This window comes from Sphingomonas pollutisoli, assembly GCF_029167165.1.
Lineage (GTDB): Bacteria > Pseudomonadota > Alphaproteobacteria > Sphingomonadales > Sphingomonadaceae > Sphingomonas > Sphingomonas pollutisoli.
In genome coordinates this window covers 286447-343388 of the sequence record NZ_JARFNJ010000007.1, presented here as the reverse complement: position 1 = coordinate 343388, position 56942 = coordinate 286447, and the positions used below count along the sequence as shown (strand labels likewise).

The following is a 56942-nucleotide window of genomic DNA, read 5'->3' as shown; positions in this document are numbered from 1 at the left end:
GCGCTCCGAATAGCCGACGAACGCGGGGCGCGGTTCCAGCATGCCGAACTGGAGCATGAACCCGATCTGCGACCCGACATAAAGATCGGCGGCGGTGAAGGTGTCGCCGGTCACATAGGGCGTGCCGGAAACCGCCGCTTCGAGCGCATCGACCGTCTGCTCGAAACACCCATAGCCGACCATGCGCTTCTGCTGGTCGTTGGGGGTGACCCCGAGCGACTTGTTGGTGAACGCCTGCTCGACCGGCCCCGCCGCGAAGAACAGCCAGCGATAATATTCGGCGCGCTCGGTCGGCGGCGGCGCCAGCCCGGCCTCGGGGAATGCATCGGCCAGATAGGCGCAGATCGCCGCGCATTCGGTGACGACCTTGCCGTGGTGGACGATCGCCGGAACCTTCCCCATCGGGTTGATCGCCAGATAGCCGAGCGCCTTCATCGAAGAAGCGTAGTCGAGCACCACCGCCTCATAGGGCGCCCCGACCTCCTCCAGCATCCAGCGGATCGTCCGCCCGCGCGACATCGGGTTGGTATAGAAAACCAGATCGCTTGCCATCATCCGCCCCTTTCGAACCGGAACATCAGAAGAACATATCCGCCATCAGCCGTCAAGATGGGCGTGCAGGAAGGCGATCGTGCGATCCCACGCCAGCAGCGCCGCCGCCGCATTGTACCGCTCCGCCGAGGTATCGTTGTTGAAGGCGTGATCGACCCCCTCATAGGTATAGTCGGTCACGTCCTTGCCCGCCGCTTTCAGCGCGGCGACCCACGGCCCCCCGGTCGCGGCGACGCGCGTGTCCTTGCCGGCATAGTGCAGCAGCAGCGGCGCGGAGACCTGCGCCGCCTCGGCCGGATCGGGCGCGGGACCGTAATAGGCGACACCCGCCGCCAGCGCGTCCCCCGCCGCCACCGCGACGCGGTTGACGAGCGCCCCGCCCCAGCAGAAGCCGACGATCGCGACCTTGCCGTTGCCGCCGGGCCGGGCGCGCATCGCGCCGATCGTGGCGACCGCCTCGCTGGTGATCGCGGCGAGATCGGCCTTGCCGATCATCTCGCGCGCCTTGTCCTCCCCTTTCGCGTTGGTCGTGTCCGGCGTGCCGCCCTGATCGCTGAGGAAATCGGGCGCGACCGCGCGGAACCCGGCGAGCGCGAAGCGGCGCGCGACATCCTCGATATGCACCGTCAGCCCGCGATTCTCGTGGAAGACGATGACGCTGCCGAGATTGGTCTTGCCCTTGGGCGACGCGAAATAGCCGGTCAGTTGCTTGCCTGGCCCGATGCCATAGGCTTCCTTGGCGATATCGAGCGTCGGATCGGCGGCATCGGTGATCGCGGCCGCCGCCGGCGCGGCGGCGATCCCGGCGATCAGCACTTCGGCGGCGGCGACCGACCCGGTCAGCGCCACCATGTCGCGCAGCAGCGCGCGGCGATCGCGATGTTCGTGGGTGAAGGCGTCGTAAAGCTGGATCGCGCGGTCGCGCCAGGATCGGCTGGTGTCGGTCATGCGAAGGCTCCAGTATGATTCGGCTGGACGAAAGACGCCGCTTGGCGTTGGAACCTAGCGGCACGATCCGAGGTTGGCACGCGACAATGACGACATACCGCGCCAGCAGCGACAGGAAGGTGGCAGCCGCGATCGGCGCGGCGGTGTTGCAGGTCGGCCTCGGCGTGCTGCTCGCCAGCGGCTTCACCGTGACGATCCCGCACGTCGTCACGCAGGATCTCAAGCTGTTCGGCGTGACGACACCGCCGCCCCCGCCGCCGCCGCCTCCACCCAAGCCGCGTCCCAAGCCCAGCATCCGCAAGGCCGGCGCGGCGGCGCCGCCCAACATCCGCTCGAAGGCGACCGAGGTGGCCGCGCCGCCGCCCAAAATCCCGATGCCGGTCCCCCCGCCGATCGTCACCGCGCCCACTCCGGCGGCCGGCGATCAGGCCAGTTCGGGCGCGTCCGACAAGGCCGGGCCGGGCACGGGTGCCGGCGGAACCGGCAACGGTACCGGCAGCGGCGGCGCGGGGAACGGCGATGGCGGCGGCCGGGCCGCCTATCAGAAGAGCGGCCGCATCCGGGGATCGGACTATCCAAGGAGTGCGCTGCAAGCCCGCGTCGGCGGCACCGTTTGGGTGAGCTTCACCGTCGAAGTCACCGGCCAGGCGACCGGCTGCACGATCCGCAAGAGCAGCGGCAACCCCGACATCGACGCGACCACCTGCCGGCTGATCCAGGAACGGTACCGCTACGAACCAGCGCGCGACGCCAACGGCAAGAAGATCCGCTCGCGAATCGAGAACCAGGATCACACCTGGGTGGTCGGACACGACGAAGACGACGATGGCGACCGGTGAACCCGGCCCCCGGGCCGGCGCCACGCCTGGGGCACGTGCTTCGACTGCGCTCAGCACGAACGGAGGGAGGTATCGGCGCCTCGACTCACCCGACACGAAGGAGTCTGGAAGCCTCCCCCACCCGTTCGCCCTGAGCGCAGTCGAAGGGCGTGCCCGGGCGGAGCGGCGGCAACGGGCGGGTCGAGCGTGCCTACCGCCCCTTGAAAATCCCGCCCAGAACCCCGCGCAGGATGCCGCCGACGAGATCGCCACCCGCGCTCGCGCCCCGCCGCGATCCGGTGCCGAACACCTGTTTGGCGACTTCGTTCGCGACCTGCCGCGTGATCGTCGAGGTCGCGGTGCGCGCGGCGGTGGTGGCGATCTTGGCCCAGGGGCTGTTCGCGGCCGCGCGATCGGCGGCGATCCTGGCGCGCTCGGCCTCCTTGGCGGCGCGCGCATCGTCCTTGGCCTGCGCGGCGGCGGCCTTGTCGGCGCTGTCCTTCGCGGCCGCCTCGGCGGCTGCGGCGCTTGCCTCCTGCGCCTTGGCGGCGAGGATTTCCTCGCACGATTCGCGGTCCACTAGCGTGTCGTATTTGGCGCCGATCGCGTCGATCTCGATCAGCACTTTCCGCTCGGCCGGAGTGATCGGCCCGACCCGCGAGGCCGGCGGCTTGATGAGCGTGCGCTGCACCGGCTCGGGCGCGCCATCGGGCAGCAGCAACGAGACGAGCGCCTCTCCCACCTTCAACTCGGTGATCGCGCTCTCGACATCGACGCCGGGGTTGGCGCGGAACGTCGTCGCCGCCGCCTTCACCGCCGCCTGATCGCGCGGCGTGAACGCGCGCAGCGCATGCTGCACGCGGTTGCCGAGTTGCCCCGCCACGGTGTCGGGCACATCGATCGGGTTCTGCGTGATGAAATAGACGCCGACGCCCTTCGACCGGATCAGCCGCACGACCTGCTCGATCTTCTCCAACAACGCTTTCGGGGCGTTGTCGAACAGCAGATGCGCTTCGTCGAAGAAGAACGCCAACACCGGCTTGTCGGGGTCGCCGACCTCGGGGAGATGCTCGAACAGTTCGCTCATCAGCCACAGCAGGAAGGTGGCGTAGAGCTTGGGGCTCTGCATCAGCTTGTCGGCGGCGAGAATGTTGACGATGCCGCGTCCAGAGTCGTCGGTGGCGATGAAGTCCGCCATCGCCAATGCCGGCTCGCCGAAGAAATTCTCCGCGCCCTGAGACCGCAACTGGAGCAGCGACCGCTGGATCGCGCCGATCGACTGCTTGGAGACGTTGCCGTAGGTCGTGGTCAGTTCGTCGGCGCGCGACGCGCAATAGCTGAGCATCGACTGGAGATCGTCGAGGTCGAGCAGCAGCAGACCTTCTTTGTCGGCGACGTGGAAGGCGATCGTCAGCACGCCTTCCTGCACGTCGTTGAGGTCCATCAGCCGCGCGAGCAGCAGCGGCCCCATCTCCGATATGGTGGTGCGGATCGGATGGCCCTGTTCGCCATATAGATCCCAGAACTGCACCGGCGTGGCGGCATAGGCCCACGCATCGTCGCCGATCGCCCTGGCGCGCGCGGCGAAGGCGTCGTGCGTCTTGGCCTGTGGCGATCCCGCGATCGCCAGCCCCGACAGATCGCCCTTCACGTCGGCGACGAAGCACGGCACGCCCACGGCGGAAAAGCCCTCGATGATGCCCTGGATCGTCACCGTCTTGCCGGTGCCGGTCGCGCCCGCGATCAGCCCGTGGCGGTTGGCGCGCTTGAGATCGAGGTGCTGCGGGTTCGCCCCGCCCTCACCCGCGCCGATGAAGATACCGTCGCTCATTCGAACCCGCGCGGCGCCGGCGACACGGTGACGGCGCTGCCGCCGCGAATCTCCTGCACCTCGAGCGCACGCTCGGCGACGCCGTCCTTGCCGAAGCGGAACGCGCCGTCGATGCCGGCGAACCCGCCCGCATCGGTCAGCCGCCGCTCGGGGAACGGCGTGCCCACCGTCCAGTCCGCCGAGATTCGGATCGTCAGCAGCACCGCGTCATAGCCGAGGCTCGACAGCCGGAACGGCGCCGCACCGAAGCGCGCGCGATATTTGGCGGCGTACTGGCGATACAGCCCGTTCGACACGCTCGCGAACCACGCGCCGTTGAGCGCGGGCTTGTTCGCCATCGAGCTTTCCGAATTCCACAATTCGGTGCCGAGCACATGCGCGCTGCTCGCACCGACCCGGCGCAGCACCGGCACCGCCGCCGAGGCGGTGTTGGCGCTGTCGGCGATCAGGACCGCCTGATACGGCGAATCCTTGCTCATCCGCGTGATCGCGGCGGTGATCGAGCCCGGCACGCGCTGATAGGTCTGGAGCGAGACGACCTGCCCGCCGGCGCTTTCCACCGAGCGCAGGAACGCGGTCGAAGCGCGCTCGCCATAGGTGCCGTTGGGCACCAGCCCGGCGAAATTGGTGATGCCCTGCGCCTTGGCGTAATCGACCACGCGCGCGATCGACTGCGCCGGCACATAGCCCATCAGATACGCGCCCTGCCCCGCCGCCGAGGCGTCGTTCGAGAATGCCACCACCGGCACGCTCGATCGGTGCGCGATCGGCGTCACCGCGCGCACGTCGTCACCGAGCAGCGGCCCGAGGATCAGCCGGTTGCCCTCGGCGATCGCGCGCTGCGCGGCGGCGGCGGCACCGAGGTTGGTGTCATAGGTGGTGATGCGGATGCGCTGGTTGTTCGAATCGAGCAACGCCATCTGCGTCGCGTTGGCGAGGCTCTGCCCCACGCCCGCGTTGGGCCCGGACAGCGGCACCAGCAGCGCGACGCGGTGGCGCGCGGTGTCGGTGGGAATGCCTGGTTCGATCTGAGTCGGCTGTTGGCGCGGCGGCGGCGGGCGGCGACCCGGCTCGGTCGCGCCGCGCGGCACCACCGCTTGGCAGCCCGCCAGCAGCAGCGCGGCCATGACGATAACGGCGCGCCGCAGCGGCCTTCCTGGTTGCCGTACCCTTGCCCCGTCTGTCATGAACCCCTCCGATGAACGCTGTACTCGCGCCCGGTCTCTATATCGTCGCCACCCCTATCGGCAATCTCGGTGATCTGTCACCGCGCGCGGCGCATATCCTGTCCCATGCCGCTGTAATCGCGGTGGAAGACTCGCGTGTGACGGCGGGGCTGCTGCGCCATGTCGGCGTCAAGCGCCCGATGACGCCCTATCACGACCACAATGCCGAGGCGGTCCGCCCCGGCCTGGTCGCGCGGATGGGGACGGAAGCGGTCGCTTTGGTGTCCGACGCGGGCACGCCGCTGATCTCCGATCCGGGGTACAAGCTGGTCCGCGACGCACGCGCCGCCGGTCATGCGGTGGTGACGATCCCCGGCCCGTGCGCCGCGATCGCCGCGCTGACGCTCGCCGGGCTGCCGACCGATCGTTTCTTCTTCCTCGGCTTCCTGCCGCCCAAGGCGCAGGCGCGCGCCGCCGCGATCGCCGAAGTCGCCGCGATCCGCGCGACCTTGGTGCTGTACGAATCGGGGCCGCGCCTCGCCGCGACGCTGACCGCGCTCGCCGAGGGCCTTGGTGACCGCGACGCGGCGGTCACGCGCGAGATCACCAAGAAGTTCGAGGAAGCCGTCACCGATTCGCTCTCCGCGCTGGCCGCGCGCTACGCCGAGGCGCCCCCCAAGGGCGAGATCGTGATCGTCGTCGCGCCACCCGGCGAACCCGAGGCGGCAAGCGCCGAGGATGCCGATGCCGCGCTGATCGAGGCGCTGCAACGGCTTCCCGCGTCCAAGGCGGCGGGCGAGGTCGCCAAGAAGCTGGGGCTGGACCGCCGCGAACTCTACGCGCGGGCGCTCGAGCTGAAAGGGTGAGAGATCGCCGCGTCGCCGAGGCCGCCGGCCGACGCGGCGAGCGCATCGCCGCGTGGTGGCTGCGGCTGAAAGGCTGGCAGATCGTCGCGCGCCGGGTGCGCACCAAGGCGGGCGAGGTCGATCTGGTCGCGCGCCGCCCCGGCCTCGTCGCCTTCGTCGAGGTCAAGCTGCGCCGCACCGCCGCCGAGCTCGACCTTGCCATCGACGAACGCCGCCTCGCCCGCGTCGCGGCGGCGGCCGAGGTGCTGATGGCCGAGTATGCGCTGCCCGGCGACGACATCCGCGTCGATGTCATCCTCATCGCGCGCGGCGTGCCGCTGCGGCATATCGAGAATGCTTGGATCGGGTGACAGCACGGTCGCTCGCGCCTATCTGCAACGCGAACCTCGTCCGTCATGCCAGCGCACGCTGGCATCTCCCGGTGTGGGCCGTAGCGCCCGCCCTGGAAGACCCCAGCATGCGCTGGGGTGACGATGGTGGCGGGGCACGAAGCAAGAGGAACGCTGATGCCGTTAACCGTCGCCGTCCAGATGGACCCGCTCGACCAGATCAACATCGGCGGCGATTCGACCTTCGCGCTGATGCTCTCGGCGCAGGCGCGCGGCCACCGGCTGTTCCACTACACCGCCGAAGCGCTCAACTATTCGGACGGCCGCGTCTGGGCGCTCGCCCATCCCGTCACCGTTCAGCGCGTCCACGGCGACCATTTCAGCTTCGGCGATCCGGTGAAGCTAGATCTCGGTGAGGACGCGGACGTGGTGCTGATGCGGCAAGACCCGCCGTTCGACCTCGGCTACATCACCGCCACCCACCTGCTCGAACGGATCGCGGACAAGACGGTGGTGGTCAACGACCCCGCGAGCGTGCGCAACGCCCCCGAAAAGGTGTTCGTGCTCGATTACGCGCACTTCATGCCGCCGACGCTCGTCACCCGCAGCCTCGACGAAGCGCGCGCCTTCCTCGCCAAGCACGGCGAGATCGTCATCAAGCCGCTCCACGGCAACGGCGGCAAGGCGATCTTCAAGGTCGGGGCGGACGGCGCCAACCTGTCGGCGCTGATCGAGGTGTTCAACACCGCTTATCGCGAGCCGCACATGGTGCAGGCGTTCCTCCCCGACGTGGCGCAAGGCGACAAGCGCATCGTGCTGGTCGACGGCGTCGTCGCGGGCGCGATCAACCGCCTGCCCGGCGAAGGCGAGATTCGCTCGAACCTCGCGGTCGGCGGCTCGGCGGTTAAGACCGTGCTGACGCCCGAAGAAGAAGCGATCTGCGCCGAGCTCGGGCCGGAGCTCAAGCGGCGCGGCTTGCTCTTCGTCGGCATCGACGTGATCGGCGGCAAATGGCTCACCGAGATCAACGTCACCTCCCCCACCGGCATCGTCGCGATCGAGAAGTTCGACGGCACCGATGTGGCGGGGCTGATCTGGGACGCAATCGAGGCGAAGGTGGCGTCTCGGGTAGGGTAACTCTCTTTAGCTTTTAAATAGCGCCGTTCGTGCTGAGTAGCTGCCGAGTAGCCCGAAGGGCGTATTGAGGTAGCGTATCGAAGTACAGGTCACCCACCGAACCTGTGCTTTGATACGCCACCTCGATATGCCCGCTGCGCGGGACACTCGGCGGCTACCCAGCACGAACGGAGGAACATCTTACGTCGCTCAGGCGACCACCCCGCCCGCCCGCAACGCCGCGATCGCCGCGTCGTCCAACCCCAGCACCTCGCGCAAGATCGCGTCGCTATGCTCGCCGAGATCGGGCGGCGCGCTCGGCTTCGCCATCGTCTCGCCAGGAAAGCGGAACGGCCGGTTGACGATCGGGATACGCCCGAGCGTCGTGTGATCGACCTCGACCACCATCTCGCGCGCCACCGCCTGCGGCTGCGCGAGCGCCGCGCCTACTCCTAGGATCGGCGCATGCGGAACCTGATGCTCGGTGAACAGCGCGACCAGGTCTGCGACCGACTGGCGTTCGGTGAAATCGGAGATCAACGCGTTGACCTCCCCCCGCGCATCACGCCGCCGCTCGGTGGTGACGAAGCGCGCATCGGCGGCCAGCGCCGGCCGCCCGAGCGCCGCGCAGATCCGCGCCCAGAACGCATCAGTCAGGCAGGCGATGATGATCGAGCCGTCGCTCGCCGGAAACGCGCCATAGGGCACCAGATTGGGATGCTGCGATCCCTGCGGCGTCGGGTCTTCGCCGGTGAAGAACGCGAGCTGCGCGAGGTAGCTCAGCATCCCGAACATGCCGTCGAGCAGGCTGATGTCGATCAGCCGCCCCTTGCCGGTCGCGTGTCGCTCATGCAGCGCGGCGAGGATCGCGATCGGCCCGTTGACCCCGCCCACGAGATCGCCGAGCGGAATGCCGAGCCGGCTCGGCATCGCGCCCGGCTCGCCGTTGACGCTGAGCGCGCCCGACAGCGCCTGCGTGACGATGTCGAACGAGGGCTTGTCGCGTAAGGGGCCGGTCATGCCGAACCCCGAAATCGCGCAATAGATCAGCCCGGGGTTGATCGCCGCGAGCGTGTCATAGCCGAGCCCCAGCCTGTCCATCACGCCGGGGCGGTAGTTCTCGATCAGAATATCGCTCTTCGCCGCCAGCGCCTTGGCCAGATCGACCCCTTCGGGCGCCTTGAGATCGATGACGATGCTGCGCTTGCCGCGATTGTTGGCAAGGAAATAATGGCTCACCCCGTCGCGGTGCGGCGGAAAGCCGCGCGTATCGTCGCCGGTGCCGGGCGGTTCGACCTTGATGACGTCCGCGCCGAGATCGGCCAGCGCCATAGATGCCGCCGGCCCGGCGAGCACGCGCGAAAAGTCGAGCACCGTCACCCCGGCGAGCGGGCCTTGCCAGGGGGGCGGCGCGTCAGTCATCACTCGCGGCCCCAAAAACCCCGTCCGCCGCGCCCACTCACCAGTTCCACACCATCCCGGTCTCGCTGAATGGCTTGGGTTCCTTCGGCGGGATCGTCGCGTCGTTGAGTTCGCATTGCCAGAAGCCGACGTCGATCCAGCGGCCGTTTTTGTAGCCGAGTTCGCGCAGCACGCCGGTGCGCTTGAAGCCGACCGATTCGTTCACCCGCATCAGCCAGTCGTTGGGCAAAGTGATGACGCTGACGGCATGGGCGAACCCCTGCGCGCGCACCGTGTCGATCAGCGCGTCGTAGAGCTGCCGGCCGTGGCCGTTGCCCTGCGCGGCCTGGAGGAAGTAGATCGAGGTCTCGACCGTGTAGCGATACGCCGCCCGGTCGCGGAACGCGCCGGCATAGGCATAGCCGATCACCGTCGCCGCCTCGCCCTCGGTCATCACCAGCCACGGGAAACGCCCCTCCGAGGCGAGCATGCGGCGGCGCATCTCGTCGGCGTCGGGCGCCTCGGTCTCGAACGAGATCGTCGCCGCCTCGACATAGGGGCGATAGATATCCGCGATCGCCGCGGCATCCTCGGGCGTGGCGGGCCGTACCGCGATCACCATCCGAAGCGCGCCAGAATGAGGTTCATCAACGTCACGTCTCCCTGTGCCGGGGCGGTCGCGCCCAGTCCTTCGCATTCGAGGCAGCGCGCCTGGATCGCCGCGCCGGTGCCGATCCGCTTCACGTCGCCCAGCGCCTGCGCGAAGGCGGCACGGTGCAGCGCGGCGATCCGGGTGAACGCGTCGCCGCCCGCCGCCGAATCGTCATCGTCGTCACGGGTCACCTGCGCGATCAGCCTGGCGAGCAGGCCCGGCTGCTTCTCCAGATATTCGGCGTGATAGCCGTCGGCCTTCAGCCCGGCCAGCTTCGCCGCCGCCGCGACCGCATCGTCGAGCCCGCCGAACTGATCGACCAGCCCGATCTGCCGCGCGGTGCCGCCGTCCCACACCCGCCCCTGGCCGATCTCGTCGACGCGCTGCGGCGTCATGTGGCGCGCGTTCGCGACACGAGTGATGAACTGGCGATAGCCATTTTCGATACCCGCCTGGAAGATCGCGTCGGTCGCGGCGTTGGTGCCCGCGTAGAGATCGGGCTGCCCCGAGATCGGCGTGGTCTTCACGCCGTCGGTGGTGATGCCGATCTTCTTCAGCGTGTTCTCGAAGGTCGGGATGATCCCGAAGATCCCGATCGAGCCGGTGATCGTGGTCGGCTCGGCGAAGATGCGGTCGCCCGCGGTCGACACCCAATAGCCGCCCGAGGCCGCGACCGACCCCATCGACACGACCACGGGCAGTTTCCGCGCCTTCGCCTCCTGGATCGCGCGGCGCATCGTCTCGGAGGCGAGCGCCGACCCGCCGGGGGAGTCGACCCGCACCACCAGCGCCTTCAGGTTCTTCTTGGCGAGCCCGTCGAGCAGCAGCTTGGCGACGGTGTCGCCGCCCGCGCTGCCGGCGGTCGATTTGCCGTCGATGATATCGCCCGCGACCGTGAGCACGCCGACCGCCGCGCCGCCCGTCGGCAGCGGGTTGCGCGCGACATAGCCGTCATATTTGATGGCGTTGAACGTGCCCGCCGCCTTGCCGCTGTCCACGCCCGCGATCTCGGCGACGCGCTTGTTGAAATCGAGCCGGGTGCCGAGCTTGTCGACCAGCCCCGCGTCGAGATTGGCCTGCGCGATATTGCCCTGCGCGGCGACGATCATCTTGTCGGGCTGGGTCAGGAACGGCGCGATCTTCGCCTTGGGCCGCGCCTTGGCGATCGCCTCCTGCCACTGGGCGAACAGCACCTGGTACAGCTTGACCACCTCTTCCTTCGCCTCGGGCGAAGCGGCGTCGCGCGTGTACGGCTCGACGAACGACTTGTACTTGCCGACGCGGTAGACGTGCGCGGTCACGCCGAGCTTGTCGATCAGGCCCTTGTAGTAAAGCTGCGACCCGCCCGGCCCCATGAACAGCGAGCCGCCCATCGGGTTGACCCAGATCTCGCTCGCATTGGCGGCGAGGCGATAGCCGCTGTCGGTATAGGCGGTCGCGTAGGCGAGCACCGGCTTGCCGCTATCGCGCACGCGCCGGATCGCATCGGCGACCTCGGTCACCGCCGCCGGATAGCCGCCGCCGAACGCGTCGAGGTCGAGCACGACGACCTTCACGTCGCCGTCGCCCTTCGCCTTGTCGAGCGCGCGCACCAGATCGCGCAAGCGGTATTCGGGCCGGGCCGCCGATCCGCCGAGGCTGGCGAAGGTGCCGGGCTCGCTCGGCTGCTCGACGATCGGGCCGTCGAGCTTGAGCAGCAGCGCGCCCTGGCGCGCGCTCGATCCGCCGGGCCGCGCCGCGAGCGCACCGAACAGCGCCCCGAAGAACAGCAGCATCGCGATCAGGACGAGCGCGTCCTTGATCCCGACCAGTAGCTTCCAAGCACCCCGAACGAGTTTCACTCTGCCGCTCTCCTGTTGGCGGATGACGTGCCTTCGCTAGAGCATCGCCACGGACACGTAAACACCCGTGTTATTGCACCAATACAGACGCAAAAATCCTGTTCGCGGCGGTTGACGATCGGGCGGCTCCGGCACATATGAAGGCCGCTGGCACTCACCTATGGCGAGTGCTAACACCTATTCCCCATGTTCTATGAAAAGGGACAGCGCATGAACTTTCGTCCGTTGCACGACCGCGTGCTCGTAAAGCGCGTCGAGGCCGAGGAAAAGACGGCCGGCGGGATCATCATCCCCGACACCGCCAAGGAAAAGCCGCAAGAGGGCGAAGTCGTCGCCGTCGGCACCGGCACCAAGGCGGAAGACGGCAAGGTCACGCCGCTCGACGTCAAGGCCGGCGACAAGATCCTGTTCGGCAAGTGGTCGGGCACCGAGGTCAAGGTCGATGGCGAAGACCTGCTCATCATGAAAGAGTCGGACATCCTCGGGATCGTCGGCTGAGCCACCATCCCCCGGTTTTCTTCTCAACATCCTAATCTGAAAGGTCAGCCAACATGGCAGCCAAGGACGTAAAATTCAGCCGTGACGCGCGCGAGCGCATCCTGCGCGGCGTCGACATCCTCGCCGATGCGGTGAAGGTCACGCTCGGGCCGAAGGGCCGCAACGTCGTCATCGACAAGTCGTTCGGCGCCCCGCGCATCACCAAGGACGGCGTCACCGTCGCCAAGGAAATCGAACTCAAGGACAAGTTCGAGAACATGGGCGCGCAGATGGTGCGCGAAGTCGCCTCGAAGACCAACGACGTCGCGGGTGACGGCACCACCACCGCCACCGTACTCGCTCAGGCGATCGTGCGCGAGGGCATGAAGTCGGTCGCGGCCGGCATGAACCCGATGGACCTCAAGCGCGGCATTGACCTCGCCGTCCACAAGGTCGTCGAGGACATCAAGTCGCGCTCGAAGCCCGTCTCGGGTTCGTCGGAAGTCGCGCAGGTCGGCATCATCTCGGCCAACGGCGACCGTGAAGTCGGCGAAAAGATCGCCGAGGCGATGGAGAAGGTCGGCAAGGAAGGCGTCATCACCGTCGAAGAGGCGAAGGGTCTCGATTTCGAGCTCGACGTCGTCGAGGGCATGCAGTTCGACCGCGGCTACCTGTCGCCCTACTTCATCACCAACCCCGAGAAGATGACGGTCGAGCTCGCCGATCCGTACATCCTCATCCACGAGAAGAAGCTCTCGAACCTGCAGGCGATCCTGCCGATCCTCGAAGCGGTTGTCCAGTCGGGCCGCCCGCTGCTCATCATCGCCGAGGACATCGAGGGCGAGGCTCTGGCCACGCTCGTCGTCAACAAGCTGCGCGGCGGCCTCAAGGTCGCGGCGGTCAAGGCACCGGGCTTCGGTGATCGTCGCAAGGCGATGCTCGAGGACATCGCCGTCCTCACCAAGGGCGAAGTCATCTCGGAAGACCTCGGCATCAAGCTCGAGAACGTCACGCTCGGCATGCTCGGCACCGCCAAGCGCGTCACGATCGACAAGGACAACACCACCATCGTCGACGGTGCGGGTGAAGCCGATGCGATCAAGGGCCGCACCGATGCGATCCGTCAGCAGATCGAGATCACGACCTCGGACTATGACCGTGAGAAGCTCCAGGAGCGTCTCGCCAAGCTCGCCGGTGGCGTGGCCGTCATCAAGGTCGGCGGCGCTTCGGAAGTCGAAGTCAAGGAGCGCAAGGATCGCGTTGACGACGCGCTGCACGCAACCCGCGCCGCGGTCGAAGAAGGCATCGTCCCCGGCGGCGGCACGGCCCTCCTGTACGCCACGAAGGCCCTCAACGGCCTGACCGGCGCGAACGAGGACCAGACCCGCGGCGTGGACATCGTCCGCAAGTCGCTGACCGCGCTGGTTCGCCAGATCGCCAGCAACGCGGGCCATGATGGCGCGGTCGTCTCGGGCAAGCTGCTCGACCAGGACGACACCTCGTTCGGCTTCAACGCCTCGACCGACGTGTACGAGAACCTCGTCACCGCCGGCGTGATCGACCCGACCAAGGTCGTCCGCACCGCGCTCCAGAACGCGGCTTCGGTCGCTGGCCTGCTCATCACGACCGAAGCGGCCGTGAGCGAGCTGCCGGAAGACAAGCCCGCGATGCCGATGGGCGGCGGCGCTGGCATGGGCGGCATGGGCGGCATGGACTTCTGATTTCGGACGGGGGCAGCGAAAGCTGCTCCCGACACGAAATCAGAACGGCCAGCCGGTCGGCGAAGCCGACCCGGTCTGACGCCCAGCGCGGGCTTCGCCCGCGCCGTTCGACGAAAAACGAAGGGCCGGCGGATCGATCCGCCGGCCCTTTGTGCGTCCACTCGGTATGCGCTACAACCGCGCCGAGAGGTGACGATGCGACACGAGCCCGCCTACCAGCCGATTACCGTCGAGACGTTCCTGTCGCTCGATTTCGGCACGGACAAGAAGTTCGAGCTGGTCGATGGCGTCATCCAGATGATGACGGGCGGCACACGAGCGCATGCCCGTGTTGCCGGCAACATCTATGCCTATCTTCACACAGCGCTGCGGGGCTCAGGGTGCCGACCCTATGGTTCCGACGCCGCGATCCGCATCGACGACATCAACTTGCGCTACCCGGACGTCAGCGTGATGTGCGACGAACCGCCGTTGCCCGAAACCGACACGTTGAAGCTGTTCGAACGGCCGAGGGTCATCTTCGAGGTGCTCTCCCCCTCGACCGAGGCGAACGACATCGGCAAGAAGCTCGACGAATATCGCCGGTTGGAGTCGATCGACACGATCGTCTTCGTCAATCCGGTGAGCGAACTGGCGCGGGTGGTACAGCGCCTTGGCCCGACCTCATGGCGCGACGACCTGTTCGCACAACCGCAGGATGTCGTGCTCCCATCACTCGGCATTACCCTGCCGCACGCGGAGATCTTCGCGCGCGACTGACGACCGCCACGGCCGACGAGCCTCGCAACGATCACCCGCCCTTTGTCGAGCCCACTGCGTTTGATAGATTATGGGCATGGCTCACGTCGCGCTCGACCCATCCTACCGCCGCATCTCGATCGAGGAATTCCTCGACATGGATTTCGGCGGTGCGAAGGCCGAACTTGAAGACGGCCTGATCTACATAATGGCCGGGGTCAGCGAAGAACATGCCCGCGTCGCCGCCAACATCCTGAGCTTTCTCGGCCCCGCCCTGCGAGGGTCGGGATGCCGTCCCTATGGCTCCGATTTCGCGACCCGAACCGACGAACGCACCGTCCGGCTCCCCGATGTCAGCGTCTATTGCAACAATCCCAGCGCGCCCGAGAACGCCCGCAAGAAGCTGCTCGGCGACCCCCAGGTCATCTTCGAAGTGCTATCGCCTTCGACATCGTCGTACGACCAGAAGGTGAAGCTGCTCGAATATCGCGCGCTTCCCGGTGTCCAGACGATCGTTCTCGTCGATACGAGCGATGAGCGGGTGCGGATCGTCCGCCGCGTGGCGGGCGACGACTGGTCCGACTCCTGGCTTCCGCGCGGGGTGGACGTGCCGCTGCCCTCGCTCGGCATCACCCTGCCCCACGCGGAAATCTTCGCGCGCGATTGACGACCCGCCCGGCGCGCGCGGGTCTCGCCGGGCTTATTGGTCCGCCGCCAGCAACTCCGGTTTCGCCGCCAGCGAGGCGGCGGTCGGCGCGGCGGGCACGCGGCAGCGCTTCGCCAGCCCCAGCCCCTTCAGATACCCGCGCCGCACCGCGCCGGCATAGACCGCCGCCTCGGCGCGGCGCTGCGCCTTGTCGGCGCCGGTGATGACGCGCACCAGCCCAAGCCCGGGGATCAGCGTGCCGACCACCGCACGCGCGCCGGCCGCCGCGATCGCCGAGCCCTCGCCCTTCTGCTTGGCGGGCGTATCGACGTCGGCGCCGAGCGCGCCGTTGAGATCGCGGATCTGCGCGGTGATCGCGGCGCAATTCTGCGTGCCCACCGCCGAATACGGCGCGGACGCGGCGCGCTGCAACACCGCCGGAATCTTCTCGTCCTTGATCCGGGTGTCGCGCAGCGGCTGGGTGACGACGTGGCCGAGGCCATTGTTGTTTTGCTGCGCGGTCGCGGCGGTGACCGGCGCGATCAGCAGACCGGCGATGACGAAAGCGGGGACTACACGCATGATCGATATCCCTGTTGTGCGATGTTGATGCTGGCCCGAACGCCCGTGTGACCGAATTGGTTACACGCCCGACACAAAAATTCGCGCATCCCCGACGGCAGGCGCGCGGTGCCCTACCCTAGCCAAACACCGGGCGCTTTGGCATCATCGGTTGATTCCGCCTGTTGAAAGATCCGTCATGCCAGATCTCACCCGCCGCTCGGCGATCGCCGCCGCCAGTCTCGCCACGTTCGCCGCCGCCCTGCCCGCTTTGGCCCAGGCTCCCGCCGGCGGCGGCGCGGCCTGGGATCTGACCGACCTGTTCCCCGATGACGCCGCGTGGGACGCGGCGCGCCGGCAGGCGCTCGCCGAACTTCCGGGCTTCGCCAAGTTCAAGGGCACGCTCGGCACCAGCGCCGACGCGCTGGCGGCGGCGCTATCGGAACAGACCAAGCTCGATCGCATGATCTCGCGCATCTACACCTATGCCAGCCTCAAGGCCGATGCCGATCTGCGCGTCTCCGCCAATCAGGAGAAGGAGGCGCTCGCGACCGACCTCTACACCGCGTTCGGCGAGGCCACGTCATGGGTCGCGCCGGAAATCCTCGGCGTCGGCAAGGCGCGGATCGACCAGTTCGTCGCCGCCAACGCGACGCTCAAACAGCATTTCGACTTCCAGCTCGCCGACGTGCTGCGCCAGGCCGAGCACACGCTGTCGCCCGAGGGCGAAGTGCTGCTCGCCGCCACCGCCGCCCCGTTCAGCGGCCCGCGTGACATCCGCGAGCAACTCGTCGCCTCCGACATCCCGTGGCCGACCGTCACGCTCTCGACCGGCAAGGCGGTGCGGCTCGACGACCAAGCCTATACGCTCAACCGCGATGCGCCCAACCGCACCGACCGCAAACTGGTGTTCGACACCTTCTGGGCGCAATATGGCAAGTTCCAGGCGTCGCTCGGCACCGCCTACCTCAGCCATGTGAAGGCCGACGTCTTCGCCAAGAAGGCGCGCAAATATCCGACCTCGCTGGCGATGGCGCTGTCGGGCGGCAACGTCCCCGAGGCGGTGTACCGCGCTCTGGTGCGCGAGACCAACGCCGGCCTGCCCCAGCTCCACCGCTATTTCGAGCTGCGGCGCAAGCTGCTCAGGCTGCCCGACATGGCCTATTACGACATCTATCCGCCGCTGGTGCAACTCGACCGGAAGGTCACCGTGCCCGAGATGCGCGCCACCACGATCGAGGCGCTGCGGCCGCTCGGCCCGGAATATGGCGCGCTCTTCGCCGAGGCGACCGCGAAGAAATGGATGGACCCGCTACCGCGCCCCGGCAAGAAATCCGGCGCGTACATGAACCCCGGCGCGGCGTTCGACGTGCATCCCTATCTACTGCTCAACCTCGGCGAGAATTACGAGGGGATGACGACCTACGCGCACGAATGGGGCCATGCGATGCACACGCTGCTCGCCAACAAGAACAACGTGTATGAGAAGACCAACTACCCGATCTTCCTCGCCGAGATCGCCTCGACCTGCAACGAACAGCTCCTCGCCGCCTATATGGTCGCGCGCGCCAAGACCAAGCAGGAGAAGCTGTTCTACCTCGGCCAGCAGCTCGAATCGATCCGCGGCACCTTCTACCGGCAGGCGATGTTCGGCGAGTTCGAACTGCTCGTCCACGACAAGGCCGAGGCGGGCGAAGGTCTGTCGGGCGAGACGCTGACCAAGCTCTATCTCGATCTGCTGCGCCGCTACCACGGCCCGAACGTCGCGATCGCCGACACCTATGGCTCGGAATGGGCGTATATCCCGCATTTCTATACGAGCTTCTACGTCTACCAATATGCCACCTCGATCTCGGCGGCGTCCTATTTCGCGCGATCGATCCTCACGGGCGGCGCCAAGGAGCGCGAGACCTATCTGAACGTGCTCAAATCCGGCGGATCGGACTATGCGGTCGATATCCTCAAGCGCGCCGGGCTCGATATGGCGAGCGCGACGCCGTATCAGGCGATCATCGCCACCTTCAAGGATACGCTCGATCAGTGCGAGGCGCTGATGGCGTGACCGTTCGCCGCGCATAGCGCCGTCGGAGCAGGCGCAGCCGGGGCCGCATCGCCCGGCGCGTCTCGATCATCGGCAGCATCGTCACCAGCAGCAGCCAGCCCGGCGCGAAGCAGGCGTTCACCTCCGAAACGCTCTCGACGATCATCGCCGCCAGCAATGCGGCGAGCAAGGTCTGCGCCGAGGATGCGCGCCGGCTGAACAGCACCGAGAGCATGCCCCCGCCGGCCCACAGCGCGAACAGCACCACCGCGCCCCAGCCGAGTTCGAGCGCGAGGTTGAGATAGCCGCTCTGCACGCTGAGGTTGATCGCGCGGTGCATCCGCTTCTGCAATTCGATCGACACCCGCGATCCGCCGCCGGAGCCATAGCCGGTGCCGAGCGGGCGCTCGACCGTCAGCGGCATCGCCTGCGCCCACATCGCCGCGCGTCCGCTCATGGTCGTGTCGCGCCCCAGCGCCTTCCCCGTGACGCCGGGCTGGAGCAGCAGCACGCCGCCCAGCACGCCCGCGACAGTGATCGCGCCGCTCCGCCACAGCGTCCGCACCGCGCCGTTGCGGATCGGCAGCAACGCGATACCCGCGACGATGCCGGCGGCGGCGGCGATGTCCGCCGTCGCGGAATTGGCGAAGAACAGCGCGACCAGATCCACCGCCACCATCGCCACGATCGCCGCGACCGGCAGCTTGAGGCTGGCGGGCGCGAACAGCGCGATCAGCAGATGGACGGTGAGGAACGGCGCGAAGCTGTTCTTGTGCGCGAACAGCCCGCGCCAGCGCCCCGCGTGCATCCCGCCCATCACCGCATGCGGATCACCCGTCGCGGCGAGCGCGACCGACAGCAGGATCAGCGCCGCGCTCACCAGCCAGACCAGCCGCAGCGCGCGCGCGAAACCGAGCAACCGGTGCGCCAGCATCGCCGCGGCGAGCAGGAGGGTCAAATGGGTGAGCGCGAACAGCACGGTGCCGACGGTACTCGCCCACAACACCGATGCGAAGGCGAGCACCCAGAACAGGCACAAGGCCCCGCCAAGCGATCGCGGCGGATCGCGCAGCGCCGGCAGATACATGCCGACCAGCGCCAGCGCGGCCAGCAACCCGGCCTTGCCGCTGAACACGCCGATCGCGGGATCGCCGCCGGCATCCGCGACGACCTGCGAATCCGCCGTCGACCAGGTCACACCCGAAAAGACCAGCAAGACGAACAGGAAGACAGGAACATATGTCGCTGAAATCGTGACGACCGATCGGACGCTTCGTGACTGCGGCGGAACATGACGCCAATAAGACAACAGCCGCGCGGATCGCCCGGGCAGGCGCCACGGCGCTGGCATCACGCCGGCGGCGGACCGCGTGGGCCGGTCAGCTACTCGGACGCGAAGAAGCCATGGCATGCGGCATCATTGGCTAAGCGATGATATCGCGTTTCGCTATCGCTTTTTTGGCCCGCGTGCTTCACACGGACCATCGGGGGTAAAGGAACGTACAAGCGGCACCGGTCGCACACGTGCTTCGACTTGGCTCGGGGTCGCAGGTATTCATGGAATCGTTCCGAAACCAGCGACGGGACCGCCGACATCGCGCGAACGGGGGGAGCGCCTTTGAAGATCGCGTTCTTCTACGAAGGGCTGAGGCCGGGCGGCGTCGAGCATATGATCGCCAACCTTTCGCACGCACTCGTCGCGCGCGGGCATGAGCTGACGCTGATCCTCGCCGGCGCGCCGGGTCCGAACGACTATCCGGTCGCGCCCGGCGTGACGATCCACTGGCTGCGCCATCCGGCCAACAGCGCGCGCGGCACGATTCCCGCGCTCGCCCGGCTGCTACGCACCGGCCGCTACGATATCGTGCTGAGCGCGATGCCCCAGTTCAACAACGCCGCGGTGATCGCGCGGCTCCTGTCGGGCACGCGCGCGCGCAACGTGTTGACCGAGCGCACCAATCCGCAGGCCGATTATGCGCGGCTGGCCGGGTGGAAACAGAAGGCGTGGCACAGGGCCGCGATCTTCACCTACCGGCGCGCCGACGCGATCGTCGCGGTATCGCACGGGCTCGCCGATTCGCTCGCCCGCTTCGCCCGGATCGAGCGCGAACGCATCAGCGTGATCTACAATCCGGCCCACCGCCCGCCGGTCGATGGCGCCACGGCCGCGCATCCGTGGACCGGCGACGGCGCCGGGCCGGTGATCGTCGCCGCCGGGCGGCTGGTCGAACAGAAGGATTTCGCGACCCTGCTGCGCGCGCTGTCGCTGAGCGGACAGCGCGGGCTCCGCGCGGTGATCTTCGGCGACGGGCCGCTCCGCGCCGAACTGGAGGCGCTGGCCGCGACCCTCGGAGTGGCCGGACGCGTCGCGCTGCCCGGATTCGTGCCCGACATCACCCCGTCGATCGCCGCCGCCGGCTTCTTCGTGCTGAGTTCGGCGTGGGAGGGGTTCGGCAACGTGCTGGTCGAGGCGCTCGGCGCGGGCGCGAGCATCGTCACCACCGATTGTCCCGATGGCCCGCGCGAGATCGTCGCGGGCGGACGGTTCGGCGCGCTGGTACCGGTCGGCGACGTGGCTGCGATGGCGCAGGCGATCGACGCGATGCTGCGCGCGCCGGCGCCGCGCGACCGCCAGATCGCCCGCGCGCGCGACTTTTCGGTCGAGACCGCGTGCGACCGGTACGAGGCGGTGTTCCGCCGCGTACTCGACGCATGAGCGGCGCGCGCGGATCGGTCCGCTGGACCGCGACGGGCAACATCCTGCGCGCGGTGCTGGCGACGGTGCAATTGCTGATCGTCGCGCGGCTGCTCGGCGTCGCCGATTTCGGGCTGGTCGTCCTGATGATGTCGCTGCTGCAACTCGCGCAAAGCCTGTGCGACGCGGGACTGTCGAGCGCGCTGATCCGCTTCCGCGACGTGAGCGCGGACGAGACATCCTCGCTCTATTGGCTCAACGTCATGGTCGGCTTGGGCGTGGCGCTGGCCACGATCGCGGCGGCGCCCCTGCTCGCGCACCTGTACGCCGCCCCGCGCCTCACGCCGATGCTGTGGATCGCGAGCGGCATGTTCGTCGCCAACGGCTTCTACCTCCAGTTGCGTGTCCTCGCCGAACGCGATCTGCGCTTCGAAGCCGTCATCAAGGTCGAGGTCGCCGCCGCCGCAGTCGGCTTTCTGGTGGCGGTCGGCCTCGCCCTTGCGCGCGCCGGGCCATATTGCGTCGTCTGGGGGCAGCTCGCCACCTCGGCCAGCGCGCTTGGCCTGTCGTGGGTGTGGCTCGCGCGCGGCTGGCGGCCGGCGTGGCATTTCGCCTGGCGCGATGTCCGCCACTTCGTGCCGTATGGGCTGGATATGCTGCTGGTCAATCTGGCGATCTCGGTCACGGTCCAGCTCGATCTGCTGATCGCGGGCTTCGTCTTCCCCAAGCCGGTGTTCGGCAGTTTCGGCCAGCCGCGCGATCTCGCCCTGAAGATCATGACCGCGATCAATCCCGTCATCCTGCGGGTGGGCCTGCCGCTGATGGCGCGCGAACAGCATGATCCGCGGCGCGTCGGCGCGTTGTATCTGCGCGTGCTGCGCATGTCGGCTTCGGTCTGTTTCCCCGTCTATGCGGCGCTCGCCCTGTTCGGCGCCGATCTGTTGCCCTTGCTGCTCGGCGAACGCTGGCGCGGCGCGGGGCGGTTGCTGCCCTATGTCGCCGCGTGGTTCGCGCTGCGCGCCACGGTCAACCCGCTCGGCACCTATTTGTCCGCGCTCGGCAGGAGCCGGGCCGCGCTCTGGTATCAGCTCGGCTTCGCCGCGCTCGTCGCCAGCGCGGCCTATGCGGGGGCGATGGCCGGCCCGGTCGCGCTGTCGCTGGCGATGGCGGCGGTGTATTTCCTGTTCATGGAGATCGCGTGGATCGCGGTGCTCCGGCCGCTGTCGGCCGTGCGCTTCCTCGACTATCACCGCCAGATCGTCGCGCCCGCGCTTCCCGTGCTCGCGGCGCTCGGCCTGTTCTCACTCGCCCGGATGGCGCTCGGCAACGCCGCGCTGTCGCTCGTGCCCTGCGTCGCGGCCTTCCTCCTGCTCAGCCGCGCGTTCAACCGGCCGGGCGTCGAGGAGATCACGGCCCTGCTCGGTCGCGATCGGCGGATGCGCCCCGCATGAGCGCCGCCCGACGACGATTTGCGCTTGACGATCCGGCGCGTGCCGGGGATCAGTCCACGCCAATTCCCACGAGATCGGCGCCTTCATGATCGGCCAGTCCCTCACCACGGATCACGCGTTGCCCCGCGCCTGGCCGGCACCGCTCGCGCGCGGCCAGCGGCTGCTCGCCTCGGCGGGATCGAGGCCGTCGTTCTTCTACTGGGTCTATGTCCTGCTCATCATCACCAATATCGCCTCCCCCAAGGCCGGTATCGAGGTGTATGGCTACCCGCTGACCTTCGGCTATATGCTGCTCGCCGTGGTCGCGCCGATCGGGCTGATCGGCCTCGCCCGTCGCCCGACGCTGTCGGCCGCCGCGATCGGCAATTTCGTCGCCTATCTCGCGGTCGGCTTCATCGGCATCTACAAGACGATCCTGTACGGCGCCGCTCAATCCTCCGTCGTGCTCGCCGTCGCGCTGTTCATCGCCTTGCCGGCGATCATGCTGATCGCGCTGTGCGCGCACCTCGAATATCTCACCGAAAAGCAGATCGGCACGGTGCTCCGCTGGAGCATGCGGTTCGTGATCGTGTGGGGCCTGCTGAACTTCGTGATGTTCATCCTGTTCAAGCACATCATCGAAATCCGCTACATCACGATCAACGCCGGCGAACTTTCGAGCGTGTTCAACAAGAACAACCGCCGTGGCGCGCTGATGAAGCTCATCAGCACGTATAACAACGGCAACATCTTCGGCGCCTGCATGGTCATGCTCGCCCCGGTGTACATATATTTCGAGAAATCGCGCGCCTGGGTGATCGCGTTCCTGCTCTCGGTGGTGCTCAGCCTCAGCCGGTCGACCTGGTTCGGTCTCATCATGGTGGGCATGTTCATGGCGATGTCGGGCCAGGTCCGGCTGTCGCGATTCTCGTTCTGGATCGCCGCGTTCGCCTCGCTCGCGCTCGCCCTCTACATGATGGTCACGCTCGGCTGGTCGAGCGACTCGTTGTTCGACACCGATCTCGGCGGCCGTATCGAACAATGGACCACGCTGACGCTATCGCCGTTCGGCGAGAGCACGTTCCGCATCGCCGAGATCCTCTACGCCGGCCTGCTTCGCAGCTTCGGCGTGATCGGCTTCCTGATCGCGCTCGTCGCGCTGGTGTATCCGGTCGGTTACGCGCTCGGCCAGGCGTCGCGGCTTTCCACCCTGCGCCGCGCCGCGGCGGCGGGGTGCGCGGGATACCTGCTGGTCTCCTTCTTCGATGCCGCCTTCATCTATCCGCCGACGATCGTGATCTATCTGTTCGTCAGTTCGCTCGTGTATCGGCGCGGCTTCCGCCTGCCCTCGGGCGAGCCGTTGCGCGGCGTCCCCGCGCGCTGATCGCGCGATTATCGCCAGCCGGTGCTTGACGCGCCAGCGCCAAACGGGGAAGAGTGGAACTATAACAGCGCCGTAATGATGCTTCGCGCATGTCCTGATGCGCGATCCACGTGACGACGAAAAAGGAAGAGGAAAGCCACCCCGGTTCAAACGGCCGTTCCATATCCTTTTTGAAACGGCTATCGCCCGGATAACCTGCACTGCCCCTTCCTTTATTAGCATGAGAGTAGCGCAAATCCGAGTTTCGCCCAGAATTGCGTTGGTTGGGGGGCTACCAACCGTATGCGCGACCCGCGCGGAAATGGCTGAGGCCATGGCCCGCGATACCGCCATGGCGCGCTCGGGCGAACTTGCGGCGCCGCGTGTGATCGTGTCCTCGAACGGCTTCGTGATCGCGCTCTATCATCGCAGCGCGGCCTTCCGCGCGACGATGGACGCGGTCGACCTGATTGACGCCGACGGCATGCCGCTGGTGCTGTTCACGCGCGCCTTCTGGAAACATCCGCTGCCCGAGCGGCTCGCCACCACCGATTTCATCCATGACGCCGCCGCCAAGGCGGTCGAGACGGGGGTGAAATTCTATTTTCTCGGCGCCCGCCCCGGCATCGCCGCCGCCGCCGCCGAGACGCTGTGCGCGCAATATCCGGGGCTCCAGATCGTCGGCACCCGCCACGGCTATTTCACCGAGGCCGAGGAGGATGCGATCTGCGACGAGATCCGCGCCTCGGGCGCCGAAGTGCTGTGGGTCGGCATGGGCACGCCGCGCCAGGAGAGCTTCGCGATCCGCCGCCGCGCGCAATTGCAGGGGCTTGCGTGGATTCGCACCTGCGGCGGGCTGTTCGATCATGTCGGCGCGCATGTGCCGCGCGCGCCGATGTGGATGCAGAACGTCGGGCTCGAATGGCTGCACCGCACGATGATCGAGCCACGCCGGCTGGCACCACGCTACCTCTCGACCAATTTCTCGGCGCTATACTATCTGATCGCCAAGTCGCGCGAGCGGCCCTGAAGCGCCCTACAGCGCCGCCAGGTCGATCGGCTGGTGGCGATCGAGCGTCTCGCTCGCATCGGGCATCGGATATTTGAGGCCCGTCGCGCAGTTGAACAGCACCGCGCTCTCCTCCTCATCGATCAGCCCGAGCCGCAGCGCCTCGCGATAGGCCGCCAACGTCGCCCCGCCTTCGGGACAGAGCAGCAACCCGTCCTTGCGCGCGCACTCGTCCACCGCTTTCAGGATCGCCGGATCGCCCACCGCCATCGCCTGCCCGCCGCTTTCGCGCACCGCGCGCAGGATCAGGAAATCGCCGACCGCGCGCGGCACGCGAATACCCGCCGCCACGGTCGAGGCATCCTCCCAGCGCTCGGCATGCTCCTCGCCCGCCTCGAACGCGCGCACGATCGGCGCGCAGCCGCTCGCCTGCACCGCGAACATCTTCGGTCGCTCAGGCCCGATCCAGCCGAGCGCCTCCATCTCCGCGAAAGCCTTCCACATGCCGATCAGGCCGGTGCCGCCGCCGGTCGGATAGAAGATCGCGCGCGGAAGCGTCCAACGCAGTTGCGCGGCCAGTTCCAGCCCCATCGTCTTCTTGCCCTCGATCCGGTACGGCTCCTTGAGCGTCGAGAAATCGAACCACAGCCCCTCGGCCGCGCCCTTGGCGACGATCGCCCCGCAATCGTCGATCAGCCCGTTGACGCGGTACACGCGCGCACCCTGCATCGCGATCTCGCGCACGTTGATCTCGGGCGTGTCGTCCGGGCACAGCACGATCGTCTCGATCCCGCAGCGCGTCGCATAAGCGGCAAGCGCGGCGCCGGCATTGCCGTTGGTCGGCATCGCGATCTTCGTCACGCCAAGCGCCTTGGCCATCGACACCGCCATGACGAGCCCGCGCGCCTTGAACGAGCCCGTAGGCAGCCGCCCCTCGTCCTTGACGAGCACGTTCGGCCCGCCCGATTTCGGGATCGGCACCAGCGGCGTCTCGATCTCGCCGAGGCTGACCACGTCGCGGCTATGCCGCACCGGCAGCAGCTCGCGCCACCGCCACAGATCGGCCGGCCGCGCCTCGATCATCGCGCGCGGCACCGCGGCGCGCACCGCGTCGAGATCATAGCGCACCAGCAGCGGCCTGCCGACGCGCGACAGATTGTGGAGCTGATCGGCCTCGTAACGCTCGCCGGTCATCGAACATTCGAGATGCGTGACGAAGGTCGGCCGCTCGGCGACGATATTGGGGTTCGGGTTCACCACCGGCCGCCGGCCTCCTCGATCGCCTTCAGCAGAGTGCGCTTGCTGGCGGTACGGCGCAGGCCGGAGTTGCGGGGGAGTTCGGTGATGCCCGTTTCGGCGCGCCGGCGCTCAATATCGCGAACGAAGTCCTCAAGCGGGACCGGTTGGGATGTCTTCGATACCATGTTCGCCAATCGTTTCTTCGCGTATCCTGCGGTCGAGATAGGCGCGATCCGCATCGCTGTGAAGCGCAAGCAGACGCTGTGCCTGCGCAAGCATTTCAGGTGCGCTGCCCGAGGCGAATTGGCCCATCCGATCGGCGATCATATCCTCGACGGAAATGATCGACGCGATGCCATCGCTGCCCAGATCGATGAGAACGATTCTATCGCGGTCGGCAAGACCATCAAGTACAGTACTTGCGACGACTTCGAAGCCCAGCTTCAGCTCGGGATGAACCCATCCCCGCAAGGCGACGCCCGCCCCAGACGGCTTCACGAAACCCAACGAGCGAAGTGCCTGCTCGAACGGCTCCTGCCGTGCGGTCGATATATCAAAATCGCCGGTGGTGAGCGCGCTCAACGAATAGAGTTCGACAGCGGCCCCGCCAACCAGCACAGGAGCCTCAAAACCTTGGCTCTTCATGATCGTCGTGGCCCGCGCGAACAAGCGCAAAGCTATCTCGAACTCGACGCGCAGGCCGCTCAGCGTGCCACTCCCAAGATCTCAGCGATCCCAAGAACCGCAGCCGACACCATCAGGAAGGCTGCGGCTACGACTACGGGCGCAAAGGTGTAAGCGAGCGCGACTAATCTAAGGCTGCGGGTGAAGCCCGGCAAAAACAGAAACCACACAAAGACGATCGGGAACGCGATCAACCCCAGCATCAACGGAGCGCGGACGACCCGCGGCTCCACCGACGCCGGGGCGACGCTTTCACTCACCCCGCCTTCGCCACCGCCACCAGCGCCGGCCGCAGCAGCCGCTCCTTGATGACATAGCCCGCCTGCATCTCCTGCACGACGGTGCCCGGTTCCTTGTCGCTGGGCATTTCCAGCATCGCCTGGTGGAAGTTCGGATCGAGCTTCTCGCCGAGCGCGACGATCTTCTTGATGCCGTGCCGCTGGAACACCGCTTCCAGCTCGCGACCGGTCGCCTCCAGCCCGGTCACCAGCGCCTTGAACTTGTCGTCCTCGCGCAGCTCCGCCGGGATCGCGCTCAGGCCGCGTTCCAGATTGTCCGCCACCGACAGCAGATCGCGCGCGAACGCGGTCGCGGCATAGGCGCGCGCGTCGGCGGCTTCCTTCTCGGCGCGGCGGCGCATGTTCTGCGCCTCGGCATGCGCGTAGAGCACCGCCTTCTTCGCCTCGGCGAGCTCCGTCTCGAGCGCGCTGGTGCGATCATGCTCGGCCACCTCGGGCGCCGCCTCGGCGGTTTCCTCGCGCAGGTCGCCCTCGGCAGGTACGGTGTCGATCTTGTCGTCGTCGGTCATCATCATTCAGTCCCGGTTCTCTAACCCATGAGCCGCGCCAGCGTCGCGGCAGTGAAATCAACCATGGGGACAACGCGCGCATAGTTCAACCGGGTGGGTCCGATCACGCCGACCACCCCCACCACGCGCCCGTCCAATCCCCTGAACGGCTTGGCGATCACCGACGATCCGGACAGCGAAAACAACTTGTTCTCCGCGCCGATGAAGATCCGTGTCGCATCGCCCGCGCTCGCGCTGTCGAGCAGCCGCGCGATCTCCTGCTTGCCTTCGAGATCGTCGAGCAGATCGCTGATCCGGTCGAGATCGGCGGCGGCGGCGGCGTCGATCAGCCGCCCCTGCCCGCGCACGATCAGCACCGGGCGGCGGTCGCCATCCTCGCTCCACACCGCCAGCCCGCGCTCGATCAGCGCGCGCGCCGCGCTGTCGACCAGCGCACGCTCCTCGGCCATCTCGCGCTCGATGCGCGCGCGAGCCTCGGCGAGTGTCAGCCCGCCGAGCGTCGCCGTCATGTAATTGCCCGCCTCGATCAGCGCAGGCACGCTCACCCCCGGCGGCAGATCGACCACGCGGTTCTCGACCGATCCGTCACCGCCGACCAGCACCGCCAAAGCCTTATCAGCGGAGAGCGGCACGAAACTCATCTGGCGCAGCACGAACTCGCGCTTGGGCACCATCACCAGCCCGGCGCATGCCGACAGGCCCGAGAGCGCAGCGGTGGTCGCCGCCAGCGCCTCCTCGACCGGCCCGGCCTGCTGCACCTGCGATTCGATCGCGGCACGCTCCTCCACCGAAGGCTCCATCGCGTGCATCATGCCATCGACGAACAGCCGCAGCCCGATCTCGGTCGGCATCCGCCCGGCGCTGGTGTGCGGCGCGGCGAGCAGCCCGAGTTCCTCCAGATCCTGCATCACGTTGCGGATCGAGGCCGGCGACAGGTTCAGCCCGGAAAGATGCGCGATCGTGCGCGAGCCGATCGGCGCGCCGGTGGCCAGATAGCTTTCCACCACCACGCGAAACACGTCGCGGGCGCGATCGTTGAGGTCGGTGACGGGTGGCGCGTGCATGGCGTTTATCTAGGCTGGCGTGCACGCAAGTGAAAGACTAGTCACCCCGCGACGCTTATCACGAAGGACATTCCCATGCGCCCATCCGGCCGCACCCCCGATCAAATGCGCGAGATCACGATCACGCCGCGCTTCACCAAACATGCGGAAGGATCGGTGCTGATCGGCTTCGGCGAGACCAAGGTGCTCGTCACCGCCTCGGTCGAGGAAAAGGTGCCGCCGTTCCTGCGCGGCAAGGGCGAAGGCTGGGTGACGGCCGAATACGGCATGCTGCCCCGCGCCACCCACACGCGCGGCAGCCGCGAGGCCGCCAAGGGCAAGCAATCGGGCCGCACGCAGGAAATCCAGCGGCTGATCGGCCGCAGCTTGCGCGCGGTGACCGATCTCAAGCTGCTGGGTGAGCGCCAGATCGTGCTCGATTGCGACGTTATCCAGGCGGACGGCGGCACGCGCACTGCGTCGATCTCGGGCGCGTGGGTGGCGCTGCGGCTCGCGATCGACGGGCTGATGGCGCAGGGCAAGCTCACCGCCGATCCACTGACGCAGAAGGTCGCGGCGATCTCGTGCGGCATCTACAATGGCACGCCGGTGCTCGATCTCGATTACGATGAGGATTCGAACGCCGACGCGGATGCCAATTTCGTGCTGCTCGAAAACGGCAACATCGCCGAGGCGCAGGCCACCGCCGAGGGCGCGACCTATGACGAGGAAGCTTTGCTCCGCCTGCTCCGCCTCGCCCGCATCGGCTGCACCGACATCTTCGCCGCGCAGGCCAAGGCCGTGGCGAAGTGACCGAGGAGGTGGTGCCGCAGGCGATCCGCAAGCTCGCCCCCGGCAAGCTCGTCATCGCCAGCCATAACGAGGGCAAGGTCCGCGAAATCCGCGCCTTGCTCGCGCCATATGGCGTTGAGGCGGTCTCGGCCAAAGACCTCGACCTGCCCGAGCCCGAGGAGACCGGCACCACCTTCGTCGCCAATGCCGAACTGAAGGCGCTCGCCGCCGCCGACCTATCGGGCCTGCCCGCGCTCGCCGACGACAGCGGGCTGTGCGTCGATGCGCTAGGCGGCGAGCCCGGCGTCTATACCGCCGATTGGGCCGAAACGCCGACCGGCCGCGACTGGGGGCTGGCGATGCGCAAGGTCGAGGATGCGCTGGCGGCGAAAGGCCCCGACGCCTCGCGCGATGCCCACTTCGTCTGCACGCTCGCGCTGGCCTGGCCCGACGGCCACGTCCAATGGTTCGAAGGCCGCGCCGAGGGCCATCTGACCTGGCCGCCACGCGGCACGATCGGCTTCGGCTATGATCCGGTGTTCGTGCCGTTCGGCCGCGACGAGACTTTCGCCGAACTGCCGGCTGAGGAAAAGGCCGCGCTCAGCCACCGCACGGCGGCGTTCCGGCAACTGGTCGACGCGGTGTTCTGAGGTCGGGGCGGCAGGCGTCACTTCTCGGTAAAGCGCTTCACTTTCACCGGCAGATCCTTGCCCTTGGTGCGACGCGACGGGATCTGCACCGGATGCTTCTTCTTCCACTCGGCGAACGACATCGGCCCATCGGGCGTGTCGATCATCATATCGTCGGTACTCATGAAGGCGGCTCCCGCTCTGACTGTCCGGGGATCGCATGGCGCGCAGCCAACACAATCCCGACCCGACACACATAACGCGGGAATTGGACTTCCGCCCCCAGGTTTCCAAGCGCTCCTCCCGTACCGCCGGTCCAATCCGCAGCCCGTTTGGCCGACACACGCTTTCGATGCGTATGTCATTGGCGTGCCTTACGATATTGCTATCCTCCCGGCACCGACATCGATTCGGAGCGCGCCATGTTCGTTTCGCTTCCCCCGCCACCGGTTCAAAATGTGGTGCGTGAGTCAGCCCAGCGGCCGGGCGACATCGTCCGTCTCGCCCCCGGCAAGATCCTCTGCGCCGGCGAGCCGGTGACACCGGTACATCTCGAGACGCCCTTCACCACGAGTGTGCTGCGCAACCGGGAAGCGGCGACACAAGCGGCGCCCTATGCGCTGCGCTTCGCGATCGATGCGGACGGGCGGGCGGTGGACATCCAGGTCGATCCGCATCCCTTTCCCGGCTTCTACATCGACACCGATGACCTGGCGCCCGCGCTCGCCGCCTCGCGCTTCGCGGCGGGCATGCCGCGGCAGACCTGCAGCATCGCCTATACCGCGGAGTTCGTGCCGATAACCGACGCACCGCTCGCGCTGCTGTATGAAACGGCGAGCGCGCCGGTTCCGGGAATCGCGACCCGGGAAATCTACGAGAGGCTTAACGCTGACGGGGATTGCGCGCGCGGGCCGGGCTCGCCGCGTCGGCTAAACTACCCGAATTTCGAGACGATCGCGCAGGCGCCAGGCACGCGATCCTGGTCGTTTCTGCGCTTCGATGTCGATGCGGCCGGTCACACGCGCAACGTCCACGTGGTTGGCGCGTCGGGAAGCGCCGCGCTCGACGTGGCGAGCGTCAGGGCGCTGCGCGGCAACCTGTATGCGCCGGGGAAGGCGCTGCACGGCTGCACGTTCCACTTCTACCGGCTTGGCAACCAGCCGATCGCGGCGCCATCGATCCCGGCGGATGCGCCCAAAGATAGCGGTGCGCTCCCGGCCTGCGCGATCGACCCCAAAACGGTTCGGCCGCTATACACCGGCGAGGCCTATCCCCGTCCGTTCGCCGCCCGGCGCATCGAAGGCTATGCGATTATCGGCTTCGACACCGCGCCGTGGGGGGCGGTCGGTAACGTTCGGGTGCTCGCTGCCGAACCGGCCGCGACCTTCGGCAGCGCCGCGTCGCGGGTGATCTCCAGCGGCAGCGTGGCGGAGAGCGACGTCGGACATCGCGGCTGCGTAATCCGCGTCCAGTTCAGGCTGCCGCAGGCGACGCCGGCCGAGTGATCGCCGCGCTCCGTCAAAACGCGCGCTCACCCACCACATTTCCCGGCGGGGTATAGCGGCAGACCAGATAGTCGTCGCGTTCGTTGCTCGCCAGCGCGCAGCCGAACCGAGTCGTGTTGCGCCACACGAGCTGCGTGTAATGCGCGACATCCTCCCATCTGCCGGTGGTGCTGAAATCGGGCGTCACGCCATTGCGGAAGAAGCGTTTCTCATCGACGAACCCGCCGACCATCTCGTCATAGCGATACGCGCCGCGCGTGCCGGTCCACAGGTTCTCGCCCTCGCGCCCCGGCCCCATCGGTTGCTCAGCATGTTCGAAGCGATGTTCGGCGGCGAGCGTGCGCGCATAGCCGAGCGCATGCGCCGCGAGCGTGTCGTCCCACACCAGCGGCGCGACGCCGACCGCCCCGCGCGCGCGATTGTGCCCGTCGAGCATCGCCTGCCGGAGCAGGCTCAGCCCGCGCGCCGGCTGCTCCTTCAGGCGTGGCTCGACGATGCGCGGCGGCCCCGACGGCGAACACGCCGCGAGCACCAGCGCGAGCAACACAATGATCCGCATCTTTCCACGTCCTCCGCGGGCGCGCATAGGCGCCCATATGACCGCCGACCCAACGCCGCCGCTCGCCCTATATGTCCATTGGCCGTTCTGCGTCTCGAAATGTCCGTACTGCGATTTCAACAGCCATGTCCGCGAGAGTGTCGATCAACTCGCCTGGCGCGACGCCCTGCTCGCCGATCTCGCCCATGAGGCGCGCGCGCTGCCGGGGCGGCGGCTCGGTTCGATCTTCTTCGGCGGCGGCACGCCCTCGCTGATGCCGCCCGCGACGGTGGCGGCGATCCTCGCGGCGGCCGAGCGCGCGTGGGGCTTCGCCGACGCTATCGAGATCACGCTCGAGGCCAACCCGTCCTCGGTCGAGGCGGCGCGCTTCGCCGATCTCGCGGCGGCTGGGGTCAACCGCGTGTCGCTCGGATTGCAGGCGCTCGACGACGCGGCGTTGCGCTTCCTCGGCCGCGCACACGGCGTCGACGAGGGACTCGCCGCACTGGCGACCGCGCAGGCCGCGTTCGGGCGAGTCAGCTTCGACCTGATCTACGCCCGCCCCGGCCAGAGCCTCGCGGCGTGGGAGGCGGAGCTGCGCCGCGCGATCGGCTTCGGCACCGAGCATCTGTCGCTCTACCAGCTCACCATCGAACCCGGCACGCGCTTCGCGACCGAGGCGGCGGCGGGGCGGCTGACGATCCCCGACGAGGATAGCGCCGCCGACCTGTTCGAGACCACCCGCACGATCGCGGCGGCGGCTGGTTTGCCGGCGTATGAAATCTCGAATCATGCGCGGCCCGGCGCGGAGAGCCGCCACAACCTGGCCTATTGGCGCTACCAGGACTACGCCGGGATCGGCCCCGGCGCGCACGGCCGCCGCGCCGGCCTAGCCACCGCGCGCCACAAGAAGCCCGAGAACTGGCTTGGGGCTGTCGCGCGCAACGGCCACGGCGCGCAGATCGAAGACGCGCTCGCGCCGAGCGAGCGCGCCAAGGAAGCGCTGCTGATGGGGTTGCGGCTGCGCGAGGGCATCGACCTCGCGCGGGTCGCGCAGATCGGCGCGGCACCGATCGCCGACCTGATCGACGAACCCGCGACCGCGCGGCTGGCGGCGCAAGGCTTGGTCACGCGCGACCGGGACCGGCTTGTCGTCAACGAGACCGGGATGCTGCTGCTCGACGCGATCCTCGCCGCGATCGTGCGCGCCTGACGCCAGCCGTCAGGCGCGCGCGCTCTCGATCACGCCGTCCGAATTGTAGCGCAGCGCCTTTAACACCGACTCGACGATCGCATCGGCATCGAGCCCGGCCTGGGCATATTGCACCTCGGGCTTGTCCTGATCCTGGAAGACGTCGGGCAAACGCAGCGTGCGCAGCTTGAGTCCGGCGTCGATCAGCCCGTTGTCCGAGGCGAAGGTCAGCACATGCGCGCCGAACCCGCCGACCGCGCCCTCCTCGATCGTGATCGCGACCTCGTGCGTGGTCAGCAGCTTGCGGATCAGCGCCTCGTCGAGTGGCTTGGCAAAGCGGAGATCGGCGACGGTGGTCGACAGACCGCGCGCATCGAGCGCGTCCGCCGCCTTGAGCGCCTCGCCGAGCCGCGTACCGAGCGACAGGATCGCGACCTTCTGCCCCTGCCGGACGATCCGGCCCTTGCCGATCTCGAGCACTTCGGGCGTCGCCGGCAGCGCGACGCCGACGCCGTTGCCGCGCGGATAGCGCACCGCGATCGGGCCGCTGTCATGCGCGACGGCGGTGTGGACCATATGGACCAGCTCGGCCTCGTCGGACGGCGCCATCACCACGAAATTCGGCAAGGTGGCGAGATACGACACGTCGAAGCTGCCGGCATGAGTCGCGCCGTCCGCCCCGACCAGACCGGCGCGATCGATCGCGAAGCGGACGGGCAGGTTCTGGATCGCCACGTCGTGCACGACCTGATCGTAGGCGCGCTGGAGGAAGGTCGAATAGATCGCGCAGAACGGCCGCATTCCCTGTGCGGCGAGACCCGCGGCGAAGGTGACGGCATGCTGCTCGGCGATGCCGACGTCGAAGAACCGCTCGGGATAGGCTTGCGCGAACTTGTCGAGCCCGGTGCCGGACGGCATCGCCGCGGTGATCGCGACGATGGTCGGGTCGGTCTTGGCCTCTTCGACGAGCGCCTGGCCGAATACGTTCTGATACTGCGGCGGCCCCGGCGGTGCCTTCGCCTGCGTGCCGGTGATCACGTCGAACCGCTGCACGCCGTGATATTTGTCGGGCGCGGCTTCGGCGGGCGCATAGCCCTTGCCCTTCTGGGTCACGACATGGACGAGGATCGGCCCCTTGTCGGCGTCGCGGACATTTTCGAGCACGGGGATGAGCTGGTCGAGATTGTGGCCATCGACCGGCCCGACATAATAGAAGCCGAGCTCCTCGAACAATGTGCCGCCCATCGCCATGCCGCGCGCGAACTCGTCGGTCTTCTTGAGGCTGGTCGCGAGCGGGCGCGGCAGCCGCTTGGCGACACGCTTGGCGAGATCGCGAAGCCCGAGGAATTCCTTGCTCGACGCGAGCCGCGCCAGATAGGCCGACAGCCCTCCAACCGGCGGCGCGATCGACATATCATTGTCGTTGAGGATCACGACGAGGCGGTTGCCGGCGGCTTCCGCGTTGTTCATCGCCTCATACGCCATGCCCGCCGACATCGCGCCATCGCCGATCACCGCGATCGCCTTGCCGGGCTGGTCGGCGATCTTGTTGGCGATCGCGAAGCCGAGGCTGGCCGAGATCGAGGTCGAGCTGTGCGCCGCGCCGAACGGATCATACTCGCTCTCGCTGCGCTTGGTGAAGCCCGACAGGCCACCGCCCATGCGCAGCGTGCGGATGCGATTGCGCCGCCCGGTGAGGATCTTGTGCGGGTAGCATTGATGCCCGACGTCCCACACCAGCCGGTCGCGCGGGGTGTCGAAGACATAGTGTATCGCCACGGTCAGCTCGACGACGCCCAGCCCCGAACCGAGGTGGCCACCGGTCACGCCGACAGCGGAAATGGTCTCCTGGCGCAGCTCGTCAGCGAGCTGAGCGAGGTCGGCGGGCGCGATCTTGCGGAGATCGGCGGGCGTGTCGACGGTGTCGAGAAGCGGCGTAGTGGAAGCGTCAACCATCGGCCGTCATTAGCGAAGCCGCGCGCGACTGTCGATTGTCGCGATCGTTTCTGATGCGACTTGACGGCGCCTGCGTTGCAATTGGACAACGCCTGCATGTCCGTTCTGTCACACCGCCTCGCCACAACCGACGACATCCCCGCGATCGCGGCGCTGATGGAACGCGCGATCGCCGCTCTGCAAAGCGACTTTCTGACGGCGGAACAGGTCGCGGCGAGCCGGCTAAGCATGGGGCTGGATACGCAGTTGGTCGAGGATGGCACCTATTTCGTCGTCATGGCGGGCGATCGACTCGCCGGCTGCGGCGGCTGGAGCTTTCGCGCTACTCTATATGGCGGCAACCACAGCGTTTCCTTGCGCGACGGCTCAACGCTCGATCCCGCGACGGATGCGGCCCGAATCCGGGCGATGTACACGGACCCTGATTTCGCGCGGCGCGGGATCGGTCGCATGATCCTGCGCATTTGCGAGGACGCCGCGCGGGACGCCGGCTTCTCGCGCGCGGAGATGATGGCGACGCTGGCAGGCGAGCCGCTCTACCACGCTTGCGGCTATGCCGTGATCGAACGCGTCGCGAGGATGAACGACAGCGGCGTGCCGGTGCCGGGCGCCCGGATGGGCAAGATGCTTTAGCCGCTGCAGCGCGCTTCGGTGCGGCGGCCTCCGCCACGTAGCGCCCGCCGCGAACCTGGATGCGGCTCAGCCGGCCGCGTCGCAGTCGGCACATTTGCCGCGCACTTCGATCACCGGGCGCTCGGGCGCGAAACCGGCCTTCTCCGCCGCGGAACGCACGCCGCTGGTGACACGGTCGTCGTCGAGATGCGTCGTCTGGCCGCAGGTGTCGCAGACGAGGAAGATGCAATCGTGCAGGCAGTCAGGATGCGCGTTGGCGATATAAGCGTTGGAACTCTCCACCCGCCGCGCGAGGTTGGCGGCGACGAACAGATCGAGAATCCGGTACACGCTGTTCGCAGCGACGCGCCGCCCTTCCGCCTTGGACACCGCCTCGGCGATGTCATAGGCGGATGCCGGCTTGTCGAACCCGGCGAGCGCGGCGAAGATATGCGCGCGCATCGTCGTCCATTGTTCGCCAGATCGCTCCAGCACGTCCTGTGCAGCACGGGCGAGATCGTCGCCATGCGGTTCCCGATGTTGATGAAGGCTCGCCATGCGCTGGAAATAAGCTTTCCGACCTTGGTGAGCAAGGCGCGCATCCTGGCGCGCTCCCGCCGCGGCCCGTCGACACCGCGATTCGGCCGGGTTGCGATTCGCCGCGTTGCAGTGCAGCATGATATCATCCAAAATGGAAATAAGCGTATCCGCACTGAACCAATTCAGAAGGCAAGTGTTCGACCTAGATGTTATCCCGCTTCCTCAACCGTCGCCGAGAGCGACAGCCGGAGCGGCGGATGGTGGCGGCCTCCTACGGCGCACGTCTGTACGCGATCGGTGATATCCACGGCCGGCGCGATCTGCTCGACGATGTACTGCAGCAGATCGAGGAGCAGGACGCGAAGACCGCCAGCGGCCCGTCCGAAATCATCTTCCTCGGCGATCTGATCGACCGTGGCCCCGATTCGGCTGAAGTGGTCGAGCGCGTCGTGGAACTGCGCACGAGCGGGCGCAGCATCAGCGTGCTACTGGGCAACCACGAGGAAGTGTTCCTGCGAATCCTGCAGGGCGAAGCCAACCTCCTGCCGATGTTCATCAAGATCGGGGGTCGTGAAACGCTGTTCAGCTACGGCATCACACGCCACGAATACGACACGCTCTCGAACGAGGCGCTCGCCGAGCGGCTTCGCGCGCTGGTGCCGCCCACACATCTCGCCTTGCTGAACGATTGCGACGAGATGGTGTTTCGCGGCGACTATGTTTTCGTACATGCCGGTATCCGGCCCGGCGTACCGCTCGCCGAACAATCCGAAAACGACCTGCGCTGGATTCGAAGCCCGTTTCTGGAAAGTAACGTCGATCATGGCCGCATCATCGTCCACGGCCACACCGTGACGGAGGAGCCGGAACTGCGCACCAACCGCATCGGCATCGATACCGGCGCGGTCTATAGCGGGCGCCTCACCGTTCTCGGCATAGACGGCACGCGGCGGTGGCTGTTCGAGTCGGCCACGAAACCCGCACTCGAGCCGGCGCGCCGCAGCGCGGCCTGATCGGCGGCGCAGCTCGGCTCGACCAGCGGCGGGCCCCGTGAAACCAAGGCCGCGCCGGGACTGGCCCGACGCGGCCAAACCTCAACGCGCCAGCAACTCGGTTGCGAAGGCACGCACGTTCGGGCCGATATCCTCGTGCGCCAGCGCCATTGCGAGGTTCGCCTGGATGAAACCGGCCTTGTCGCCGCAATCGTACCGCTCACCCGCGAAGGTGAAGCCGTGGAACGGCTGCTTGCCGATCAGTTGCAGCATCGCGTCGGTCAACTGGATCTCACCGCCCGCGCCGGTTTCCTGGCTCTCCAGAATCCGCATCACTTCGGGCTGAAGGATGTAGCGGCCCGGAATCATCAGGTTCGACGGTGCGGTGCCCTGCGCCGGCTTCTCGACGAGCGCCTTAACCTCGGTCAAACGGCCATCGACCTTGCCCGGTGAGATAATGCCGTATTTGTGCGTTTCCGATGGTGCCACTTCGAGCGCGCCGACGATATTGCCGCCGACCGTTTGATACGCCTCCACCATCTGCTTCATGAAGCCCGGCGTGCCGGCCATCAACTCGTCGGGCAACAGCACCGCGAACGGCTCGTCGCCGACGATATCGCGCGCACACCAGACCGCATGGCCCAAGCCAAGCGGCTCTTGCTGGCGGACATAGACGGGCGAACCCGGCTTCATGCGGATGCTTTCGACCACGGCGAGCGACTTGCCGCGCGCCCGCATGGTCGCCTCGAGTTCGTACGAGACGTCGAAATGGTCTTCCAACGCGGACTTGTTCCGGCTGGTGACGAAGATGACCTGCTCGATCCCCGCTTCGAGCGCTTCCTCGACCGCATATTGGATCAAGGGCTTGTCGAGAACGGTCAGCATTTCCTTCGGCATCGCCTTGGTCGCGGGCAGAAACCGCGTACCCAGACCCGCCACCGGAAAAACCGCCTTGCGCACCGGCTTGATCGTCATGCGTGTCTATCTCCGAAAATCACGATGAAATGTGTGAAATGCGCCGCCGGGAACAGGGCCGCATGGAGCCTATACCGGGGCGAATGCCGCCTTGTCGATTGGCATACAACGCCGCTGGAACACCGAATGGCGTTTTTTTGTTGCGGCGCAATATTGTTCGGGGGCGTGAGCACACTACGGCGCGACGCGTGAGAGCTCAAAAAGCATTGCGGTGCATCAGCACCTTGAAGGTCTGCAACACCAGGATCACGTCCCGCCACACCGTCCACGATTCCAGATAGGCGAGATCGGCCTGTAGCCGGTTGAGCAGGTCCGCACCGGTTTCGGTGTTGCCGCGAAATCCCCGCACCTGCGCAAGCCCGGTCAGGCCGGGTTTGACGGCGTGGCGATTCCAGTAATGCGCGGACACCTCCCAATAGAGCGCGCTGCCGGCGAGCGCGCCGGTCGCGTGCGGGCGCGGGCCAACGATACTCATTTCGCCTCGCAACACGTTGAAAAGCTGCGGCAATTCGTCGATGCTCGTCTGGCGGATGAACCAGCCGACGCGCGTCACGCGCGGGTCGCCACGCGTGACGAGCCGACTGGCGCTCGCGTCCGCCTGTGTGACGTACATGCTGCGGAACTTGAGCATGCGGAACAGCCGGTTGCCCTGACCGACACGCTGCTGGGCGAACAGAACCGGCCCGTGCGAATCGCATTTGATCGCGATCGCGACGATCACCAGCAATGGCAGCAGCCCGATCAGCATGGCGCCGGCCACGACCAGATCGAACACCCGCTTGGTGACCCGGTCGATACCGCTCAGCGGGCCGACCGCGACCACGGCGGTCGCGAAGCCATGGTAGTTGCTCGTACCGATCGCGCCCAATGCGTCCAGTTCGGGCGCGAGCACCTCGACCTGAACGCCCGCCCCCTTGAGTGCCAAAGCCCATTTTCCGCGCCGCTCTGGCGGGCAGGATATGATGACGCGATCCGCCTGGAACACGCACTCGCCGATGCGGTGCAACATCATCGGATCACTGAGATTGGGAATGATGCCGGCGCCCTGCACATCGACGCGGGTCGCGGTACATTGCGGGGGAGGCTCGACGCCGTCGACGATGACGATTTCGGTCGCCGGGGTACCGCCCAGAGCGCGCGCCGCCAGATCGGCGAAGATCGCGCGCGCCAGGATCAGCGAAATGCCGCTCAGCAGACAGCCGGTGGCCACCAGCACGCGCGACAATTCCTCGTTCGAACGTGTCGCGAAGGTGATCGCCAGCCCAATCGCATAGGCTCCGAGCAATGCGGAAAACGCCTTACGCATGCTGCGCGGCGGTTTGATGATGTTGCGGAGCGAAAACGCCTTTATTTGCAAAGCGATGAGGTAATAAAGCGGCAGCACGAGAATGAGCAGGCTTACCACGCGCACGCCGAAGAAATAGCCGAGATGAACCCATGCGGCCAAAGCGATCGGCGCCACGATCGCGATCAGATCGACCGCCAACACGGAGAGCACCAGCCGGCCGCGAATCATTTGCTTGGATATGCCGCGCGGCGGGAGCGCGGCCGGATCAAACGACACGCGTTCGCTCTCCCCCAGCTTGCTCTCAAACGTGGCCACGCGAATCTTTCCCCTTCTCTCGACATCGACGGGGCGGCAGGATTGCGGGGTAACGATGCCATAAATGGTGCGATGCATCAACTCGTTCCAATATGGCGGTTGTTCCCCGGTCGAACGCCGCTATGGTCCCGTCACGAGGCACGCACTTGGGTGGACGGTGACAATGAGCGTGGTCGCGGACTTCGAAGCCTTGAAAAATTTCGTCGCGCCGCGGGGCGAAATCGGTCGGTCCATCCTGCACATTCATCTCGGCATCGCAATATATATCGTGTTGCGGCTGGTGACACGGCGACGCCTCGGTCCACTGTGGGCGTTGGCGGGCGTCGCCCTGCTCGAAGCGCTCAACGAGACGATGGATCTGGCCGCGACATGGCCGGTTCTGCAGAACTGGCAAATCCGCGACACGCAGCAGGATGTGTTCAACACGATGTTATGGCCATGCCTGCTATGCGGACTGGCGCTATGGGACGGTCGCAGGCGGCGCGGCTAGGCGCATGCGCGTGAATATGCCAACGGGCGAGTGCAGGAGCCTTTTCGATGCGTGATCATGACATCTCGAAGCTCAGCCGTCGCGCCGTGCTGCCGTTGCTCGGTTTGGCTGGGGGCGCATTGTGCGTGCGCGCGACGCTTGCCCAGCATGGCACAACGGAGGATGCGGAATGGCCCAAATGGGCGCCGACGCGTGCCGCCTTCTACGCGCAGATCGCGCAGTGGCGCACCACGGGAAAGGACATTCGCCAGTTCGGCGCGAAGCTCGACGGGCAGGCAGACGACACCGTCGCGCTCCAGCAGGCGATCGACGCCGGCGTGCCGGTGCTGCTGATCCCGGCCGGCACGCTCCGGCTGACCCGCGCGATCGCGCTGACTCGCCCGATCGTCATCCTGGGCGCGGGTGACGCCACGGTACTGCGTTGGGAGGGGCGGCAGCGCGACCCCTTCATCGCCGTGCCTGCGGACAAGAACCCGGCGAGCTTCCTCACTGGCGTCCACATCGATTCCCTCCGCCTGGTGCGCCCTGCACCGCTGCCATCCAACGGCACGATTCTGCGCGGCCTGAACGTGCGCAAAGTCTCCGTCACACGCTGCTCGACCGACCGGTTCGGAGCGTTGTTCGTCGGGCATTTGCGCAAACCCGTACGCGACGCCCGCAAGGACATTCACGATCTCGCGCTCGACGCCGGTTTCTCTCCCGCCGGCGACGACCTCAACGAAGATATTTTCGCCTACGACAACCGGATCGATGGCGGCGCCTACATGAGCCAGATCTTGCGGGTGAACTACGGCCGGCGGATCATCGCGGTCGGAAACACCGGGCGTTTCGCGAACATAAGCTGGTTCGGGGGCTCAGCGAAGATCAACCTGGGCGGCGCGCCGCAATATCTTCGTCGAGCGCGCGACATCTATGTGACGCACAACAAGGTGCATGGCGCCAACGGCGGCATTTACGGCAACAATGGCGACGGCATCCTCGTCGCGCACAATGAAGTCAGCGAGATGCTCGATGTCGGGATCGACTTCGAAGGCTGCTTCAACGCGCTTGCGCACGACAATATCGTACGCAACGCTGCCAATTACGGGCTGGCGACCTTTTATGCCGCGAAGAACATCGTGTTTCGCAACAACCAGGTCTACCAGGACGGCAGCGCCGCGCAGCTACCCGCCCGCTACGGAAAACGCTACGGCAAGAGCGGTGGCCGCGCGCTGTTCGCGCTGCGTAGCGCAGGCTTCCGGCAGTCGCCGGGCGCGATCGACGTGTCGTTCATCGGCAATCGCTTCATATTTGGCGGCAAGACCGGCACCGGCGTTTGCCTGCCGAGCTATTTCTCGCGGCTCGTGCTCGACGGGAACACATTCGAGAACGTCGCCTGCGACCTCACCTGCGGCTCGACCGGCACGATGATCGTGACGCGCAACAAACTCAGTTTCGACCGTGCGATCGTGGCACCATATCGCGCGCTGGGTGATAGCGCGGTCCAGGCGACCTTCACCGACAATGAGATACGCGTAAGCGCAGCCCAGGATCCCGGCGCGATCGCCATCGCGGACACGGCACCGATCGCCGGTGGCCACCGGGCGGAAATCTCGCGCAATGTCGTGATCGATGCGGGCAAGGGCGCCGCTATGCCGATCGTGCTGTTCGGGACGCAGGGGCATGCCACCGTCAGCGGCAACACGGTCGGCGCGGTCTACGTGCAGACCAGGGCCCTCGGCACCGTCTCCGCCAACCAAACGCGCGGGGGCACGCCGATCGCGGCGGTGGGGCTGCCGGCAGCGTTCGTGCCAGCGACCACCGAACCCGAGCCTGCGCCGGAGCAAGCAGCGGCGGACGACACGCCATGATGCCGGGCCTCGCCGCGTGAAAATCCTGCATGTTGCGCAAAAGACGAAAGGTGGCGTCGCTACTCATATGGCCCAACTCGTCGCCGCGCAGGCGGCTGAGCACGGCGCCAGCAACGTCGTGATCGTCGTCGGCGACGACGAGAAGCACTTTTTCGACACGATCCCGCAGTCGACCCTGCGCCTGTTCGGTAGTTCAGCGCGACGACCGGGCGCATTCGCGAGCATGGCGCGTTTCGCTCACCGTGTCATCGCGGCGGAGCGGCCCGACATCCTTCATATCCACAGCACCTTCGCGGGCGTGTTGATCCGCGCGCGCTACCTGTTCACGCGGGCCGAACAGCGGCCGGCGATCGTCTATTGCGCGCATGGCTGGGCGTTCAATATGCAAATCCCAGCGTGGCAGAAGCGGATCTATATCGCCATCGAACGGCTGCTCGCCCGGGCTACCGACCGCATCCTCTGCATCTCACGGTTCGAGCAGGACAGCGCCATCGCCGTCGGTCTGCCGCCGGCGAAACTGGAGATGGTATACAACGGGCTGCCCCCGCTCGATCGCGATATCGCGCCCGCAGCGGGCTTCGATCCCGCCACGCTCAACCTCCTGTTCATCGGCCGGACGACACCGCAAAAAGGGCTGCCCGACCTGTTCGCGGCAATGGCGCTGCTTCGCGAGCGGCCGATCCACCTGCATACCGTGGGCGACAGGATGGACGAGGCGCAGCCCGCCCCCGCCAATGTCACCGAACATGGCTGGAAACCGCGCGAGGTGCTGCGGGATTATATCGCCGCGGCGGATGCGATCGTGATGCCGTCGCGCTGGGAGGGGTTCGGGCTCGTCGCGATCGAGGCGATGCGTCAGGCGCGGCCGGTCGTGGCGAGCGACGCCGACGCGCTGCCGGAGATCGTGCGGCCCGGCATCTCGGGCTATCTGTACCCGCGCGGCGATGTGCCGGCGCTGGCCGAGGTTTTGGCGGGGCTGGATCGCGACACTTTGCGCGCGCTCGGACGCAGCGGGCGCGATCTGTTTCTCGAGATGTTTACCGAAGATCGGATGATCGCGAAGGTCGGGTATCTCTATCGCCGTCTCGCGGGCGATCGCGCCAGCGAACATCGTTGACTCGTGCCGGCGGTCAGGCTAGGCGCTACTCTGTAGGTTCAGATATTCCAGGGAGGCAGATCATGAAGACGTTCGTTGCGATCGCAACCGCCAGTTGCATGCTCATGGCCACCTCCGCTCCGGCGTTGGCCGCGCCGACGCTTCAGCCGGCCGTCGCAGCGCAGGCCGCGCCGACGACCGGGGTCCGCGCGAAGCTGGTCGAGCGCGCCGCGTACACGCCGCGCGGCAAATCGAAGAAGTTCCTTAATACGGACACCATTCTCGTCGGGATCGGCGCCCTGTTCGCGGTCGCGACGGGCATTTGCGCCGCTGCTGGCGGTTGCTACAGCGACCATCCCGCCAGCTCCTGATCGCACCGCACACTGCGGGGACGGATCGAACCCCGGCGATACGCGGTATCGCCGGGGTTTTTCACATCCGCCCGATCAGGCGATCGTCGGTACCATGCCGCCTTCGACGCGGATCGCCGCGCCGTTGGTCACCGCCGCGAGCGGGCTGGCGAGGAACGCAGTCATCGCCGCGACTTCCTCAGCCTCGATCAGACGCCGGATCAGCGACAGCGGGCGCAGCTTCTCGAAGAACTCGGCTTCGCGCTCGGCCTCGGGCGCGTCCTTGTTGGAAACGGTCGAGCGGATGAATTCGACGATCCCCTCCGACCGGGTCGGCCCAGGCTGGACGGTGTTGACCGTCACGCCGGTGCCGCGCGTCTGCTCGGCGAGGCCGCGGGAAATCGCGAGCTGCGCGGTCTTGGTCATGCCGTAATGGACCATCTCCGCCGGGATGAGCTGCGCGCTCTCGCTCGCGATGAAGATCACGCGGCCCCAGTTCGCCTCCAGCATCTTCGGGAAATAGTGGCGCGACAGACGGATGCCGCTCATCACGTTGATTTCGAAGAAGCGGAACCAGTCGGCATCGGTGATCTCGACGAAGGGCTTGGCTTCGTAGATGCCGAGATTGTTGACGAGGATATCGACGTTCGGAACGGCGGCGATCAGTGTTTCGCAGCCTTCCGCCGTGCCGGCATCGGCGAGCACCGCGCGCGTCGCGCCGACCTTGGCGGCGGCGGCGTCGAGCTTGTCCTGGCTGCGGCCGGTGACGGTCACCGCGGCGCCTTCGGCGGCGAGACGCTCGGCGATGGCGAGCCCGATCCCGGCGGTGGAGCCGGTGACGAGCGCGGTCTTGCCCTTGAGTTGCAGGTCCATTGTCCAAAAACCTCCATTGGAATGACGGACCGGGAGATATGACGACGCGGCATTGATGATTAGTTGGCAGCAGTGCACAATAGAAGTGATCGACGATCACCAAAGGGACGCACCTGTGGATAACCGCATCGGCGACATGCAGACGTTCCTCGCCGTCACCGAGGGCGGGAGCTTCGCCGCGGCCGCCAAGGCGCTGCGGCTGACCCCCTCGGCGGTCAGCCGCAGCATCGCGCGGCTGGAGGCACGGCTCGGCGTGGTGCTGGTGCAGCGCACGACGCGCTCGCTGTCGCTGACCCCGGAAGGCGAGTCGTATCGCAGCCGCATCTCGGCGCTGCTCGCCGAGGTCGACGCGGTCGAGCAAAGCCTCGGGCGCGAGCAGGACCGTCCGCGCGGACTGCTGCGCATCAACGCGGCGGTGCCGTTCGGCGTGCACTGCCTGGTGCCGATCCTGCCGCGCTTCCTTGACGCTCATCCTGAGGTGACGGTCGATCTCGCGCTTTCCGACACGCTGGTCGATCTGATCGAGGAGCGCGCCGACATCGCGATCCGCATCGGCCCGCTCCGCGACACGCGGCTGCGCGCGAAGAAACTCGGCCATAGCGCGATGGCGCTGGTGGCGAGCCCCGATTATCTCGCGCGGCGCGGCACGCCGCGCGACCCCGGCGACCTCGCGCGGCACGTCTGCCTCAAGTTCAGCTTCCGCCGCAGCGTCGATTCGTGGCCGCTGTTGAGCGGCGGGCGTGTCGTGCAGCGACCGGTCGATGGGCCGTTCCTCGGCAATTCGGGCGAGGTGGTGCGGCTGATGGCTGTCGCCGGCGGCGGCATCGCGCGGCTCGGCCGCTTCCATGTGGCGGCGGATCTCGCGACTGGAAGACTGGTCGAGGTGCTGGCCGCGTGCAATCCCGGCGACGGCGAGGATATCCACGCGCTGTACAGCGGGCATGACCGGCTGGCGCTGCGCGTGCGTGCGTTTCTGGACTTCCTTGATGCGGAGTTGCGGCTGGCAGAGTGAACGTCGCGCCGGCGGCGCGCGCGACAAGCGACGTGTCGGCGGCGCATGTCTGCGACATCTCGGGTGCGGGCGCGCTCGGCACGAATGGACGTCGCGGACAACGCATTAACGCTTGCTCCCACTGCCCGCTTTCCGCCATTCGCACGCGATGACTTTCCGTGTGGACATGGGCACCGACGCGAACGGCGGCGCGGTGACGATTGACCTTGAGGAACTGCTCGCGACGCGGCTGCTGGTGCAGGGCAATTCGGGTTCGGGCAAATCCTATCTGCTCCGCCGCCTGCTGGAAGGCAGCGGACGCGAGGTGCAACAGATCATCATCGATCCCGAGGGCGATTTCGTCACGCTTTCCGGGCCGTACGGTCATGTCGTGATCGAGGCGGTCGATTACTCGATCGCCGAGATCACGCGCTTCGCCGCGCGCGCGCGCGAGCATCGCTCGTCGGTGGTGCTGAGCCTCGAAGGCTTGGAGATGGAAGGCCAGATGCGCTGCGCCGCCGCCTTCCTGATGGGGCTGTTCGATGCGCCGCGCGAACATTGGTATCCCGCGCTGGTGGTGATCGACGAGGCGCAGATCTTCGCGCCCGCCGCCGGCGCCGAGGTGACCGAGGAGGTGCGCCGCGCCTCCCTGTCGGCGATGGCCAATCTGATGTCGCGCGGGCGCAAGCGCGGGCTCGCCGGGATCATCGCGACGCAGCGGCTCGCCAAATTGTCGAAGAACGTCGCGGCGGAAGCGTCCAACTTCCTGATGGGGCGCACCTTCCTCGACATCGACATGGCGCGCGCCGCCGATCTGCTCGGCATGGAGCGGCGGCAGGCCGAACAGATCCGCGACCTGACGCGCGGCACCTTCCTTGGGCTGGGGCCGGCGATCGCGCGGCGGCCGATCATGGTCAGGATCGGGCCGGTACTGACCTCGGCGCGCAGCAGCAGCCCGGTGCTGACGCCGCTGCCGCAGGCACAGGCCGATGACATGCGCGAGCTGCTGATGACCGAGGTCGAGGTCGATGAACCGACCTTGTTCATGCACGCCGCCGCCAACCCGCCCCCGCCACGCCCGGCCGCGTCGGCCGATCTGATGGACAGCGTGATCGCGCGGCCCGAGCCGGCGCGCGCCGAGCCGGAGCCGGAGATCACCCCCGAAGAACGCGAGCAGATCATCGTCGATGTGCTGCGCGCGATCGCCGACGATCCGGAGTCGGGCGGCCGTGCGGCGGCGGTGCTGTACCAGGATTTCCAGGTGCGCTGCCGGATGGTCGGGGTGCGGCGCGCGCCGCTCGACCCGTCAGCGTTCGCACGACGGCTGGCCGCGGCGCGGGCGGGAATCTTCGAGGGGCTCGACGGCGAATGGGCGCAGGCGCTCGCCGTCGCGGCGACGCTGCCCGACGACATGCTCGGCGCGTTCCTGCTGGTGGCGCGCGCGGCACGCGAGGGGGCGCCCTGCCCGACCGACGAACAGGTCGCGCGGATCTACGGCACCAGCTCGCTTGGCCGGGCGCGGCGGGTGATGAGCTACATCGAGGGGCGCGACATCTTCGTGACGCGGGTGGACCTGTCAGGCCGGCGCTCGATCACGATTCCGGGGCTGGGCTGGACGACTGAAGCGACCGAGGCTTGAAGAATTTCACGCGGAGGCGCGGAGGCGCAGAGAGAAAAAAGCGGCCGAAGGCCGCAAGAATGTCGGTACGCGCTTGGGGCAGGGCCTTACCGAATTTGCCTCTTCTTCTCTCCGCGCCTCCGCGCCTCCGCGTGAAAATCCCGCTTCTTCAAACCGCCCAGGCGGCAACATCGTCTTCCTGCCCGATCAGCGCGAGGCCGTTGGCGATCGAAGTGAGTTCGCCCCCGCTGGCGATCCGGTCTTCGCCGAAGCGCTGTGTGAACAACGCGCGCACGCTTGGGATCAGCGAGGTGCCTCCGGTCAGGAAGACGCGGTCGATGCCGCTTTCGTCGACGCCGGTTTGCGCGAGCGCGCGGTCCACCGTCGCGGCGATGCGGGCGAGATCGTCGGCGATCCAGCCTTCGAACTCGGCGCGGGTGACAGTCGCGTCGATCCGCACACCTTCACCGTCAAAGTGAAAGTCGGCGCTCTGATCTTGCGACAGCGCGCGCTTGAGCCGACCTACCGAATCGTAAAGCCGATAGCCTTGTTCCTCCTCGATGATCGCGATCATCCGCCCGATCGCCTCTGGATCGAGCGCCGCGCGTTGCAGCTTGCGCAGTTCCTCGAGCGTGCGGCGGTTGCGCATCAGCGCGAGCCGCGACCAATCGCTGAAATCGGCGAAATAGCCGCGCGGGATTTCGAGCTGCTTGTCGAACGAGCGGTACAGCCCGCCGAAGCCGAGGATCGGCAGCACCAGCTTGTCGACGATGCGCGAATCGAACTGGTCGCCGGCGATGCCGATGCCGGCGTGGCCGAGCGGGGTACAGCGCTTGGGCGAACCCGGCGGCGCGATCCGCACGACCGAGAAATCGCTGGTGCCACCGCCGAAATCGGCGACCAGGATCGTCGCGCTGTCCTCGACTCGCGCGGCATAGCTGAACGCGGCGCCGAGCGGCTCATACACATAATGGATTTCGGCGCCGAAGCCGGCGAACATCGCGTCGTAGCGTTGCCGGGCGAGCGCCTCGTCGGGGCGGGCGCCAGCATAATGGACCGGTCGCCCGACGACCACCCGGCGCGGCGGCTTCGCCAGCGCGCCACCCGCGTGGCTCGCCAGCTTGGCGAGGAACAGCTTGCCGAGTTCCTCGAAGCGCAGTCTTTTGTCGAACACCGAGGCGTGTTCGAAGGTCGCGCTGGCGGCGACCGACTTGAACGATTGCAGGAAGCGGCTGCCCTGCGGATACTCGAGATAGTCGGCGATCGCCCACGGCCCGGCTTCATAGGCGAGGCCGTCCTCCTCCCAGAAGCACAGCGCGGAGCGAAACACGGCGCTGGTCACATCGGGCGCGGCGAAGTCGATCAGATGCGGCTGCCCATCCGCGCCGACGCGCGCGACGACGCTGTTGGTGGTTCCAAAATCGAGGCCGATCGCGTCCTGCATGCTGTCCTCGCTCGCTGGCCGGGCGCGCGGCTATGCCGGTTGGCGCGAGAAACGCAAGCGGTTACAAGCGCGCATGGCCGAGATCATCAACCTGAGAACCGCGCGCAAGGCGAAAGCGCGCACCGACGCCGCTACCACAGCCGCACAAAGCCGCGCGCTGCATGGGCGCACGCTCGCGCAGAAACGGAGCGATCGCGCCGAGGCTGAGCGGCAGGCGCGCATGCTCGACGGCGCGAGGATCGACGAATGAAGCTCGACGATCTGTTCGTTCGCTATTTCGGCACCGATGATCTTGACGCGGTCTCCCCCGACGCATTGCAGGCCGGCGCCGAGCGGCTGCGGGTCGATTTCGGGCTGGAGACCGATCGCGGGCGGCGCTTCGGCATGTGGGCGCTGATGCAGATGCTGGGGGTGGCGCCCGATCTGGAGGTCGCGTTCGCGGATCCCGCCGACCGCGATGCGGCAAGGACGCTGATGGAGCTGTCAGAGGCGGCGGAATAGCCGCCCCAGGCTGTCATGCCAGCGCAAGCTGGCATCTTCCGTTGGTGGGCGTGCCGCTCGCCCACGAGACCCCAGCTTGCGCTGGGGTGACGGCATTGGAGGGTGTCACGCCATCTCGAGGATCACCGCGTCCACCGCGAGGCTTTCGCCGGGCGCGGCGTTGACGGTCTTCACGACGCCCGACTTCTCGGCGCGCAGAATGTTCTCCATCTTCATCGCTTCGACCACCGCGAGCGGCTGACCGGCTTCGACCGCATCCCCTTCCGCGACGTAGAGCTTCTGGAGCAACCCCGGCATCGGGCAGAGCAGGAACTTCGACAGATCGGGCGGCACCTTGACGAGCAGGTGCTTCGCATAGGGCGCCACATGCGCGGGCAGCACGCGAGCGGTGTGGATCGCGCCGCGTGCGTTGAGGCGGAAGCCGGTGCGCGTGCGGGCGATCTTGACGAACAGCGGGGTGCCGTCGATCTCCGCCTCGACCCCGCGATCGCCGGGCGTATATTCCATCGCGATGTCGATCTCGGCGCCATCGACGCGGATCGCATCCTCCGACACCGCGACCTTATGGTCCTTGCCCGCGATCCGCACCACCCAATCCGACGGCGGATCGAGCCGCTGCCCAAGCTGGCCATCGGTGCGGCGCGCGCGATCGGCCTCCGCCGTCGCGGCGAAAGCCGCCACCGCTGCGAGTTGGGCGAGGAGCGCGGGCGCGGCGGGCGCACCGGTGAAGCCGTCGGGATATTCCTCGGCGATGAAGCCGGTGGTGATGGTGCCCGAGCGGAAGCGCGGGTGCTGCATCAGCGCCGACAGGAAATCGAGGTTGTTACCCGGCCCGTCGATCTCGAACTGGTCGAGCGCGGCGATCTGGAGGTCGATCGCGGCCTCACGCGTGTCGGCGTGGGTGATGAGCTTGGCGATCATCGGATCGTAGAACATGCTGACCTCGCCACCCTCGCGCACGCCGTCATCGACGCGGACATAGTCCGCGCCCTTCTGCACGGGGCCATAGTCCGGGCGCGCGTCGGCGGGCGGATCGTAATGGACGAGACGGCCGATCGACGGCAGGAAGCCGCGATACGGGTCTTCGGCATAGACGCGGTTCTCGATCGCCCAGCCGGTCAGCGTCACGTCCTTCTGCGCGAAGGGCAGCTTCTCGCCGGCGGCGACGCGGATCATCAGCTCGACCAAGTCGAACCCGGTGATCGCCTCGGTGACGGGATGCTCGACCTGAAGCCGGGTGTTCATTTCGAGGAAGTAGAAGCCCTTCCCCGTCTTGTCCGCGCCCGACACGATCAGTTCGACCGTGCCGGCGCTGTAATAACCGACCGCGCGGGCGAGCGCTACCGCCTGCTCGCCCATTGCCTTGCGCATCGCCGGCGTGACGAACGGCGACGGCGCTTCCTCGACGACCTTCTGGTGGCGGCGCTGGATCGAGCATTCGCGCTCGCCGAGATAGACGATGTTGCCGTGCTGGTCGCCCATCACCTGGATTTCGATGTGGCGCGGGCTTTCGATGAACTTCTCGATGAAGACGCGGTCGTCGCCGAACGAGGCAAGCCCCTCGCGCTTGGTCGCCTCGAAGCCTTCGCGCACGTCCTTCTCGTTATAGGCGAGCCGCATGCCCTTGCCGCCGCCGCCTGCGCTCGCCTTCATCATCACCGGATAGCCGATGTCGGTGGCGATCTTCACCGCCTCCTCGGTATCGGCGATCTCGCCGAGGAAGCCGGGGACGACGTTGACCCCCGCCGCCTTGGCAAGCTTCTTCGATTCGATCTTGTCGCCCATCGCGGCGATCGCCTTCGGGGGAGGCCCGACGAAGGCGATGCCCGCCTCAGCGCAGGCGCGCGCGAAACTCTCGCGTTCGGAGAGGAAGCCGTAGCCGGGGTGAATGCAGTCCGCGCCGGTCTCCTGCGCGGCGAGCAGGATCAGCTCGGCCTTGAGATAGCTCTCCGCCGCCGGTGCCGGCCCGAGCCGAACCGCCTCGTCCGCCATCAGCACATGCGGGGCGCGCGCGTCGGCATCGGAATAGACCGCGACCGTGGCGATGCCCATCTTTTTGGCGGTCCGCATCACGCGGCAGGCGATTTCGCCACGGTTGGCGACCAGGATTTTCTTGAACATTCAGTCCCCGCCTCGATTTGATTGTCGTAATGCGTCACCCCGGACGTGTTCCGGGGTCCACCGCACCTCACATCCCGCCGAGCTAAATCGCGCGGTGGGTGCCGGAACGAGTCCGGCATGACGATCGAGGCGCGCGGTATGCGTCATTCGCTGGCCATCAGCCCCTTGAGTTGGAGCCGCCGCGCGTTCGTCAGCGCGGTCTTGCACTGCGCGACGATCAGCGCCTGCCGCACGTCGCCGGCATGAACCCCGCCCTCGACCCGGCAGGCGGCGTTGCGATACGCGATCCATGCGCGCTGGCTGGTGAGCAGCGCGTCGGCGAAGGCGAAGTGGCTGCGGCGGTGGTCCTGCGCGTCCTTGCCCTTCATGAAGGCATTGGTGATGCGCCATTGGCTCACCATCGCGGTGTCGGCCACCTTATATTCGGCGAGCGCGCGTTGCGTCTGCGGCCCCGGCGTGGGGCTCGGCCTTGTGGTGGGGGTCGCGGCGGCGAGTGCGGCCATCAGCATGACGCGCAGCCTTTCGCGGCGCGCGCCGGCTCCTCGCCTTCCATCGCGACGATGCCCAGCTTGGCGAACAGCGTGGCGTCGGCGCTGTCACCGCGATTGCCGGTGGTGAGCAGCTTGTCGCCGGTGAAGATCGAGTTCGCCCCGGCCATGAAGCACAACGCCTGAGTCGCCTCGGACATGCTCTCGCGCCCCGCCGACAGGCGCACCATGCTGAGCGGCATCGTGATGCGCGCGACCGCGACGGTGCGGACGAATTCGATGTCGTCGATCTTGGCGAGCGGCGTGTCGGCGAGCATGTCGCCGAGCACGGTGCCCTTGACCGGCACCAGCGCATTGACCGGCACGCTTTCCGGATGGCGCGGCAGCGTGGCGAGCGCGTGGACGAAGCCGACGCGATCGGCGCGGGTCTCGCCCATGCCGACGATGCCGCCGCAGCACACGTTGATGCCGGCCTCGCGCACGTTCTCGAGCGTATCGAGCCGATCCTGGAAGGTGCGCGTGGTGATGACCTCGCCGTACTTCTCGGGCGAGGTATCGATATTGTGATTGTAATAATCGAGGCCGGCGTCGGCGAGCTGCGCGGCCTGCGTGGGCGTCAGCATGCCGAGCGTCATGCAGGTTTCCATGCCCATCTGCCGCACGCCCTTCACCATTTCGATGATCGCGGGCATGTCCTTGTCCTTGGGGTTGCGCCAGGCCGCGCCCATGCAGAAGCGCTGCGAGCCGGCGTCGCGCGCCTGCGCCGCCGATTGCAGCACCGCGCGCACGTCCATCAGCTTCGACGCCTTGAGCTCGGTCTCGGCGGAGGCGGACTGGTTGCAATAGCCGCAATCCTCCGGGCAGCCGCCGGTCTTGATCGACAAGAGCGTGCAAAGCTGCACCTGCGAGGGCGTGTGATGCGCGCGGTGGACGGTTTGCGCGCGGAACATCAGTTCATCGAACGGCAGCGCGAAGAGATCGGCGATTTCCTGCCGGGTCCAGTCGGTCCTTATCTCCCCTCCCGCTTGCGGGAGGGGTCGGGGGAGGGCCTGTCCAAGCAGCGTCTCTCCCTTGGACAGGCCCTCCCCTAGCCCCTCCCGCGAGCGGGAGGGGGACAATGTTGCGGTGTTTGTCACGCGGTTACTTCCTCGACTGGGGGCATATTGTGCCCCAGCAACTTCAACACCTCGCCCGCCGCGTCCACCAGATTCGTGCCGGGGCCGAAAATCCCCTGGACCCCGGCGTCGCGCAGCACCTGATAGTCCTGCGCGGGGATCACGCCGCCGGCGATGACCTTGATGTCGCTGCGCCCGGCTTCGCGCAGGTGGCCGATCAGTTCGGGGATCAGCGTCTTGTGCCCGGCGGCGAGGCTGGACGCGCCGACCACGTCGACATCGCTCGCGATCGCGAGGTCGGCGGCTTCCTTGGGCGTCTGGAACAGCGGCCCCGGCACAACCTCGAAGCCGAGATCGCCGAACGCCGAGGAGACCAGGTTCGCGCCGCGATCATGCCCGTCCTGCCCCATCTTGGCGACGAGCAGGCGCGGGCGGCGGCCCTTGGCGCGCGTCACCGAGCCGACGCCGTCGATCAGCCCCTGCCACTTGGCGTCGTTGCCATAGGCGCCGCCGTAGATGCCCGAAACCGGCGTCGGCTTGGTGCCGTACCGGCCGAACACATCCTCCATCGCCTGGCTGATCTCGCCGAGTGTGGCGCGTTTGCGCGCGCATTCGACCGCGAGTTCGAGCAGATTGGCGGTGCCCGCCGCCCCTTCGCGCAGCGCATCGAGCGCGGCCTGGCATGCGGCTTCGTCACGGCCCGCCTTCACCTTGGCGATGCGCGCGATCTGCGCCTCGCGCACGGCGTGGTTATCGACATCGAGGATGTCGATCGGGTCTTCGCTCGCGAGCTTGTATTTGTTGACGCCGACGATGACATCCTCGCCGCGATCGACGCGGGCAGCGCGGCCGGCGCTCGCCTCCTCGATCATCGCCTTGGGCCAGCCCGCCGCGACCGCCTTGGCCATGCCGCCCTCGGCCTCAACGCGCTCGATGATCTCCCATGCCGCATCAACGAGTTGCTGTGTAAGACTCTCGACATAATAGCTGCCGCCGAGCGGATCGACGACCTTGGTCATGCCCGTCTCTTCCTGGAGCACGATCTGCGTGTTGCGCGCGATGCGGGCCGAGAAGTCGGTCGGCAGCGCGATCGCCTCGTCGAGCGCGTTGGTGTGGAGCGACTGGGTACCGCCGAGCATCGCCGCCATCGCCTCGATCGTGGTGCGCATGACGTTGTTGTACGGGTCTTGCTCGGTGAGGCTGACGCCGCTGGTCTGGCAATGCGTGCGCAGCATCTTCGAGCGCTCGTCCTTGGCGCCGAGGTTGGTCATCACACGGTGCCACAGCACGCGCGCGGCGCGCAGCTTGGCGATCTCCATGAAGAAGTTCATGCCGATCGCGAAGAAGAACGACAGGCGGCCAGCGAACTTGTCAATATCGAGGCCCGAGGCGACGCCGTATTTCACATATTCCATGCCGTCGGCGATGGTGAAGGCAAGCTCCTGCACCTGCGTCGCGCCGGCTTCCTGCATGTGATAGCCGCTGATCGAGATGCTGTTGAACTTTGGCATCTCGCGGCTGGTATAGCCGAAAATGTCCGAGATGATCCGCATGCTCGGCTCGGGCGGATAGATATAGGTGTTGCGGACCATGAATTCCTTGAGGATGTCGTTCTGTATGGTCCCATCGAGCAGGTGCCGGGGCACGCCCTGCTCCTCGCCCGCGACGATGAAAAAGGCGAGGATCGGGATCACCGCGCCGTTCATCGTCATCGAGACCGACATCTGATCGAGCGGGATGCCGTCGAACAGGATCTTCATGTCGTCGATCGTGTCGATCGCCACGCCGGCCTTGCCGACGTCGCCGGTCACGCGCGGATGATCGCTGTCATAGCCCCGGTGCGTGGCGAGATCGAACGCGACCGACAGGCCCTTCTGCCCGGCCTTGAGGTTGCGATGGTAGAAGGCGTTCGAGGCTTCGGCGGTCGAGAAGCCGGCGTATTGGCGGATCGTCCACGGCCGCCCCGCGTACATCGACGCGCGCACGCCGCGCGTGAACGGCGCGAACCCCGGCAGGCCGGGTTCGATGCCCGCGACATCCTCGGCGGTGTAGAGCGGCTTGACCGTGATCCCCTCGGGCGTTTGCCAGGTGAGATCCTTGCCCTTCACCTCCTTCGCGGCGGCGGCGGCCCATTGGTCGAGCGTGGGCTTGTCGGTCACGTCACTTACTCCGTTCTTCCCGCGCCCGTTCGTCCCGAGCGGAGTCGAGGGACAGGCCATTAGCGCTGTCATGCGCTGCCCATGCCTCGACTGCGCTCGGCACGAACGGTTGAGCGAGGCACCAGATCACAGCGGGATGTTGTCGTGCTTCTTCCACGGGTTCTCGAGCGCCTTGTTGCGTAGCTTGCGCAGCCCCAACGCGATCCGCCGCCGGGTCGAATGCGGCTGGATCACCTCGTCGATGAAGCCCTTGCTCGCCGCGACGAACGGGTTGGCGAAGCGCGCTTCATATTCGGCGGTCTTCTCGGCGATGCCTTCGGCGTTGAGGCCACGGAAGATGATCTCCACCGCGCCCTTCGCGCCCATCACCGCGATCTCTGCGGTGGGCCACGCGTAGTTGAGGTCGCCGCGCAGATGCTTCGAACTCATCACGTCATAGGCGCCGCCATAGGCCTTGCGCGTGATGACAGTGATCTTGGGGACGGTCGCCTCGGCATACGCGAACAGCAATTTGGCCCCGTGCTTGATGATGCCCGAATGCTCCTGCCCGACGCCCGGCAGGAAGCCCGGCACATCGACGAAGGTAACGATCGGGATGTCAAACGCATCGCAGAAGCGCACGAACCGCGCCGCCTTCTTGGACGAATTGATGTCGAGGCAGCCGGCCAGCACCATCGGCTGGTTGGCGACGATACCGATCGTCTTGCCCTCGATCCGCCCAAAACCGGTGATGATGTTGCCGGCATGTGCGGGCTGCACCTCGAAGAAATCGCCTTCATCGACCGTCTTCCGGATCAGCTCGTGCATGTCATAGGGCTGGTTGGCGGAGGCCGGGATCAGCGTATCGAGACTGTCCTCGATGCGGTCCCACGGGTCCGAAGTCGGCCGTTCGGGCACCGGCGACTGGTTCGACGAGGGCAGAAAATCGATGAAGTCGCGTGCGGCGAGCAGCGTCTCGATATCGTCCTCGAGCGCGAGATCGGCGACCGAGGATTTGGTCGTATGCGTGATCGCGCCGCCCAAAGCCTCCTGAGTCACGACTTCGTTGGTGACGGTCTTCACCACGTCGGGGCCGGTGACGAACATGTAGGACGAATCCTTCACCATGAAGATGAAGTCGGTCATCGCCGGCGAATAGACCGCGCCGCCCGCGCACGGCCCCATGATGAGGCTGAGCTGCGGCACCACGCCGCTCGCCAGCACGTTGCGCTGGAACACTTCGGCATAGCCGGCGAGGCTGGCGACGCCCTCCTGAATCCGCGCACCGCCCGAATCGTTGAGACCGATCACCGGCGCGCCCGCCTTCATCGCCATGTCCATGACCTTGCAAATCTTGGTGGCGTGGCGTTCGGACAGCGAGCCGCCGAACACGGTGAAATCCTGGCTGAACACGAACACCAGCCGCCCGTTGATCGTGCCCGACCCGGTGACGACGCCGTCGCCCGGCACGATCTGGTCCTGCATGCCGAAATCTGTGCAATTATGCTCGACATACATGTCGTATTCTTCGAACGATCCCTGATCGAGCAGCACGTCGAGCCGTTCGCGCGCGGTCAGCTTGCCCTTCGCATGCTGCGCGGCGACGCGCTTCTCGCCGCCGCCCGCTTTCGCGGCGGCGCGTTTGCGTTCGAGTTCGGCGATCGTTGCGGACATCACGCTCTCCTATGTGCGCCCTCTCTTCGCGCTCGGCGGCGCGCGCGCAACTGTGATCTTGCAAAGTTGCGCGGGGTGGGTTTGCAAACTATGCGATACACACTCCGTTCGCCCTGAGCCTGTCGAAGGGCGTGTCCCAAGCGATACCCTGCGCAGCACGCGCTTCGACAAGCTCAGCACGAACGGCAGAAAACTCCGGCCGGGCGGAAGCGATGACGACCAGACGAATCTATGCGGGCCACGAACTGCGCGCGCTGCGCGACCGGCTCGGCATCAGCCAGGCGGCGATGGCGGCGCGGATCGGGCTGTCGGTGAGCTATCTGTCGCAGATCGAGAGCGGCCATCGCCCGCTCACGCCGCGCGTGCTCGCCGCCCTGTCGAGCGAGGCGCCCGCGCATTGGGCACCGCTCGACCCAAACGACGACCGCCGGCTGTTCGCCGAAGCGCTCGACGCCGCCGCCGATCCGAGCGTGCCCGCCGAGCCGATCGACGAGGCGACGCTGCGCCGCGCGACGCAGCAACAGCCGAGGCTCGCCCGCCGGCTGGTCGCGACGCATCAGGCGTTGCTGCGCGCGCAGGAGCAGCTCCGCATCCTCGACGACCAGCTCGATTCGCGCGCGAACGCGACCGACCACCTGCCGTGGAACGCGGTGCGCGACTGGTTCAACGATGCGAGCAATTATGTCGACGCGATCGACCGCCGCGCGGAGGCGCTCGCCGCGCGGATCGCGGACGGCGATCCGGCGACGGCGATCGCGGCACGGCTGCGCGCGGACCACGGCATTGCCACCGAATATGTCAATGCGCCCGATCTGGTGCGCGCGTTCGACCCGGACGCGCGGGTGCTGCGGATCGATGGCGGCCAGCCGCCCGAAACGATCCGC

At 67.2% G+C, this 56942-nt stretch carries 56 protein-coding genes (2 of these 56 only partly in view); 28 read left to right on the top strand and 28 right to left on the bottom strand.

From position 1 onward, the window contains the following. Both PX554_RS17430 and PX554_RS17425 read right to left on the bottom strand, forming a co-directional pair. A protein-coding gene (locus tag PX554_RS17430; protein WP_275503823.1) for a glutathione S-transferase family protein crosses the window boundary here: on the bottom strand, nt 1-552 show its 5' portion. 87 nt of this gene lie to the left of the window's left edge; only the first 552 of its 639 coding nucleotides appear in the window; its start codon is at nt 550-552; the stop codon falls past the left edge of the window. A 45-nt stretch (nt 553-597) separates the two neighbouring features. Further along, on the bottom strand, nt 598-1500 hold the full coding sequence (locus tag PX554_RS17425) for a dienelactone hydrolase family protein (protein ID WP_275503822.1): 903 nt from the start codon (nt 1498-1500) through the stop codon (nt 598-600). Nucleotides 1501-1586: 86 nt separating this feature from the next. Between PX554_RS17425 and PX554_RS17420 the strand changes: the two genes are divergently transcribed. Then, nucleotides 1587-2339: an energy transducer TonB gene (locus PX554_RS17420; RefSeq protein ID WP_275503821.1), complete on the top strand. Its 753-nt coding sequence runs from the start codon at nt 1587-1589 to the stop codon at nt 2337-2339. Nucleotides 2340-2529: 190 nt separating this feature from the next. Here PX554_RS17420 and PX554_RS17415 read toward each other — a convergent pair whose 3' ends face one another. Together PX554_RS17415 and PX554_RS17410 are read right to left on the bottom strand one after the other, a co-directional pair. Further along, nucleotides 2530-4149 (bottom strand): helicase HerA-like domain-containing protein, encoded by a 1620-nt coding sequence (locus PX554_RS17415; RefSeq protein WP_275503820.1) that lies wholly within the window; start codon nt 4147-4149, stop codon nt 2530-2532. Further along, nucleotides 4146-5336, bottom strand: a complete 1191-nt coding sequence (locus PX554_RS17410; protein WP_275503819.1) for a penicillin-binding protein activator — start codon at nt 5334-5336, stop codon at nt 4146-4148. Before PX554_RS17410 ends, PX554_RS17415 begins: the two co-directional genes overlap by 4 nt. Nucleotides 5337-5347: 11 nt before the next feature. Here PX554_RS17410 and rsmI point away from each other — a divergent pair, with 11 nt between their 5' ends. The 3 genes from rsmI to gshB all read left to right on the top strand — a co-directional run bounded on the left by rsmI (nt 5348) and on the right by gshB (nt 7647). Then, nucleotides 5348-6181 carry a 16S rRNA (cytidine(1402)-2'-O)-methyltransferase gene (rsmI, locus tag PX554_RS17405; protein WP_275503818.1) on the top strand — a complete coding sequence of 278 codons (834 nt, stop codon included), beginning with the start codon at nt 5348-5350 and terminating at the stop codon, nt 6179-6181. Continuing rightward, the gene (locus PX554_RS17400) at nt 6178-6531 is read left to right on the top strand and encodes a YraN family protein (protein WP_093224653.1); all 354 of its coding nucleotides are present in this window, start codon (nt 6178-6180) and stop codon (nt 6529-6531) included. The genes rsmI and PX554_RS17400 overlap by 4 nt, the downstream gene beginning before the upstream one ends. A 156-nt stretch (nt 6532-6687) precedes the next feature. Beyond that, nucleotides 6688-7647, top strand: a complete 960-nt coding sequence (gshB, locus tag PX554_RS17395) for a glutathione synthase (protein ID WP_275503817.1) — start codon at nt 6688-6690, stop codon at nt 7645-7647. Between the two features lie 189 nt (nt 7648-7836). On the opposite strand, the gene PX554_RS17390 is transcribed toward gshB, so the two are convergent. Genes PX554_RS17390 through sppA form a run of 3 tightly spaced genes read right to left on the bottom strand, consistent with a single transcriptional unit; the run spans nt 7837 to nt 11520 of the window. Beyond that, nucleotides 7837-9048: a CaiB/BaiF CoA transferase family protein gene (locus PX554_RS17390; RefSeq protein ID WP_275503816.1), complete on the bottom strand. Its 1212-nt coding sequence runs from the start codon at nt 9046-9048 to the stop codon at nt 7837-7839. Between the two features lie 37 nt (nt 9049-9085). Beyond that, complete coding sequence (locus PX554_RS17385) at nt 9086-9649, bottom strand: GNAT family N-acetyltransferase (RefSeq protein WP_093224649.1); 564 nt, start codon at nt 9647-9649, stop codon at nt 9086-9088. Then, on the bottom strand, nt 9643-11520 hold the full coding sequence (sppA, locus tag PX554_RS17380) for a signal peptide peptidase SppA (RefSeq protein ID WP_275503815.1): 1878 nt from the start codon (nt 11518-11520) through the stop codon (nt 9643-9645). Before sppA ends, PX554_RS17385 begins: the two co-directional genes overlap by 7 nt. A 210-nt stretch (nt 11521-11730) precedes the next feature. Here sppA and groES point away from each other — a divergent pair, with 210 nt between their 5' ends. The 4 genes from groES (at nt 11731) to PX554_RS17360 (ending at nt 15123) form a co-directional block, all read left to right on the top strand. Next, nucleotides 11731-12018, top strand: a complete 288-nt coding sequence (gene groES, locus PX554_RS17375; RefSeq protein WP_069207177.1) for a co-chaperone GroES — start codon at nt 11731-11733, stop codon at nt 12016-12018. A gap of 53 nt (nt 12019-12071) precedes the next feature. After that, complete coding sequence (gene groL / locus PX554_RS17370; protein WP_275503814.1) at nt 12072-13718, top strand: chaperonin GroEL; 1647 nt, start codon at nt 12072-12074, stop codon at nt 13716-13718. A gap of 195 nt (nt 13719-13913) precedes the next feature. Beyond that, nucleotides 13914-14477, top strand: coding sequence for a Uma2 family endonuclease (locus tag PX554_RS17365; RefSeq protein ID WP_275503813.1), 564 nt, complete (start codon nt 13914-13916; stop codon nt 14475-14477). Between the two features lie 76 nt (nt 14478-14553). Continuing rightward, a complete protein-coding gene (locus PX554_RS17360; protein ID WP_275503812.1) occupies nt 14554-15123 on the top strand; it encodes a Uma2 family endonuclease in 570 nt (189 codons plus the stop codon). Between the two features lie 33 nt (nt 15124-15156). Here PX554_RS17360 and PX554_RS17355 read toward each other — a convergent pair whose 3' ends face one another. After that, nucleotides 15157-15684: a hypothetical protein gene (locus PX554_RS17355; protein WP_275503811.1), complete on the bottom strand. Its 528-nt coding sequence runs from the start codon at nt 15682-15684 to the stop codon at nt 15157-15159. A 178-nt stretch (nt 15685-15862) separates the two neighbouring features. On the opposite strand from PX554_RS17355, the gene PX554_RS17350 reads away from it, so the two are divergent. Then, a complete protein-coding gene (locus PX554_RS17350) occupies nt 15863-17725 on the top strand; it encodes a M3 family oligoendopeptidase (RefSeq protein WP_275503810.1) in 1863 nt (620 codons plus the stop codon). Here the strand turns inward: PX554_RS17350 and PX554_RS17345 are convergent. Further along, nucleotides 17685-18902, bottom strand: coding sequence for an O-antigen ligase family protein (locus PX554_RS17345; protein ID WP_275503809.1), 1218 nt, complete (start codon nt 18900-18902; stop codon nt 17685-17687). The two genes, PX554_RS17350 and PX554_RS17345, sit on opposite strands and share 41 nt — an antisense overlap. A 420-nt stretch (nt 18903-19322) precedes the next feature. On the opposite strand from PX554_RS17345, the gene PX554_RS17340 reads away from it, so the two are divergent. The 4 genes from PX554_RS17340 (at nt 19323) to PX554_RS17325 (ending at nt 24222) form a co-directional block, all read left to right on the top strand. Next, nucleotides 19323-20420, top strand: coding sequence for a glycosyltransferase (locus PX554_RS17340; protein WP_275503808.1), 1098 nt, complete (start codon nt 19323-19325; stop codon nt 20418-20420). Continuing rightward, a complete protein-coding gene (locus tag PX554_RS17335; RefSeq protein WP_275503807.1) occupies nt 20417-21850 on the top strand; it encodes a lipopolysaccharide biosynthesis protein in 1434 nt (477 codons plus the stop codon). The genes PX554_RS17340 and PX554_RS17335 overlap by 4 nt, the downstream gene beginning before the upstream one ends. 85 nt (nt 21851-21935) lie before the next feature. After that, nucleotides 21936-23213 carry a hypothetical protein gene (locus PX554_RS17330; protein WP_093224634.1) on the top strand — a complete coding sequence of 426 codons (1278 nt, stop codon included), beginning with the start codon at nt 21936-21938 and terminating at the stop codon, nt 23211-23213. A gap of 313 nt (nt 23214-23526) precedes the next feature. Then, nucleotides 23527-24222 (top strand): WecB/TagA/CpsF family glycosyltransferase, encoded by a 696-nt coding sequence (locus tag PX554_RS17325; protein WP_275503806.1) that lies wholly within the window; start codon nt 23527-23529, stop codon nt 24220-24222. 6 nt (nt 24223-24228) lie between these two features. On the opposite strand, the gene PX554_RS17320 is transcribed toward PX554_RS17325, so the two are convergent. From PX554_RS17320 to hrcA, 6 genes are read right to left on the bottom strand one after another with little or no spacing between them, the layout of a single operon-like run. Beyond that, entirely contained in the window at nt 24229-25458 is a 1230-nt protein-coding gene (locus PX554_RS17320) for a threonine synthase (RefSeq protein ID WP_256326235.1), read from the bottom strand. Beyond that, nucleotides 25455-25625, bottom strand: coding sequence for a hypothetical protein (locus PX554_RS17315; protein WP_275503805.1), 171 nt, complete (start codon nt 25623-25625; stop codon nt 25455-25457). The genes PX554_RS17320 and PX554_RS17315 overlap by 4 nt, the downstream gene beginning before the upstream one ends. Then, nucleotides 25591-26115 carry a hypothetical protein gene (locus PX554_RS17310; RefSeq protein WP_275503804.1) on the bottom strand — a complete coding sequence of 175 codons (525 nt, stop codon included), beginning with the start codon at nt 26113-26115 and terminating at the stop codon, nt 25591-25593. Before PX554_RS17310 ends, PX554_RS17315 begins: the two co-directional genes overlap by 35 nt. Nucleotides 26116-26144: 29 nt before the next feature. Then, on the bottom strand, nt 26145-26384 hold the full coding sequence (locus PX554_RS17305) for a hypothetical protein (protein WP_143023364.1): 240 nt from the start codon (nt 26382-26384) through the stop codon (nt 26145-26147). Beyond that, nucleotides 26381-26932, bottom strand: a complete 552-nt coding sequence (gene grpE, locus PX554_RS17300; protein WP_093224726.1) for a nucleotide exchange factor GrpE — start codon at nt 26930-26932, stop codon at nt 26381-26383. The genes PX554_RS17305 and grpE overlap by 4 nt, the downstream gene beginning before the upstream one ends. A 20-nt stretch (nt 26933-26952) precedes the next feature. Further along, complete coding sequence (gene hrcA, locus PX554_RS17295) at nt 26953-27996, bottom strand: heat-inducible transcriptional repressor HrcA (protein ID WP_093224626.1); 1044 nt, start codon at nt 27994-27996, stop codon at nt 26953-26955. Between the two features lie 75 nt (nt 27997-28071). Between hrcA and rph the strand changes: the two genes are divergently transcribed. Further along, complete coding sequence (gene rph, locus PX554_RS17290) at nt 28072-28788, top strand: ribonuclease PH (protein ID WP_093224624.1); 717 nt, start codon at nt 28072-28074, stop codon at nt 28786-28788. Continuing rightward, nucleotides 28785-29417, top strand: a complete 633-nt coding sequence (rdgB, locus tag PX554_RS17285; protein WP_093224622.1) for an RdgB/HAM1 family non-canonical purine NTP pyrophosphatase — start codon at nt 28785-28787, stop codon at nt 29415-29417. Before rph ends, rdgB begins: the two co-directional genes overlap by 4 nt. A gap of 17 nt (nt 29418-29434) precedes the next feature. On the opposite strand, the gene PX554_RS17280 is transcribed toward rdgB, so the two are convergent. Continuing rightward, nucleotides 29435-29581 (bottom strand): hypothetical protein, encoded by a 147-nt coding sequence (locus tag PX554_RS17280; RefSeq protein ID WP_176787171.1) that lies wholly within the window; start codon nt 29579-29581, stop codon nt 29435-29437. 237 nt (nt 29582-29818) lie between these two features. Between PX554_RS17280 and PX554_RS17275 the strand changes: the two genes are divergently transcribed. Further along, the gene (locus tag PX554_RS17275) at nt 29819-30901 is read left to right on the top strand and encodes an energy transducer TonB (RefSeq protein WP_275503803.1); all 1083 of its coding nucleotides are present in this window, start codon (nt 29819-29821) and stop codon (nt 30899-30901) included. Between the two features lie 13 nt (nt 30902-30914). Here the strand turns inward: PX554_RS17275 and PX554_RS17270 are convergent, their stop codons facing one another. Beyond that, on the bottom strand, nt 30915-31460 hold the full coding sequence (locus PX554_RS17270) for a CAP domain-containing protein (RefSeq protein ID WP_093224618.1): 546 nt from the start codon (nt 31458-31460) through the stop codon (nt 30915-30917). Nucleotides 31461-31497: 37 nt separating this feature from the next. Between PX554_RS17270 and hemW the strand changes: the two genes are divergently transcribed. After that, entirely contained in the window at nt 31498-32652 is a 1155-nt protein-coding gene (gene hemW, locus PX554_RS17265; RefSeq protein WP_275503802.1) for a radical SAM family heme chaperone HemW, read from the top strand. A gap of 9 nt (nt 32653-32661) precedes the next feature. Here the strand turns inward: hemW and dxs are convergent, their stop codons facing one another. Next, entirely contained in the window at nt 32662-34587 is a 1926-nt protein-coding gene (gene dxs / locus PX554_RS17260) for a 1-deoxy-D-xylulose-5-phosphate synthase (RefSeq protein ID WP_093224616.1), read from the bottom strand. Nucleotides 34588-34683: 96 nt separating this feature from the next. Here dxs and PX554_RS17255 point away from each other — a divergent pair, with 96 nt between their 5' ends. Next, nucleotides 34684-35220, top strand: coding sequence for a GNAT family N-acetyltransferase (locus PX554_RS17255; RefSeq protein WP_275503801.1), 537 nt, complete (start codon nt 34684-34686; stop codon nt 35218-35220). 66 nt (nt 35221-35286) lie between these two features. Here PX554_RS17255 and PX554_RS17250 read toward each other — a convergent pair whose 3' ends face one another. Further along, nucleotides 35287-35757 carry a Fur family transcriptional regulator gene (locus PX554_RS17250; RefSeq protein WP_093224615.1) on the bottom strand — a complete coding sequence of 157 codons (471 nt, stop codon included), beginning with the start codon at nt 35755-35757 and terminating at the stop codon, nt 35287-35289. 239 nt (nt 35758-35996) lie between these two features. Here PX554_RS17250 and PX554_RS17245 point away from each other — a divergent pair, with 239 nt between their 5' ends. Next, nucleotides 35997-36752 carry a metallophosphoesterase family protein gene (locus PX554_RS17245; protein WP_176787170.1) on the top strand — a complete coding sequence of 252 codons (756 nt, stop codon included), beginning with the start codon at nt 35997-35999 and terminating at the stop codon, nt 36750-36752. 81 nt (nt 36753-36833) lie between these two features. On the opposite strand, the gene galU is transcribed toward PX554_RS17245, so the two are convergent. Together galU and PX554_RS17235 are read right to left on the bottom strand one after the other, a co-directional pair. Next, complete coding sequence (gene galU, locus PX554_RS17240) at nt 36834-37706, bottom strand: UTP--glucose-1-phosphate uridylyltransferase GalU (RefSeq protein WP_275503800.1); 873 nt, start codon at nt 37704-37706, stop codon at nt 36834-36836. A 196-nt stretch (nt 37707-37902) separates the two neighbouring features. Next, nucleotides 37903-39309 (bottom strand): exopolysaccharide biosynthesis polyprenyl glycosylphosphotransferase, encoded by a 1407-nt coding sequence (locus PX554_RS17235; RefSeq protein ID WP_176787169.1) that lies wholly within the window; start codon nt 39307-39309, stop codon nt 37903-37905. Nucleotides 39310-39478: 169 nt separating this feature from the next. Here PX554_RS17235 and PX554_RS17230 point away from each other — a divergent pair, with 169 nt between their 5' ends. From PX554_RS17230 to PX554_RS17215, 4 genes are all read left to right on the top strand, one after another. Continuing rightward, entirely contained in the window at nt 39479-39799 is a 321-nt protein-coding gene (locus tag PX554_RS17230) for a hypothetical protein (protein WP_275503799.1), read from the top strand. 47 nt (nt 39800-39846) lie between these two features. Continuing rightward, a complete protein-coding gene (locus PX554_RS17225) occupies nt 39847-41649 on the top strand; it encodes a right-handed parallel beta-helix repeat-containing protein (RefSeq protein WP_275503798.1) in 1803 nt (600 codons plus the stop codon). Between the two features lie 16 nt (nt 41650-41665). Further along, nucleotides 41666-42766 (top strand): glycosyltransferase family 4 protein, encoded by a 1101-nt coding sequence (locus PX554_RS17220; RefSeq protein ID WP_275503797.1) that lies wholly within the window; start codon nt 41666-41668, stop codon nt 42764-42766. Between the two features lie 62 nt (nt 42767-42828). Continuing rightward, entirely contained in the window at nt 42829-43116 is a 288-nt protein-coding gene (locus PX554_RS17215) for a hypothetical protein (protein WP_275503796.1), read from the top strand. Nucleotides 43117-43191: 75 nt separating this feature from the next. Here the strand turns inward: PX554_RS17215 and PX554_RS17210 are convergent, their stop codons facing one another. Next, nucleotides 43192-43968, bottom strand: coding sequence for an SDR family NAD(P)-dependent oxidoreductase (locus PX554_RS17210; protein ID WP_093224603.1), 777 nt, complete (start codon nt 43966-43968; stop codon nt 43192-43194). A 115-nt stretch (nt 43969-44083) separates the two neighbouring features. Here PX554_RS17210 and PX554_RS17205 point away from each other — a divergent pair, with 115 nt between their 5' ends. Next, nucleotides 44084-44980, top strand: coding sequence for a LysR family transcriptional regulator (locus PX554_RS17205; RefSeq protein WP_275503795.1), 897 nt, complete (start codon nt 44084-44086; stop codon nt 44978-44980). A gap of 148 nt (nt 44981-45128) precedes the next feature. Continuing rightward, on the top strand, nt 45129-46598 hold the full coding sequence (locus PX554_RS17200; RefSeq protein WP_275503794.1) for an ATP-binding protein: 1470 nt from the start codon (nt 45129-45131) through the stop codon (nt 46596-46598). A gap of 148 nt (nt 46599-46746) precedes the next feature. Here the strand turns inward: PX554_RS17200 and PX554_RS17195 are convergent, their stop codons facing one another. Further along, the gene (locus tag PX554_RS17195; RefSeq protein ID WP_275503793.1) at nt 46747-48021 is read right to left on the bottom strand and encodes an Hsp70 family protein; all 1275 of its coding nucleotides are present in this window, start codon (nt 48019-48021) and stop codon (nt 46747-46749) included. Between PX554_RS17195 and PX554_RS17190 the strand changes: the two genes are divergently transcribed. Then, nucleotides 48020-48271: a DUF4169 family protein gene (locus PX554_RS17190; RefSeq protein ID WP_338061604.1), complete on the top strand. Its 252-nt coding sequence runs from the start codon at nt 48020-48022 to the stop codon at nt 48269-48271. The two genes, PX554_RS17195 and PX554_RS17190, sit on opposite strands and share 2 nt — an antisense overlap. After that, nucleotides 48268-48522 (top strand): hypothetical protein, encoded by a 255-nt coding sequence (locus PX554_RS17185; RefSeq protein WP_275503792.1) that lies wholly within the window; start codon nt 48268-48270, stop codon nt 48520-48522. The genes PX554_RS17190 and PX554_RS17185 overlap by 4 nt, the downstream gene beginning before the upstream one ends. 105 nt (nt 48523-48627) lie before the next feature. Here PX554_RS17185 and PX554_RS17180 read toward each other — a convergent pair whose 3' ends face one another. The 5 genes from PX554_RS17180 to PX554_RS17160 form a co-directional block, all read right to left on the bottom strand. Beyond that, entirely contained in the window at nt 48628-50643 is a 2016-nt protein-coding gene (locus tag PX554_RS17180) for an acetyl-CoA carboxylase biotin carboxylase subunit (protein ID WP_275503791.1), read from the bottom strand. Between the two features lie 143 nt (nt 50644-50786). Beyond that, nucleotides 50787-51152, bottom strand: a complete 366-nt coding sequence (locus PX554_RS17175) for a lysozyme inhibitor LprI family protein (protein ID WP_275503790.1) — start codon at nt 51150-51152, stop codon at nt 50787-50789. Further along, the gene (bioB, locus tag PX554_RS17170; RefSeq protein ID WP_176787181.1) at nt 51146-52144 is read right to left on the bottom strand and encodes a biotin synthase BioB; all 999 of its coding nucleotides are present in this window, start codon (nt 52142-52144) and stop codon (nt 51146-51148) included. The genes PX554_RS17175 and bioB overlap by 7 nt, the downstream gene beginning before the upstream one ends. Before the next feature lie 119 nt (nt 52145-52263). Further along, nucleotides 52264-54405 carry a methylmalonyl-CoA mutase gene (scpA, locus tag PX554_RS17165; RefSeq protein ID WP_275503789.1) on the bottom strand — a complete coding sequence of 714 codons (2142 nt, stop codon included), beginning with the start codon at nt 54403-54405 and terminating at the stop codon, nt 52264-52266. A gap of 126 nt (nt 54406-54531) precedes the next feature. After that, the gene (locus PX554_RS17160; protein WP_275503788.1) at nt 54532-56058 is read right to left on the bottom strand and encodes an acyl-CoA carboxylase subunit beta; all 1527 of its coding nucleotides are present in this window, start codon (nt 56056-56058) and stop codon (nt 54532-54534) included. 212 nt (nt 56059-56270) lie between these two features. Here PX554_RS17160 and PX554_RS17155 point away from each other — a divergent pair, with 212 nt between their 5' ends. Then, nucleotides 56271-56942: the 5' portion of a helix-turn-helix domain-containing protein gene (locus PX554_RS17155; RefSeq protein WP_275503787.1), read on the top strand. 726 nt of this gene lie beyond the right edge of the window; 672 of the gene's 1398 nt are visible here — the first part of the coding sequence; it begins with the start codon at nt 56271-56273; the stop codon falls past the right edge of the window.

Bases quoted from the DNA above. Each gene is read 5' to 3' on its own strand.
- PX554_RS17415 (WP_275503820.1), bottom strand. From the start codon at position 4,149: ATGAGCGACGGTATCTTCATCGGCGCGGGTGAGGGCGGGGCGAACCCG.
- PX554_RS17245 (WP_176787170.1), top strand. From the start codon at position 35,997: ATGGTGGCGGCCTCCTACGGCGCACGTCTGTACGCGATCGGTGATATC.
- PX554_RS17390 (WP_275503816.1), bottom strand. From the start codon at position 9,048: ATGACTGACGCGCCGCCCCCCTGGCAAGGCCCGCTCGCCGGGGTGACG.
- PX554_RS17175 (WP_275503790.1), bottom strand. From the start codon at position 51,152: ATGCTGATGGCCGCACTCGCCGCCGCGACCCCCACCACAAGGCCGAGC.
- PX554_RS17425 (WP_275503822.1), bottom strand. From the start codon at position 1,500: ATGACCGACACCAGCCGATCCTGGCGCGACCGCGCGATCCAGCTTTAC.
- grpE (WP_093224726.1), bottom strand. From the start codon at position 26,932: ATGACCGACGACGACAAGATCGACACCGTACCTGCCGAGGGCGACCTG.
- hemW (WP_275503802.1), top strand. From the start codon at position 31,498: ATGACCGCCGACCCAACGCCGCCGCTCGCCCTATATGTCCATTGGCCG.
- groL (WP_275503814.1), top strand. From the start codon at position 12,072: ATGGCAGCCAAGGACGTAAAATTCAGCCGTGACGCGCGCGAGCGCATC.
- PX554_RS17210 (WP_093224603.1), bottom strand. From the start codon at position 43,968: ATGGACCTGCAACTCAAGGGCAAGACCGCGCTCGTCACCGGCTCCACC.
- PX554_RS17315 (WP_275503805.1), bottom strand. From the start codon at position 25,625: ATGGTATCGAAGACATCCCAACCGGTCCCGCTTGAGGACTTCGTTCGC.
- PX554_RS17360 (WP_275503812.1), top strand. From the start codon at position 14,554: ATGGCTCACGTCGCGCTCGACCCATCCTACCGCCGCATCTCGATCGAG.
- PX554_RS17215 (WP_275503796.1), top strand. From the start codon at position 42,829: ATGAAGACGTTCGTTGCGATCGCAACCGCCAGTTGCATGCTCATGGCC.
- gshB (WP_275503817.1), top strand. From the start codon at position 6,688: ATGCCGTTAACCGTCGCCGTCCAGATGGACCCGCTCGACCAGATCAAC.
- PX554_RS17185 (WP_275503792.1), top strand. From the start codon at position 48,268: ATGAAGCTCGACGATCTGTTCGTTCGCTATTTCGGCACCGATGATCTT.
- galU (WP_275503800.1), bottom strand. From the start codon at position 37,706: ATGACGATCAAGCCGGTGCGCAAGGCGGTTTTTCCGGTGGCGGGTCTG.
- PX554_RS17335 (WP_275503807.1), top strand. From the start codon at position 20,417: ATGAGCGGCGCGCGCGGATCGGTCCGCTGGACCGCGACGGGCAACATC.
- hrcA (WP_093224626.1), bottom strand. From the start codon at position 27,996: ATGCACGCGCCACCCGTCACCGACCTCAACGATCGCGCCCGCGACGTG.
- rsmI (WP_275503818.1), top strand. From the start codon at position 5,348: ATGAACGCTGTACTCGCGCCCGGTCTCTATATCGTCGCCACCCCTATC.
- PX554_RS17180 (WP_275503791.1), bottom strand. From the start codon at position 50,643: ATGTTCAAGAAAATCCTGGTCGCCAACCGTGGCGAAATCGCCTGCCGC.
- PX554_RS17280 (WP_176787171.1), bottom strand. From the start codon at position 29,581: ATGAGTACCGACGATATGATGATCGACACGCCCGATGGGCCGATGTCG.
- PX554_RS17160 (WP_275503788.1), bottom strand. From the start codon at position 56,058: ATGTCCGCAACGATCGCCGAACTCGAACGCAAACGCGCCGCCGCGAAA.
- PX554_RS17200 (WP_275503794.1), top strand. From the start codon at position 45,129: ATGACTTTCCGTGTGGACATGGGCACCGACGCGAACGGCGGCGCGGTG.
- PX554_RS17350 (WP_275503810.1), top strand. From the start codon at position 15,863: ATGCCAGATCTCACCCGCCGCTCGGCGATCGCCGCCGCCAGTCTCGCC.
- PX554_RS17325 (WP_275503806.1), top strand. From the start codon at position 23,527: ATGGCCCGCGATACCGCCATGGCGCGCTCGGGCGAACTTGCGGCGCCG.
- dxs (WP_093224616.1), bottom strand. From the start codon at position 34,587: ATGGTTGACGCTTCCACTACGCCGCTTCTCGACACCGTCGACACGCCC.
- PX554_RS17365 (WP_275503813.1), top strand. From the start codon at position 13,914: ATGCGACACGAGCCCGCCTACCAGCCGATTACCGTCGAGACGTTCCTG.
- PX554_RS17255 (WP_275503801.1), top strand. From the start codon at position 34,684: ATGTCCGTTCTGTCACACCGCCTCGCCACAACCGACGACATCCCCGCG.
- groES (WP_069207177.1), top strand. From the start codon at position 11,731: ATGAACTTTCGTCCGTTGCACGACCGCGTGCTCGTAAAGCGCGTCGAG.
- PX554_RS17190 (WP_338061604.1), top strand. From the start codon at position 48,020: ATGCTGTCCTCGCTCGCTGGCCGGGCGCGCGGCTATGCCGGTTGGCGC.
- PX554_RS17225 (WP_275503798.1), top strand. From the start codon at position 39,847: ATGCGTGATCATGACATCTCGAAGCTCAGCCGTCGCGCCGTGCTGCCG.
- PX554_RS17250 (WP_093224615.1), bottom strand. From the start codon at position 35,757: ATGGCGAGCCTTCATCAACATCGGGAACCGCATGGCGACGATCTCGCC.
- rph (WP_093224624.1), top strand. From the start codon at position 28,072: ATGCGCCCATCCGGCCGCACCCCCGATCAAATGCGCGAGATCACGATC.
- PX554_RS17420 (WP_275503821.1), top strand. From the start codon at position 1,587: ATGACGACATACCGCGCCAGCAGCGACAGGAAGGTGGCAGCCGCGATC.
- PX554_RS17330 (WP_093224634.1), top strand. From the start codon at position 21,936: ATGATCGGCCAGTCCCTCACCACGGATCACGCGTTGCCCCGCGCCTGG.
- PX554_RS17385 (WP_093224649.1), bottom strand. From the start codon at position 9,649: ATGGTGATCGCGGTACGGCCCGCCACGCCCGAGGATGCCGCGGCGATC.
- PX554_RS17355 (WP_275503811.1), bottom strand. From the start codon at position 15,684: ATGCGTGTAGTCCCCGCTTTCGTCATCGCCGGTCTGCTGATCGCGCCG.
- PX554_RS17270 (WP_093224618.1), bottom strand. From the start codon at position 31,460: ATGCGGATCATTGTGTTGCTCGCGCTGGTGCTCGCGGCGTGTTCGCCG.
- PX554_RS17195 (WP_275503793.1), bottom strand. From the start codon at position 48,021: ATGCAGGACGCGATCGGCCTCGATTTTGGAACCACCAACAGCGTCGTC.
- PX554_RS17410 (WP_275503819.1), bottom strand. From the start codon at position 5,336: ATGACAGACGGGGCAAGGGTACGGCAACCAGGAAGGCCGCTGCGGCGC.
- PX554_RS17275 (WP_275503803.1), top strand. From the start codon at position 29,819: ATGTTCGTTTCGCTTCCCCCGCCACCGGTTCAAAATGTGGTGCGTGAG.